Annotated in this window: 37 protein-coding genes, 2 tRNA genes and 1 pseudogene; 16 read left to right on the top strand and 24 right to left on the bottom strand. The window is 60.6% G+C overall.

The window, feature by feature from the left end:
- From AACS18_RS12400 to argE, 5 genes are all read right to left on the bottom strand, one after another.
- Positions 1 to 659, bottom strand: a 659-nt coding sequence (locus AACS18_RS12400) for a hypothetical protein (protein WP_108612426.1), incomplete at its 3' end; no start/stop codon positions are given.
- Between the two features lie 111 nt (positions 660 to 770).
- Complete coding sequence (locus AACS18_RS12395; protein ID WP_108612425.1) at positions 771 to 1,562, bottom strand: transporter substrate-binding domain-containing protein; 792 nt, start codon at positions 1,560 to 1,562, stop codon at positions 771 to 773.
- Between the two features lie 116 nt (positions 1,563 to 1,678).
- Positions 1,679 to 2,143: a Cys-tRNA(Pro) deacylase gene (ybaK, locus tag AACS18_RS12390; protein ID WP_005336092.1), complete on the bottom strand. Its 465-nt coding sequence runs from the start codon at positions 2,141 to 2,143 to the stop codon at positions 1,679 to 1,681.
- Between the two features lie 293 nt (positions 2,144 to 2,436).
- Positions 2,437 to 5,070, bottom strand: coding sequence for a phosphoenolpyruvate carboxylase (ppc, locus tag AACS18_RS12385; protein ID WP_108612424.1), 2,634 nt, complete (start codon positions 5,068 to 5,070; stop codon positions 2,437 to 2,439).
- Between the two features lie 231 nt (positions 5,071 to 5,301).
- Positions 5,302 to 6,447, bottom strand: coding sequence for an acetylornithine deacetylase (gene argE, locus AACS18_RS12380; RefSeq protein ID WP_108612423.1), 1,146 nt, complete (start codon positions 6,445 to 6,447; stop codon positions 5,302 to 5,304).
- A 271-nt stretch (positions 6,448 to 6,718) separates the two neighbouring features.
- Here argE and argC point away from each other — a divergent pair, with 271 nt between their 5' ends.
- The 5 genes from argC to argH all read left to right on the top strand — a co-directional run bounded on the left by argC (position 6,719) and on the right by argH (position 12,381).
- Positions 6,719 to 7,726: an N-acetyl-gamma-glutamyl-phosphate reductase gene (argC, locus tag AACS18_RS12375; protein WP_047437854.1), complete on the top strand. Its 1,008-nt coding sequence runs from the start codon at positions 6,719 to 6,721 to the stop codon at positions 7,724 to 7,726.
- A gap of 22 nt (positions 7,727 to 7,748) precedes the next feature.
- Positions 7,749 to 8,528 carry an acetylglutamate kinase gene (argB, locus tag AACS18_RS12370; protein ID WP_108612422.1) on the top strand — a complete coding sequence of 260 codons (780 nt, stop codon included), beginning with the start codon at positions 7,749 to 7,751 and terminating at the stop codon, positions 8,526 to 8,528.
- A gap of 25 nt (positions 8,529 to 8,553) precedes the next feature.
- On the top strand, positions 8,554 to 9,465 hold the full coding sequence (locus AACS18_RS12365) for an ornithine carbamoyltransferase (protein WP_108588217.1): 912 nt from the start codon (positions 8,554 to 8,556) through the stop codon (positions 9,463 to 9,465).
- Positions 9,466 to 9,549: 84 nt separating this feature from the next.
- Positions 9,550 to 10,785, top strand: coding sequence for an argininosuccinate synthase (locus AACS18_RS12360; RefSeq protein WP_033115910.1), 1,236 nt, complete (start codon positions 9,550 to 9,552; stop codon positions 10,783 to 10,785).
- A 210-nt stretch (positions 10,786 to 10,995) separates the two neighbouring features.
- A complete protein-coding gene (gene argH, locus AACS18_RS12355) occupies positions 10,996 to 12,381 on the top strand; it encodes an argininosuccinate lyase (protein WP_108542657.1) in 1,386 nt (461 codons plus the stop codon).
- A gap of 74 nt (positions 12,382 to 12,455) precedes the next feature.
- Here the strand turns inward: argH and AACS18_RS12350 are convergent, their stop codons facing one another.
- On the bottom strand, positions 12,456 to 12,911 hold the full coding sequence (locus AACS18_RS12350; protein ID WP_108612421.1) for a hypothetical protein: 456 nt from the start codon (positions 12,909 to 12,911) through the stop codon (positions 12,456 to 12,458).
- Between the two features lie 264 nt (positions 12,912 to 13,175).
- Complete coding sequence (locus AACS18_RS12345) at positions 13,176 to 13,673, bottom strand: ClbS/DfsB family four-helix bundle protein (RefSeq protein ID WP_108612420.1); 498 nt, start codon at positions 13,671 to 13,673, stop codon at positions 13,176 to 13,178.
- A 133-nt stretch (positions 13,674 to 13,806) separates the two neighbouring features.
- On the opposite strand from AACS18_RS12345, the gene AACS18_RS12340 reads away from it, so the two are divergent.
- Positions 13,807 to 14,139, top strand: coding sequence for a hypothetical protein (locus AACS18_RS12340; RefSeq protein ID WP_108612419.1), 333 nt, complete (start codon positions 13,807 to 13,809; stop codon positions 14,137 to 14,139).
- An 85-nt stretch (positions 14,140 to 14,224) separates the two neighbouring features.
- Here AACS18_RS12340 and AACS18_RS12335 read toward each other — a convergent pair whose 3' ends face one another.
- From AACS18_RS12335 to plsY, 4 genes are all read right to left on the bottom strand, one after another.
- Positions 14,225 to 15,397: a CD0519/CD1768 family membrane protein gene (locus AACS18_RS12335; RefSeq protein WP_108612418.1), complete on the bottom strand. Its 1,173-nt coding sequence runs from the start codon at positions 15,395 to 15,397 to the stop codon at positions 14,225 to 14,227.
- Between the two features lie 105 nt (positions 15,398 to 15,502).
- Positions 15,503 to 15,578: transfer RNA gene (locus AACS18_RS12330), tRNA-Asn, on the bottom strand.
- An 8-nt stretch (positions 15,579 to 15,586) separates the two neighbouring features.
- Positions 15,587 to 15,662, bottom strand: a tRNA-Phe gene (locus AACS18_RS12325).
- Between the two features lie 47 nt (positions 15,663 to 15,709).
- Positions 15,710 to 16,372 carry a glycerol-3-phosphate 1-O-acyltransferase PlsY gene (gene plsY / locus AACS18_RS12320; protein ID WP_146184760.1) on the bottom strand — a complete coding sequence of 221 codons (663 nt, stop codon included), beginning with the start codon at positions 16,370 to 16,372 and terminating at the stop codon, positions 15,710 to 15,712.
- A 157-nt stretch (positions 16,373 to 16,529) separates the two neighbouring features.
- On the opposite strand from plsY, the gene folB reads away from it, so the two are divergent.
- The 3 genes from folB to AACS18_RS12305 all read left to right on the top strand — a co-directional run bounded on the left by folB (position 16,530) and on the right by AACS18_RS12305 (position 18,025).
- On the top strand, positions 16,530 to 16,901 hold the full coding sequence (gene folB / locus AACS18_RS12315) for a dihydroneopterin aldolase (RefSeq protein WP_005356584.1): 372 nt from the start codon (positions 16,530 to 16,532) through the stop codon (positions 16,899 to 16,901).
- On the top strand, positions 16,901 to 17,410 hold the full coding sequence (folK, locus tag AACS18_RS12310; RefSeq protein ID WP_108612417.1) for a 2-amino-4-hydroxy-6-hydroxymethyldihydropteridine diphosphokinase: 510 nt from the start codon (positions 16,901 to 16,903) through the stop codon (positions 17,408 to 17,410). The genes folB and folK overlap by 1 nt, the downstream gene beginning before the upstream one ends.
- 126 nt (positions 17,411 to 17,536) lie before the next feature.
- Positions 17,537 to 18,025, top strand: a complete 489-nt coding sequence (locus AACS18_RS12305; RefSeq protein WP_042012438.1) for a YbaK/EbsC family protein — start codon at positions 17,537 to 17,539, stop codon at positions 18,023 to 18,025.
- Here the strand turns inward: AACS18_RS12305 and mdtD are convergent.
- Together mdtD and AACS18_RS12295 are read right to left on the bottom strand one after the other, a co-directional pair.
- Positions 17,997 to 19,412 carry a multidrug transporter subunit MdtD gene (mdtD, locus tag AACS18_RS12300; RefSeq protein ID WP_108612416.1) on the bottom strand — a complete coding sequence of 472 codons (1,416 nt, stop codon included), beginning with the start codon at positions 19,410 to 19,412 and terminating at the stop codon, positions 17,997 to 17,999. The genes AACS18_RS12305 and mdtD overlap by 29 nt on opposite strands.
- 11 nt (positions 19,413 to 19,423) lie before the next feature.
- On the bottom strand, positions 19,424 to 20,032 hold the full coding sequence (locus AACS18_RS12295; RefSeq protein WP_005355070.1) for a TetR/AcrR family transcriptional regulator: 609 nt from the start codon (positions 20,030 to 20,032) through the stop codon (positions 19,424 to 19,426).
- A 90-nt stretch (positions 20,033 to 20,122) separates the two neighbouring features.
- Here AACS18_RS12295 and AACS18_RS12290 point away from each other — a divergent pair, with 90 nt between their 5' ends.
- Positions 20,123 to 21,223, top strand: coding sequence for an efflux RND transporter periplasmic adaptor subunit (locus AACS18_RS12290; RefSeq protein ID WP_108612415.1), 1,101 nt, complete (start codon positions 20,123 to 20,125; stop codon positions 21,221 to 21,223).
- A complete protein-coding gene (locus tag AACS18_RS12285) occupies positions 21,220 to 24,327 on the top strand; it encodes an efflux RND transporter permease subunit (protein ID WP_108612414.1) in 3,108 nt (1,035 codons plus the stop codon). The genes AACS18_RS12290 and AACS18_RS12285 overlap by 4 nt, the downstream gene beginning before the upstream one ends.
- Here the strand turns inward: AACS18_RS12285 and AACS18_RS12280 are convergent.
- From AACS18_RS12280 to AACS18_RS12260, 5 genes are all read right to left on the bottom strand, one after another.
- Positions 24,312 to 25,439 carry a CobW family GTP-binding protein gene (locus AACS18_RS12280; protein WP_181363274.1) on the bottom strand — a complete coding sequence of 376 codons (1,128 nt, stop codon included), beginning with the start codon at positions 25,437 to 25,439 and terminating at the stop codon, positions 24,312 to 24,314. The two genes, AACS18_RS12285 and AACS18_RS12280, sit on opposite strands and share 16 nt — an antisense overlap.
- Before the next feature lie 9 nt (positions 25,440 to 25,448).
- Complete coding sequence (locus AACS18_RS12275; protein WP_108612413.1) at positions 25,449 to 26,843, bottom strand: D-arabinono-1,4-lactone oxidase; 1,395 nt, start codon at positions 26,841 to 26,843, stop codon at positions 25,449 to 25,451.
- 162 nt (positions 26,844 to 27,005) lie between these two features.
- The gene (locus AACS18_RS12270; protein ID WP_088868335.1) at positions 27,006 to 28,592 is read right to left on the bottom strand and encodes an EAL domain-containing protein; all 1,587 of its coding nucleotides are present in this window, start codon (positions 28,590 to 28,592) and stop codon (positions 27,006 to 27,008) included.
- Positions 28,593 to 28,872: 280 nt separating this feature from the next.
- The gene (acnB, locus tag AACS18_RS12265; RefSeq protein ID WP_108612428.1) at positions 28,873 to 31,470 is read right to left on the bottom strand and encodes a bifunctional aconitate hydratase 2/2-methylisocitrate dehydratase; all 2,598 of its coding nucleotides are present in this window, start codon (positions 31,468 to 31,470) and stop codon (positions 28,873 to 28,875) included.
- 229 nt (positions 31,471 to 31,699) lie between these two features.
- Entirely contained in the window at positions 31,700 to 33,961 is a 2,262-nt protein-coding gene (locus AACS18_RS12260) for a patatin-like phospholipase family protein (protein WP_108612412.1), read from the bottom strand.
- A gap of 234 nt (positions 33,962 to 34,195) precedes the next feature.
- Here AACS18_RS12260 and AACS18_RS12255 point away from each other — a divergent pair, with 234 nt between their 5' ends.
- A complete protein-coding gene (locus tag AACS18_RS12255) occupies positions 34,196 to 36,106 on the top strand; it encodes a methyl-accepting chemotaxis protein (protein WP_108612427.1) in 1,911 nt (636 codons plus the stop codon).
- Positions 36,107 to 36,196: 90 nt separating this feature from the next.
- Here AACS18_RS12255 and AACS18_RS12250 read toward each other — a convergent pair whose 3' ends face one another.
- The 6 genes from AACS18_RS12250 to ampD form a co-directional block, all read right to left on the bottom strand.
- Positions 36,197 to 37,159, bottom strand: coding sequence for a sensor domain-containing diguanylate cyclase (locus tag AACS18_RS12250; RefSeq protein WP_108612411.1), 963 nt, complete (start codon positions 37,157 to 37,159; stop codon positions 36,197 to 36,199).
- Between the two features lie 124 nt (positions 37,160 to 37,283).
- A complete protein-coding gene (gene lpdA, locus AACS18_RS12245; protein WP_108612410.1) occupies positions 37,284 to 38,711 on the bottom strand; it encodes a dihydrolipoyl dehydrogenase in 1,428 nt (475 codons plus the stop codon).
- Between the two features lie 148 nt (positions 38,712 to 38,859).
- The gene (gene aceF / locus AACS18_RS12240; RefSeq protein ID WP_108612409.1) at positions 38,860 to 40,749 is read right to left on the bottom strand and encodes a pyruvate dehydrogenase complex dihydrolipoyllysine-residue acetyltransferase; all 1,890 of its coding nucleotides are present in this window, start codon (positions 40,747 to 40,749) and stop codon (positions 38,860 to 38,862) included.
- 119 nt (positions 40,750 to 40,868) lie between these two features.
- Positions 40,869 to 43,529 (bottom strand): pyruvate dehydrogenase (acetyl-transferring), homodimeric type, encoded by a 2,661-nt coding sequence (gene aceE / locus AACS18_RS12235; protein ID WP_005355086.1) that lies wholly within the window; start codon positions 43,527 to 43,529, stop codon positions 40,869 to 40,871.
- Between the two features lie 79 nt (positions 43,530 to 43,608).
- The gene (pdhR, locus tag AACS18_RS12230; RefSeq protein ID WP_005336127.1) at positions 43,609 to 44,373 is read right to left on the bottom strand and encodes a pyruvate dehydrogenase complex transcriptional repressor PdhR; all 765 of its coding nucleotides are present in this window, start codon (positions 44,371 to 44,373) and stop codon (positions 43,609 to 43,611) included.
- Positions 44,374 to 44,651: 278 nt separating this feature from the next.
- A complete protein-coding gene (gene ampD, locus AACS18_RS12225; RefSeq protein ID WP_108612408.1) occupies positions 44,652 to 45,227 on the bottom strand; it encodes a 1,6-anhydro-N-acetylmuramyl-L-alanine amidase AmpD in 576 nt (191 codons plus the stop codon).
- A gap of 130 nt (positions 45,228 to 45,357) precedes the next feature.
- Between ampD and AACS18_RS12220 the strand changes: the two genes are divergently transcribed.
- The 4 genes and pseudogenes from AACS18_RS12220 to tapB form a co-directional block, all read left to right on the top strand.
- Entirely contained in the window at positions 45,358 to 45,828 is a 471-nt protein-coding gene (locus AACS18_RS12220; RefSeq protein ID WP_040068932.1) for a retropepsin-like aspartic protease family protein, read from the top strand.
- Between the two features lie 3 nt (positions 45,829 to 45,831).
- Positions 45,832 to 46,695 carry a carboxylating nicotinate-nucleotide diphosphorylase gene (gene nadC, locus AACS18_RS12215; RefSeq protein ID WP_108612407.1) on the top strand — a complete coding sequence of 288 codons (864 nt, stop codon included), beginning with the start codon at positions 45,832 to 45,834 and terminating at the stop codon, positions 46,693 to 46,695.
- Between the two features lie 315 nt (positions 46,696 to 47,010).
- On the top strand, positions 47,011 to 47,439 hold the full coding sequence (gene tapA / locus AACS18_RS12210) for a type IVa pilus major pilin TapA (RefSeq protein WP_108612406.1): 429 nt from the start codon (positions 47,011 to 47,013) through the stop codon (positions 47,437 to 47,439).
- A gap of 3 nt (positions 47,440 to 47,442) precedes the next feature.
- Positions 47,443 to 48,132, top strand: a pseudogene (tapB, locus tag AACS18_RS23435) (PilB family type IVa pilus assembly ATPase TapB); the annotation flags it as partial.

Here is a 48,132-nt window from a genome sequence, read left to right as displayed (position 1 = left end):
GGATTGGTGTAGAAGACCCGGGGCAGCGGGTAGTAGATCAACAGCGCATCATCCACCAGCAGGTCCGTCATCTCCTTGTGGGTAAGCTGCTCGCTGCGCAGCTCGCTCACCCCGCGGCAGAAGAGATCGAAGCGGCCCCGCGCCACCATCTTGAACAGCTTCTCGTACCCCTCCACTTCCACCACCTCCATCCCGGCGTAACGCAGGATGTCCACATCCAGCCACCCCTTGCCCTGACCGAAGGTAAACTGGCGCAGCCCCTTGAGGTCGGTCACTTTGCTCACCGCCGCCTTTTGCTGCTGGCTGACAAAACAGATGCGGTAGCTGACGATCCCCAGATGGATGGGAAAACGGACATAGGCGAGCCCCAGATCCTCGCGGGTGCTGCTGTAGCTGTCCATCACAAAGAGGTTGGGATAACTGTCGAGCTGCATACTGACCCGCTCGCGCGCCTTGGTCATAGGCGGCGCAGGCTCCAGCAGATAGTCGCCAAACTGGTCGCGGGTCTTGTCGAGGGCAAGCCGCAGCAGCTCCCGATCATAAGTGGTACGCGGATCCCGCTCGCTCTCCGGGCTGATGAAGGTAAACCGGGTGGCCGCCTGTCCGGTCAGCGACAACATGCAGAACAGAGCGGCAGCAAGCAGATGCAGGGGTGACATAAACCGCGCCTTGGCTGAAGGGGTTCTTTCAGTGTAGCCCTGAGCGTGGGCACTCGGCCCTGCCACCACCCCACGCTCTCCTCCCCTTTTCGGCCAGTCGCATCCATCAGCCTACTCCCCCACCGGAGGCGTGCTTCTGAGCGCTGTGGCATAACGCTGATAGGCAGCAGAGTCGCGCACCTGCTCGATGGTATCCCACACCTGCCGGCTTTGTCGGGGATGAGATTGATAAAAGCGGTGAGAGAAGACCAGATAGTAGGGCTTCTCCACCAGCACCGGCGACAGCCGCTCGATGCGAGTCTGCAACGCGGGATGGGCCGCCAGAATGCTGTCAGCCACCTCGGTCTGGATGGCGGTCGCCTGCGCCCGATCCATCACCAGCTTTTTCAAAATGATCAACGGGTCACGGCTGGAGTCATCCACCTCGGCTCCCGCAGCCTGCAACAAGTCGACGATGGAAAATCCTGACTGGGCCGCAACCACGCCATTGACCCTGAGGGTGGTGCCATCCCACTGGCTCTTGCCCCCCTTGAGTTGGTAGAGGCTGTAGCTCTCGGTCAGCAGCCGCTTGGCGGGGTCGGGTTTGCCCTCACGCATGGGATAAACCCCCACCCTGGTCGCCCGCTCGACGCTGTAACTCATCTTGATGGCCGCATCCATCTGGCCACTGCTCACCCGAGAGAGGCAGCGCTTCCACGGCAGCGGCGTCAGCACGATCTCGGCATCAAGAGCGGTAGCAACCGCCTTGAGGTGATACTGCACAACCCCCTCCCCCGATTGCAGCAGCCAAGGATAGGAATCACTGTTTTCAAAGCAGGTACGCAGCGTAAAGGCAGGGGCCGCACCGCCGGTCGCGGGCAGCAGCAAAGCAATAAAGAGCAGATAGCGGGCAGATGCGCGCATGGGCCATATCCTTGGCGGCAATTATTCCATCTCCACTATATCAGCCAGGAGTGAGCCAACAAGGATACATCCGGGCCGCCACAGGCCCGGAGAGCAGGTTCACACCGTGCCCGGCACTACTCTTCGCCGATGGGAGCGGCGATCCACTTCATCAGCGTCAGCATATCCTGCGGCGCCACACCGACCGAGAGGCCGCGCTTGCCGCCGCTCACCAGGATCTCGTCAAACTGCAGCGCCGACTCGTCGAGCACGGTGGGCAGCAGTTTCTTCTGCGCCAGCGGGCTGATGCCACCCACCTTGTAACCGGTCAGCTTCTCCGCTTCCGCCGGTTTCATCATCTCCACCTTCTTGAGGCCGGTCGCCTTGGCCAGCTGCTTCAGACTGCACATGCCGGACGAGGGCACGATGGCCACCACCGCCTGCTTGTCGTGATGGGCGACCAGGGTCTTGAACACCTGCGCCTCCGGCAGCCCGAGCTGGGTCGCGGCATGCTTGCCGAAATCGTCGTGGGCTTCGCACTCATAGGGGTAGAGCTTGTGGGGGATTTTGAGCTTCTTCAGCAGGTTGATGGCAGGAGTCATGATGGTTGCCTTGAATCGAATCGCATAAAAACAAGGCCAAACAGTCTGCGCCTGCGTGGCGAGGGATGCAAGCCGGAGGGGAAATATGTACCCATCACCGATAATACGTAGGGTGCCATTAACAAGGTGAAATGTGCTACTTGCCGTATGAAACACAGGACGAGTCAGGGCTAAGATCATTTCCGAGCGGAGCAAGGCGTGCCCCAACGAAATACAGCCAAAAACAAAGGGCGCCTTGTCGGCGCCCTTTGGCTTGATGGATATTGCTGAAGCCTGCTGGCTTGGGCTGGCTATCAACCGGTGTTGCGCATACCTGCCGCAATACCGGCGATGGTGACCATCAGCGCCTTGTCCAGCTCGGGATGCAGGGTCTCCGGGTGGTTGCGGGAGCGATTGAGCAGCTCGGCCTGCAGCACGTTGAGCGGGTCTGTGTAGGGATTGCGCAGCTTGATGGACTCCTTGATCCAGGGCTGAGCCTCCAGCAGATCCCCGCGCGGGCTCAGTTTCAGCACTACCTCGATGGACTCGGCGAGCTCCTGACGCAGCTGTTTGCCAAGGCCCCACAGCTCCTGCGGCACCAGACGGGTGTCGTAGTACTCGGCGAGCCAGACGTCCGCCTTGAGGAACACCATCTCCAGCATCTCGAGGCGAGTGCGGAAGAAGGGCCACTGGGCGCTCATCTCTTCCAGCACCGCCAGCTTGCCGCCGTCGATCGCCTGCTGCAGTGCCTTGTGGGCACCGAGCCAGGCTGGCAGCATCAGGCGGTTCTGGGTCCAGGCGAAGATCCACGGAATGGCGCGTAGACTCTCGACGCCGCCGTTGGGCTTGCGCTTGGAGGGACGGGAGCCGAGCGGCAGCTTGCCGAGCTCCATCTCCGGGGTGGCGGCACGGAAGTAAGGGACGAAGTCCGGATGACCGCGCACGATACTGCGGTAGTGCTCGCAGGAGTCGGCGGCCAGCTGTTCCATCACCTCGCGCCAGCACTCTTTCGGCTTGGGCGGTGGCAGCAGGTTCCCTTCCAGTACGGCGCTGGTGTAGAGCTCCAGACTCTTGATCGCCACTTTCGGCAGACCAAACTTGAAGCGGATCATCTCTCCCTGTTCGGTGGTACGCAGACCGCCACGCAGGGATCCCGGCGGCTGGGAGAGGATGGCTTGATGGGCAGGCGCACCACCACGACCGACGGTACCGCCACGGCCATGGAACAGGGTGAGGCGGATATTGTTGGCTTCGGCCAGCCCCACCAGGGATTCCATGGCGGCGTACTGGGCCCAGCCAGCGGCCATCATGCCCGCATCCTTGGCTGAGTCGGAGTAACCGATCATCACGTACTGACGGCCCTGAATGTAGCCGCGATACCAGTCCACCGAGAGCAGGCGCTCCATCACGGCGGTGCCTGCCATCAGGTCATCCTGGGTTTCAAACAGCGGGGCAACCGGCATGCGGAACTTGCAGCCAGCCTCTTTGAGCAGCAGTTGCACCGACAGCACATCGGACGGCGCACCGGCCATGGAGATGATGTAGATACCGAACGCATCGGGGTCGTGCTGGGCGATGACCTGACAGGTATCCAGCGTCTCGCGCACCTCGGCGCTCGGCTCCCAGTCGTGGGGAATGAGCGGGCGGCGGGAATTCAGCTCGTTGAGCAGGAAGGCCTGCTTGTCATCTTCGCTCCACTCGGCGTAGTCACCCAGACCCAGATAGCGGGTCAGCTCGGAGAAGACCAGCCCGTGACGCTCGCCATCCTGACGGATATCGAGCTTGACCAGATGGATGCCGAAACAGGCGACCTTGCGCAGCACATCCAGCAGCATGCCATCGGCGATGTTGCCCATGCCGCAGGCATGCAATGAGTGGTAGCAGAGCTCCAGCGGCTCGCGCAGCTGGGCGGTGGTCTTGACCAGATCCTGGCTCTCGCTCGCCTGACCCTGCACCTTGGCAGTGAGGTGCTCCTTGGTTTCGCGCAGCGCTTCACGCAGCTCGCGCACCAGCGCACGGTAGGGTTCGGGGTGATCGCCAACGCGAGCACGCACGGCGTCGGTACAGTCGGACATGGAGAGCTCGGAGGTGAGCTCCTTGATGTCTTTGTAGAACAGGCTCACCGCCATCCAGCGGCCCAGCTCCAGCACTTCGGCAGTCACCTTGGCGGTGACGAAGGGGTTGCCGTCACGGTCACCGCCCATCCAGGAGGTGAACTTGACCGGCGCGGCATCCAGCGGCAGCCGCACACCCAGATGGTGTTGCAGACGCTCGTCCAGATTGCGCATGAATTCGGGAATGGCGGGCCACAGGCTGTTCTCCACCACCGCGAAGCCCCACTTGGCCTCGTCGACCGGAGTCGGGCGCTGTTCGCGGATCTCGTTGGTGTGCCACGCCTGATTGATGAGCTGTTCGATGCGGTTGAGGATCTTGTCCCGCTCGCGGGGCAGCAGGTCGGAGAGCTCCAGCGCCTCGAGGCAGTCGTTGAGCTGCACGTGCTTGTGGATCAGGGTGCGACGGGTCACCTCGGTGGGGTGAGCGGTCAGCACCAGATCGATATCCAACTCGCGCACGGCCTGAATGATGGCCTCTTGCGACAGGTTGGAGGCTTTCAGCTTGTCGAACATCTGCTCCAGCGGGTCCGGGGTGCAGACCTGCTCTTCGCAGCGACGGGAGATGGTGTGGAACTGTTCCGCCACGTTGGCCAGATTGAGGAACTGGCTGAAGGCGCGGGCCACCGGCAGCAGTTCATCATCGCTCAGGGTGCGCAGGGTATCGAGCAGACGTTCCCGGTCTGATTCATTGCCCTTGCGGGAGGACTTGGCCAATTGGCGAATGGTTTCGATCTTGTCGAGGAAGGCCTGACCCTGATGATCCTTGATGGATTTACCCAGCAGCTGACCCAGCATACCTACGTTGGCGCGTAGTGCGGCGTACTTTTCGTTCATTCCACATCCTTATCTTGTTGGTGCCTGACACCCATCCGGGGTGCTAGACGACCTCACTTATTGTTGTGCGATTACAACATATGCTCCGTCATCTTAGGGTGACAATCTACCCAGATTGTCTGCGCAAGGTCAAATAACAGGCCGATTCAGAACATGTATTTCCATCACCACTCCACAACCGGCTTGTTATGTAACTTACTTACAGTTTTTACGCCCCTTTCACCGCTGCCGCTACAGGCAAAAACGTCTGATCAGGTGCTGCAACACCGAGGTGGTTGGCTTGACGAAGGAGAGGTCGAGATACTCATCCGGCTGGTGCGCCTGGTTGATATGACCGGGGCCCATCACTATGGTCTGGCAGCCAAGCTGCTGGATAAAGGGGGCCTCAGTGCAGTAGTTGACCGACTCGGCGGCGCGGCCGCTCGCCTTCTCAGCTTCGCGCACCAACACAGAGTCATCGGCGCAGGCGTAGGCGGGAATGGGTTCGTGCAGGTGTTGCAGATGCAGGCAGCCGGGCTGGTGAATTTCGATGGGTGACAGCGCCTCTTTGAGCATCCCCATCAGCTCATCCGGCCCCACCTGAGGGGTGGGTCGCAGATCGATATGCAGCTCGCAGCAGCCGCAGATGCGGTTTGGGCTGTCACCACCCTGAATGTAACCGAGGTTCAGGGTCGGCTGCGGCACGGCAAAACGGTGGTCGGCATAGCGATCTTTCAGATCCTGCTGCAAGCGCAGCACCTGCCCCATCGCCTTGTGCATGATCTCCATGGCGTTGACGCCGTTGGCGGGATCCGAGCTGTGACCGCTCTTGCCGGTAATGCGGATCGCCTCCGACATATGACCCTTGTGAGCCACCACCGGCACCAGTCCGGTCGGCTCGCCAATCACGGCATAGTCGGGTTTCAGCTCGGCAGCGGCAGCGATGGCGCGAGCCCCCGCCATGGTGGTCTCTTCGTCGGCAGTGGCGAGAATGCGCAGCGGCTTGGTCAACTTGGTGAGGTCAATATCTTTGAGCGCCTCGACGATAAAGGCGAAGAAGCCCTTCATGTCGATGGTGCCGAGGCCGTAGAGGCGGTTGCCCTCTTCGGTCACCTTGAAGGGATCCTTGCTCCAGCCCCCCTCATCGAACGGCACAGTATCTGTGTGACCTGCCAGCAGCAGACCACCCTCCCCCTGACCGATCGTAGCCACCAGATTGAACTTGCCCGGCAGGTCGGGGAGCGCCGTTACCTCGCACTGAAAACCGAGCTGACCGAACCAGTCGGCCAGCAGCCGGATCACCGCCTCGTTGCTCTGATCCCACTTGGGATCCGTGCTGCTGATAGAGGGAATCGCAATAATATTCTTATAAAGTGAAAAAAAATCCAGATTGGCCATCAGCTCCTCCTTGCGTCCCCGGAATGTTTCTGCTAGAAAATACAAATGCAAAGTGAGTGCATGAATATTCTGTAATTTTACCTGAATATCTGGCTCATCAACAAAGGCTTCTAGTTGTAAGGGAAAGTTAATGTTCTGTCACCTGATCTATAACCGACGACACACACCCGCCTGAATTGCCCCTCCGCACTTGTGCAAAGGGGCGCTCGAACACCCTTGTGCACTGCAGCGTCATGCTGTGAATCTCGAACTCTGACTTGGAATATTCAACATGCTTAACACCGTTATCGTCGGTGCCAGTGGCTACGCGGGAGCCGAACTGGCCGCACTGGTACAGAACCATCCACAACTCAAGCTGTTCGGCCTCTACGTCTCCGCCGGCAGTCAGGATGCCCACAAGCGCTTCTCTTCCCTGCATCCCCAGTGGGTCGGCGCCCTCGATCAGCCGCTGTTGCCGCTGGACGACGACGGCATGACCCGGATCCTGACCCAGGCCGATCTGGTGCTGCTGGCCACCGCCCACGAGGTGAGCGCCGAGCTGGCACCCAAGTTTCTCGCCAAGGGGCTGCCGGTGTTCGATCTCTCCGGCGCCTTCCGGGTCAAGGATCAGGGCTTTTACGACAGCTTCTACGGCTTCACCCACGACAGCGAGCAGTGGCTGGATCAGGCCGTCTATGGCCTGGCGGAGTGGAACGCCGATGCCATCGCCAGCGCCCAGCTGATTGCCGTGCCCGGTTGCTACCCGACCGCATCGCTGTGCGCCCTCAAGCCGCTGCAGCAGGATGGCCTGATTGCCAAGGGGTGGCAGCCCATCATCAACGCCGTCTCCGGGGTCTCCGGCGCCGGGCGCAAGGCCGCCATCAACACCAGCTTCTGCGAAGTGAGCCTCAATCCCTACGGCACCTTCAATCACAGACACCAGCCGGAGATCAGCCATCACCTCGGCAAGGAGGTGCTGTTCCAGCCCCACCTTGGCAACTATGTGCGCGGCATTCTGGCCACCATCTATGTGCAGCTGGCGGACGGCGTCACCCCCACTCAGGTGGATCAGGCCTTCCTCAAGGCTTATGAAGGCAAGCCGCTGGTGCGCCTCACCGGCCAGATGCCATCCATTCGCGGCGTCGTGGGCACCCCTTACTGCGACATTGCCTGGCAACAGCAGGGCAACATGCTGGTGGTGGTCTCTGCCATCGACAACCTGCTCAAGGGCGCCGCCTCGCAAGCCATTCAGTGCATAAATATCAAATTTGGATTTGAACCGGCCACCGGCCTGATTTAAGGACTTAGGAAGGATCTCGGACATGGACAAACAGACGTTGGTAATCAAGCTGGGCGGCGCCCTTATCGAGAACGACGAGGCGCTGACCGCCCTGTTCGCCACCCTCAAAACCTTTCTCGACGATCAGCACCGTCCGCTGGTGCTGGTGCACGGCGGTGGCTGTCTGGTGGATGACCTGCTCAAGGGGCTGGGTCTCACCTCTACCAAGAAGAACGGCCTGCGGGTAACCCCCTTCGAGCAGATCCCCTTTATTGCCGGGGCGCTGGCAGGGACCGCCAACAAGCAGATGATGGCCAAGGCGATCGCCACCGGTATTCCGGCTGTGGGGCTCTGTCTGGCGGATGGCGGCCTCTGTCAGGTGACCCAGCTCGACCCGGATCTCGGCGCGGTCGGCGAGTGCAAGCCGGGCAACCCGGCACTGGTGGCGGGGATCCTCGGTCAGGGCTTCCTGCCGGTGGTGAGCTCCATCGGCATCACCGCCGATGGCCAGCTGATGAACGTCAACGCGGATCAGGCGGCCACCGCCATTGCCGAGGCGCTCGGTGCCGATCTGGTGATGCTCTCCGATGTGAGCGGCATCCTGGATGGCAAGGGCAAGCTGGTGCCCCAGATCGACAAGCTGACCGCACTGGATCTGATGGAGAAAGGGGTGATCCGCGATGGTATGGCGGTCAAGGTAGAAGCGGCCCTGCACGCCGCCGAGACCCTCGGCAAGCCGGTCTGTGTCGCCAGCTGGCGCTACCCGGATCAGCTGCTCAAGCTGCTGGCTGGCGGCGCGGTCGGCACCCAGGTAACTATTTGATCTCCACCGGAACAAGGAACATCCGATGCAACATCTTCTGAAAGACAGTGATCTGAATAAAGCCCAGATCGAGGCGCTGATTGCGCTGGGCAAAGCAGTGAAGGCCGACCCGAAGAAGTACAGCCAGGCGCTGGCCGGCAAGAGCGTGGTCACCCTGTTCGAGAAACCCTCCCTGCGCACCCGGGTCACCTTCGACATCGGCATCGCCAAACTGGGCGGCCACAGCGTCTATCTGGATCAGCAGAACGGCGCACTGGGCAAGCGGGAGTCAGTGAAGGATTTCGCTGCCAACCTGTCGCGCTGGTGTGATGCCATTGTCGCCCGGGTGTTCGATCACCAGACTCTGGTCGAGCTGGCAGAGCACGGCACAGTGCCGGTGGTGAACAGCCTGTGCAACCTCTACCACCCCTGTCAGGGGCTGGCCGACTTTATGACCATTGCCGAGCACTACGACGACCTGTCGAAGGTGAAACTTGCCTACCTCGGTGATGGCAACAACGTCAGCCACTCTCTGCTGCTGCTGGGGGCGACCCTCGGCACCGACGTCACCCTCATCTGCCCGAAAGGTCACGGCCCGGATACCCAGATCTTCCTGCAGGCGCAGGCACTGGCGGCCAAGTCGGGGGCGACCATCCACATCAGCGATGACGTGGCGGATATCGAAGGGTTCGACGTGGCCTACACCGACACCTGGGTCTCCATGGGTGACAACACCCCGATGGAGCAGGTCAAAGACCTCTTTATGCCTTACCAGATCAACCAGGCCCTGCTCGACCGCACCGGCATCCAGCATGTGCTGCACTGCCAACCGGCGCACCGGGAGCTGGAGATCACCTCGCAGGTGATGAATGGCCCCGCCTCCCTCATCATGGACGAGGCCGAAAACCGGATGCATATCCAGAACGCCGTGTTGCTGACCCTGTTTGGGCATAAATAGTCAGGGCAACAAGTAACGCGGCACTCAACCTGAATCACGACCCTTTTATTGAATCATCATCGAATCATCACGGAGAGAAGTAACATGAGCGGAATCAACAAGATCGTACTGGCTTACTCGGGTGGACTGGATACCTCGGCCATCATTCCCTGGCTCAAAGAGCACTATGACGCCGAAATCATCGCCTTTGTGGCCGACGTCGGTCAGGAGCGCGACGATCTGGAAGGGATCGAGCAGAAGGCGATCGCCTCCGGCGCCACCAAGTGCATCATCAAGGATCTGCGGGAAGAGTTCGTCAAAGAGTACGTCTACCCGACCCTGAAGACCGGCGCCGTCTATGAAGGCACCTATCTGCTGGGCACCTCCATGGCCCGTCCGGTGATCGCCAAAGCGATGGTCGAGGCCGCACTGGCGGAAGGGGCCGATGCCATCTCCCACGGTTGCACCGGCAAGGGTAACGATCAGGTGCGTTTCGAAGGTGCGGTCGCCGCGCTGGCGCCCCAACTGAAAGTCATCGCCCCGTGGCGGATCTGGGACATGCGCTCCCGGGAAGATCTGCTCTCCTATCTGGAGACCCGCAACATTCCCTGCAAGGCGACCCTGAAGAAGATCTACAGCCGCGACGCCAACGCCTGGCACATCTCCACCGAGGGTGGCGAGCTGGAGAGCACCTGGAACGAGCCCTCCGAAGCGGTCTGGCAGTGGACCGTACCGGCCGAACAGGCACCGGATCAGCCGGAGTACGTCAAGCTGACCGTGGCGCAGGGTGAAGTGGTGGCCGTTGACGATCAGCCGCTCAGCCCGCACCAGATCCTGATGACCCTGAACGAGCGGGCCGGCAAGCACGGCGTGGGCCGCATCGACATCACCGAAAACCGGATGGTGGGCATGAAGTCCCGTGGCTGCTACGAAACCCCGGGCGGTACCGTGATGGTCGCCGCGCTGCGCGCCGTGGAAGAGCTGGTACTGGATCGCCCGACCCGCGCCTGGCGGGAGAAGCTGGGTGCCGAGTTCTCCCATCTGGTCTATGACGGCCGCTGGTTCACCCCGCTGTGCAAGGCGATCCTCGCCTCTGCCAACGCCATCGCCGAAGATCTCGACGGTGAAGTGGTGCTGAAGATGTACAAGGGTCAGGTCACCGCGGTGCAGAAGAAGTCGCCGAACAGCCTCTACTCCGAAGACTTCGCTACCTTCGGCGCCGACGAAGTGTATGACCAGAGCCATGCCGAAGGCTTTATCCGTCTCTACACCCTGGCCAGCCGGATCCGCGCCATGAAGGAGCAGCATCAGGCTATCGGTGGCGATCACACCCACGGCTAATCAAGCGCGATAACCCGTTGATTCCGTTGAGGGGGCATGGCCCCCTCTTCTACAGGCAGAGGGCATAGCCCCTGACCCATCATCAGCGGGTGTGACAAGAGCGGCAGCGCCCCGGCCGCTTCTGTGAAATAACAGACTCGCAGAAAAACTGGGCACGATTTCAAGCTCGGTGGCCAGGGCGCCGCCGACAACGCATTCAAGGAGAGCAGTATGGCACTTTGGGGTGGACGCTTCAGTCAGGGAGCCGATAGCAGGTTCAAGCAGTTCAACGATTCGCTGCGGTTCGATTACCGCTTGGCGGAGCAGGATATTCAGGGCTCCATGGCCTGGGCCAAAGCGCTGGTCAAGGTGGGCGTATTGACCGCCGATGAGCAGGGCAAGTTGCAGCAGGCGATGGAGGTGCTGCTCGCTTCGGTGCAGCAGGATCCCCAGCAGATCCTGAGCTCGGACGCCGAAGATATCCACTCCTGGGTCGAGAGTCAGCTCATCGCCGCCGTCGGCGATCTCGGCAAGAAGCTGCACACCGGTCGCTCGCGCAACGATCAGGTCGCCACCGATTTGAAACTCTGGTGCAAGGCGCAGGGCGAGCTGCTGCTCGGCTCCATCACCGCCCTGCAGCAGGGGCTGGTCGCCTCTGCCCGCGCCAATCAGGCTGCGGTGCTGCCCGGTTACACCCACCTGCAGCGGGCCCAGCCGGTCACCTATGCCCACTGGGCGCTGGCCTATGTGGAGATGCTGGAGCGGGATTACTCCCGCCTGCAGGATGCGCTGAAACGCCTCGACACCAGCCCGCTCGGCTGCGGCGCGCTGGCGGGCACTGCCTACGCCATCGACCGCGAAGCCTTGGCGCTCGACATGGGCTTTACCGGCGCCACCCGCAACAGTCTGGATTCGGTCTCCGATCGGGATCACGTGGTGGAGCTGATGCACGTGGCGTCCCTCTCCATGACCCACCTGTCGCGCTTTGCCGAAGACCTTATCTTCTACAACACCGGCGAGGCGGGCTTTGTCGAGCTCTCCGACGCGGTTACCTCCGGCTCATCGCTGATGCCGCAGAAGAAGAACCCCGATGCGCTGGAGCTTATTCGTGGCAAGACCGGCCGGGTGGTCGGCGCCCAGATGGGCATGCTGATGAGCCTCAAGGCGCTGCCGCTGGCCTACAACAAGGACATGCAGGAAGACAAAGAGGGGCTGTTCGATGCCCTCGACACCTGGCACGACTGCCTCGACATGGCGGCGCTGGTGCTGATCGATCTGAAGGTCAATGGCGAGCGCACCATGGCGGCGGCGCAGGGCGGTTACGCCAACGCTACCGAGCTGGCGGACTATCTGGTAGCCAAGGGGATTCCGTTCCGTGAAGCGCACCATATCGTCGGCGAAACCGTGGTCTTTGCCATCAGCATGGGCAAACCGCTGGAAGAGCTCTCCATCGGCGAGTTCCAGCGCTTCAGCCCGGTGATCGAGTTCGACGTCTACCCCAATCTGGAACTGGAAGCGACCCTCGCCAAACGGGTCGCCAAAGGCGGTGTTGCCCGCGAGCAGGTAGAGGCAGCCCTGACCGCAGCCGAAACCTGGCTGGCAAAACGGACGGGTTAAACCAACCTGCTTGTCATTCGAACTAGAAAGCAAAACGGCAACCTCGGTTGCCGTTTTTTATCGCTCACCGCAGTTCAGGCGCTGGCATTGAGCAGCTTGCCCACCCCCTCCCCCTTGCCATTCGGCAGGGTCTGTTTAAAGGCTCCGAGCAGCTGATCGAGATTGAGATGGCTGGCACCAAGGGAATCCTTGAGGGTATCGAGCTCACTTTGCAGGGCATCGAGGCGGGTGCTCTGGGTGCCGCTCGCCAGCTGGCTGCGGGCGCTATCGATGGCGACAGGGAGGGATTGGCCGCCATTCTCCAGTCCCAAAGTCTGCATCAGCTCACCCATAAAGTGGTTGATGGCAGCGCGGTTCTGCTCGCTATTGGCATCCTTGATGCCTAGCCGCTGAAACAGGCTCTGGACGGTCGGAGGCAGGCGCTCCTCCTGCACGGTTTGTTGCACAGGCTCAGGTTTGCTACTGCTGCCAAGCAGCTGACTGCCCAGCTTGAGGGCGATTGAGGCAAGAGGAAGCAGGCTGCTGATCATGATAACTCTCCGCGACAACGACCCTGAATGGTATTGCCAAGAGATTTGCATAAGCGGGGCCAGCACGGCGATAAAACGCACCGCTCCGGCTAATCCCTTGAATGGCAGATCTATTTGTTCAAGCAGCACTCAGGAGATGGCCGAGCGCAAAGGGGAGTCAGGCGGCCAGTGGCTGCCGCCGCGGGCGGTAGTGGCAATGTGGTGGCAAAGCGTTTTGCCGCCCACCCGAGCCGCGCCCCCTTCCTTTCACACCCTGCTCGCCAACTATTTGAGCCACTTGCGCAGCCGCCCGTTGGCGTTGAGATAGGGGGAGGCGCTATTGAACTGGATCATCCGCCCCAACGTCCACTTCTCATACCAGAGGCAGCCATACAGCTGCTGGTCGCTGCGCGCCTCCACCAGTTCGATGATGCGCCCTTTGGCTGCCGCCAACCGCTGCAACAATGCCTGATAGCTGAGCCCTTCGTAATCCCGATAGAAGGTTTTAGCCAGCCTGCCCAGCTCGTTCCACTTAAAACCGGTCTCGGGAAAATCAACCGGAAGACCCGCCTCATCCCGCTCGATCCACTTGATCAGTAGTTCGTTCCAGCCAATAAGGTAGGCAACCAGATTGGCGACACTCATGGTGGTGCCCTTGCAGTGCCCCTCCAGCGTCAGCTCCCGCACCCGACTTTCGGGGATGGCCTGCAACGCCTTGCACAGCTTGCCAAAATTGGTATCGATAGCGAGCAGCAGCTCGGCCTTGTTTTGCGGGATCCCCATTTATCTCCCCCTTTCAGGTTTGCTTGCGGCGCAGCCGATGCGATTGCCGCAGCCGATGCAGCGCGCTAGGCTAGCCCTCTTCCATCCTGTGCAACTCATCCAGTGCAGGCCAACCATCACGGCAAGATCGGCAATGAATCAACTAATCTGCTATATCAGGGCCATTCATCGACAGGCGAGCCCCGTCACCCTCACCCGCCAAGAGAGTGAACACTATAGCGAGCATGATGAGAGCGGCACTGTGATCCAGCACCAGATAACCACCAGCTGGTTTGCCAATGGGGTCGTCATCCGCCAGCAAACCGAGCAGGACGAAGCGCCATCGCAGCAGCTTTGCGCCGAGTGCTGGATCAGCTATCGGGTCATCGCCAGTCCCATCCCCATCACTCCAGCCAGCAAGCTGTTTCACAACCACTGTCAGGAGCGATTCTGGTTGAAGGTGCAGGGCATCACGCCACAAGGGTGATTGGTATGCCCGTGAACAGAACCGGCAGGGAGAAATGCAAAGAGGCTCCGAAGAGCCTCTTTTTGTATCCGTATCTGAACCCGACTCAGCCCAGCAGCATATAGAGCTGGTGCGCCGCCACCCCGGCGCACAGGCCGCCGATGGTGTGGGCGACGATGGCGCGGGAGGTGAGGTGACGATAGCCGAGGGCATCGAGCATGGCAGTATGGGTGCTCAGGAAGCCGCTCCAGCACATCCCCATGGCGGTAAACACCGCGACCTCGTTACCGGTGATCCACCCCTTGGCAATAAAGGGGGGCACCAGCGACATGGCGGCACCGACCGCACCGAGGGAGGTAGCCGGGAAGGCGACCAGCTCCGGCTGCTGGAAACCGAATAGCAGGTCAAACAGCCAGCTCACCTTGGCGGCCAGCACTGGCAGCAGGGCTACCCCCTGAAACGCTTCGCCGGTATAGCCCTTGTCGCCGGGGCCGAAGGTGAGCAGCATCACGAAGGTACTGATGATCAGCACCCCGGGGATCACCGCCATCCCCAGCTCCACGCCAGATTTGCCGCCATCGAGCAGAGAGTTGAGGATCCTCAGCCAGCCGGGAGCCGCCTCTTTGGTCACCCCTACCTTGCGGCCGTCGGACGATACAGCGTCATCGTTCAGCACTTCCCCCACCAGTGGGCGGATCATCCGCTGCATCAGTCGGGTAGAGACCACCGAGCCGACCAGAGCGCCGAGCAGCCCGATCAGCGCCGCGCTGGCGGTGGATTCACCGCTCGGCAGTTGCAGGGTGGCCATAAAGGTCACCACGATCAGCCCCATGCCGAAGGCGGTGCCGAAGTTGGTGAGAGACACCAGCTGCCAAGGGGTGAAGTCTTTGCGAAAGCGGCTGTCCTTGGCGAGGCTGATCACAGCCGGGTTGTCGGAGAAGAAGGTCATCAGCGCCGCCAGGGCGGTGCGACCGGGCAGACGAAACACCGGCTTCATCAGGGGCGCCAGCAGCACCTCCAGCAGACGGATCACCCCGAACTCGCTCAAGAGTTGGCTGAGGGCGCCGGAGAGCACCGTGATCCCCATGATAAAGAGCACGGTATTGAGCAGCAGCTGGTGGGCGGTATTGAACAGGGTGTTGACCATGGCAGAGAGGCCCATCTGGCTGCCGAGGTAACCGAACAGGCTGCCAAGAATAAGCAGTACCAGCACGGGTTCCATCCAGTTCCTAATGGCGGCAAGTCGCCCCTTTGACTCTATAACTACATGATTTTCCATATCTATCCTGCGGTTCATCTGTGCGTGTGTGGTTGTTTTTATGGTTAAAAAATGGCTGCGCCAAATAGAAAAAAGCCCTTGTCTTGCGACAAGGGCTTTTTGAATTGGCTCCTCCTACTGGACTTGAACCAGTGACATACGGATTAACAGTCCGCCGTTCTACCGACTGAACTAAGGAGGAATTGTAATTGGTGCCCAGAGACGGAATCGAACCGCCGACACGGGGATTTTCAATCCCCTGCTCTACCGACTGAGCTATCTGGGCGTGGGCGCTATTAAACGGATTTTAAGGCGGATGGTCAACGGGAAATTTCACTTTTTGTCTCGTTCGTCTCTTTTTTGCGCAACATCGTCCATTTCTGCCACTTCTTCGGCACAGGCCGCGCCTTTTCGCCCCCAGACTCTGGGTTCCTCCCCCTTGAGCAGGCGGGAGATGTTCTCGTGATGGCGGATCAGGATAAGGCAGGAGAGCAGGGAGACTGGCAGGGTATATTCGGGTTTGAGCAGGTAGGTAAAGAGCGGCGTCAGCAGCACGGTAATGATGGAGGCCAGCGAGGAGTAGCCGCTCACCAGCAGCACCAGCAGCCAGGTGCCAATCACGGCGCCCCCCATGGTAAAGCCGATGGGCATCATGGTGCCCAGCGCCGTCGCCACCCCTTTGCCACCACGAAAATGAAAGAAGATGGGGTACATATGGCCGAGACAGGCGGCGGCCCCGATAAAGCCGAGGTAGACGGGTTTGATCTGCAGATACCAGGCGAGATAGACAGGCACAGTGCCCTTGAGCACATCGAGCAGCAGCACCACCAGCGCTGCCATCCGGCCACCGAGGCGCAGCACATTGGTTGCCCCTGGATTGTGGGAGCCATGATCCCGCGGGTCGGGCAGACCGGTGCAGCGGGAGACCAGCACAGCACTGGATAGTGAACCACCCAGGTAGGCCAGAATAATCATCAAAATCGTCAGGGCCGTCATCTTGGTCGTTTTTACCACGATATGAATGGGGTATGATGCGGGCCACATACGCTGGCATGGGCCCATGCCCACCCAGAGCGCCTCGGCAAGCCTGTTGCCCGGCCAGCATCCCTGCGCTGTCATCACAGCCCATCAAGAGTAAAGAAGAAGTACAGTCATGGACAAGGTGTTTATTCGCGGACTCGAAGTTTTGACCACCATAGGTGTATATGAGTGGGAGAAGGGCATTCGCCAAAAGCTCCGTTTTGACCTCGAGATGGGGTTCGACAACCGCCCCGCGGCAGCAACCGACGACATCAATCTGGCACTGGATTATGCCGACCTCTCCAACAAGATTTGCGAGCATGTCACCGGCAAGGTGGTCGAGCTGGTCGAGACCATGGCCGAGCAGGTCGCCATGCTGGTGCTCGCCGACGAGCGGGTACAGTGGGTCAAGGTGACGCTCACCAAGCCGGGCGCCGTGCCCAATGCCGCCGGGGTCGGCGTCGAGATCCTGCGCCATCGCACCCCTGCCGCGAGCAGCAACTGATGACCACCATCTATATCAGCCTCGGCTCCAACATCGAGCGGGATCGCCATATCCGCGCCGGGCTCGATGCCCTGCACGCCGAATTTGGCGAGCTGCGGGTCTCCCGGGTATTCGAAAGCGAAGCGGTCGGCTTCAACGGCCGCCCCTTCTACAACATGGTAGCAGCTGCCGAGACCGATCTGCCGCTGGCCACCGTCTGCCAGCGACTGCGGGCCATGGAGTTCGCCCACGGCCGCGAGCCGGATGCCAAGAAGTTCGCCCCGCGCACCCTGGATCTCGACCTGCTGCTCTATGGCGATCTGGTCTGTGACACCCCGCTGGTGCTGCCGCGCGGTGAAGTGCTCACCAACGCCTTCGTGCTGTGGCCGCTGGCCGAGCTTGCCCCCAAACTGCGCCACCCGGTCGATGGCCGCACCATGGGCGAGCTGTGGCAAGCCTATGACAAGGCTTCCCAGCAGCTGTGCCCCATTCCCTTTCACTGGGAAGCGTGCGAATTGCAGCATCACTGATCCGCAAGGGCGCCTCACGGCGCCCTTGTTGTTTCCACGGACAGGGTTGCTTATCACGGATAAGAAAGTGTCATTGGGCCTGACCCTGCGAGGCTGGCAGGATAGCGCCCACTACAGGAGAACCCCATGCCACTCGATACCATTCACCATTTCAACTGCCAGTTGCTGGCCGAACTGCCCCACCAGCGCTATGAGCATGAACCCATTCTCGACTACGCCACCGATGAAAAGGTCAAGGCCCGCCTCGGCTGGCAGGCGGAGTTCAGCAAGACCCTGTTTCTCAAGTTCAAGGATGGCCGCTTCGCTCTGCTGCTGACCCACAGGGACGGGCGACTCGACAACAAGGCGGTCAAGGCCGCGCTCGGTGCCAAGCCCTCCATCTGCACTGCCGAAGAGATGCAGGCGGAGATTGGCTGCCTGCCGGGGGCGGTCTGCCCCTTCCTGCCCCGCGCCGATATTCCGCTACTGGTGGATCCGCAACTGCTCAACCACACCGCCTTCACCTGGACTCCGGGCCACCCGGAGCAGACCTTTTTGCTGGCGACCGAGCATCTGGCCGAAGTGTTGGTGCAGCTCCCCTGCGAGGTCAGCTATCTGCCCGCCCCGACGGCGTAGCCCCATCGCGCGCCAGCTGGGCGAAGATCAGCGCCGCCAGCATGGAGAGCAGCCCGACACAAAGGTAGGTAAGGTGGAACCCGGCCAGCCACTGACCCTCGGCCACTAAGGTGCCCGCTGAGGGGCCCGCCGAGAAGAGCCCGAGCAGGCTGGCGGCAATCGCCACCCCCAAACTCATGGAGAGCTGCATCACCACCGAGAGCAGACCGTTGCCACTGCTGGCCAGGGTCGGGCTGAGATCTTGCAGCGTGAGAGTGTTCATGGCGGAGAACTGCAGCGAGTTGATGGCGCCGAAGATCGCCAGCCAGCCCAGCAAGACCCCGTAGGGGAGCTGGTTGTCGATAAAGTAGAAGCTGGCGATCATCGCCCCCAGCAACAGGGTGTTGCCGATCAGAATGCGGCGATAGCCCACCTTCGGAATAAGCTTGTTAACCAGCGTCTTGGTCAGCATGGCACCAATCACGGTGGGGATCATGGTCATCCCCGCCTTGCTTGGCGAGAAACCGAGCCCCAGTTGCAGAAACAGCGGAGTGAGGAAGGGCATGGCGCCGCTGCCGAGGCGGGCAAACAGGTTGCCCCAGATGCCGATGGCAAAGGTGGCGGTCTTGAACAGGTTCAGGCTAAAGAGCGGCTGCGGTGCATTGGCGGCATAGAGCCAGTAGCTCGCCATCGCCGCCAAGCCGAAGATCAGTGCAAACAGCGCCCAACCGGTGGAGATGCTGTGCTCCCCCAGACCCTGCAAGCCGACCGACACCAGCACCATGCCGAGGCTGAACAGCACGAAGCCCTGCCAGTCGAACCGGGCGGTCTGCTGCCGCAGCTCCGGCATAAAGTGCCAGCTGGCGATAAAGCCGAGCAATCCCACCGGCAGGTTGATGAGAAATACCCAGTGCCAGCTCGCCACTTCCACCAGCCAGCCACCGAGTGCCGGCCCCATCAGCGGGCCGAGCAACCCCGGGATGGTGACAAACGACATCACCCGCAGCAGCTCGTGCTTGTCATAGACCCGCAACACCGCCAACCGCCCCACCGGCATCAGCAGCGCACCGCCAATCCCCTGAAGCACCCGGGCGGCCACCAGCATGGAGAGCGAATTGGAGGCGGCGCAGGCGAGCGAGCCGAGGGTAAAGAGCGAGATGGCAGCCAGATAGATGCGGCGGGTGCCGAATCTGTCAGCCAGCCAGCCGGAGGCCGGGATCAGCAACGCCACCGTCAACATGTAGGCAATGATCACCGACTGCATCTGCAGCGGGCTCTCTCCCAAGGTCTCGGCCATGCTGGGCAGGGCGGTGTTGAGAATGGTGCCATCCAGCGCCTGCATAAAGAAACCGACCGCCGCCAACAGGGGCAGCCACTTGCGCTGGGCATCTGTCACTGTGTGGCTCATTGCCACCTCCATTATTTTTGCGGGGGAGCGGCGGCGGTCAGGAAGAGATCGACACAACTCAGGGTCCAGGCATCCTGCTCGGCAGCGCTCTGGGTCAACGGCAGACCCAGCTCACGGAGCATGCGCTCCTTGCCCTGCCACATCAGCAACAGCTGCAAGGCGGCCTGTTCGCTGTCTTGATGGCACAGCAGGCCTTGCTGCTTCTGCTGCTCCAGCCAGTTGGACAGCATCTCGGTCACGTAGAGCGGGCCCGCCTCGAAAAAAAGGGTGGCCAGCTGGGCATCGTTGCAGCTGATGCAGGTGCGAAAGATATTGATGGCATCATCGCTCAGGATCAACTTGCGAAAGCTGCGACCAAAGGCAATCAGGCTCTCCCGCACATTGTTGCCACGCAGCAACACCTCCGGCATCAGCTCGCTGCTGACGCACTTGCTGCCCACCGCTTCGGCAAACAGCGACTCCTTGTTGGCAAAATGGCTGTAGACCGTCTGCTTGGAGACGCCCGCTTCACTGGCCACCATGTCCATGCTGACCAGATGCAGACCGTGCTGACAGAAGAGCCGCCCGGCAGCATCGAGGATCGCAGCCCGCTTCTGCTGACTACGGGGTGAAATGTTCATTTTTCCTCCACAATCAAACTGGACAGTCTAGTTTCGAAAAACTAGACTCACCGGTGTGATTTGATGTTATGTCAACCAGAGGATGATGTCATGACACTTTGCTTAATCCTGCTGGCGCTGTTACTGAGTGGCTGCAGCCCGGTCACAGAGTCAGAAGAAACACCCGCCCTGACCCGGGTGATCGCCCAGCCGCTGCAAGCCAGCGATCACTACCCGGTGCTGCACCGCTTCAATGGCAGGGTGATCGCCCCCGAGCACAGCCAGGTAGGCTTCGAGCTGGCAGGGCGGATCGCCACCCTGCACAAGGGACGCGGAGAGCCGGTCGCGGCTGGCGAACAGCTCGCCACACTGGATACCCGGCTGCTGGCAGTGGAAGCCAAAGAGCTGGCCGCCCGGGCTGCCCAGAACGAGGCCGAGCTGACCCTTGCCCGGCAGACGCTCGACCGGCTCACCGCCTTGCGCCAGCAGCAGTTCAGCTCCCGTCAAGCGCTGGATGAACAGCAAGGCAAAGTCCGCATGCTGGAGGCAAGCGCCAACCAGCTGGCCGCCGCCCTCGAAGCCAACCGGGTCAAACAGGAGAAATCACAGCTGCGCGCCCCCTTCAACGGAATTGTGGTCAGCCGCGAGCAGGCATTGTGGGCCGTGGTGGCCGCAGGTCAGCCTCTCTTCTCCCTGACCCGCAGCGGCCAGTGGGAGGCCGATATCGGCGTGCCGGTGAAACAGGCCGAGTCCCTGATCGTCGGCCAACGCTATCCTCTGCAAAGCGGGGCGCAATCACTGGAGGGGCGCCTGCTTAATCTGGGGGTACAAGTGGACGGGCAGACCCACACCCGCACCGCCCGCTTCCAGCTGACCCGGGGCGGCGAACAGCTGGCAGAGGGGCAACTGATCACCCTGTTGCATCAGACCCGCGAGCCCACCCGCGCCTACGAGGTGCCGCTCACCGCACTGACCCAGGGATTGCGCGGCAGCTGGACCCTCTATCTGCTCAACGACGAAACGCCACCCCGGGTGGTCAGTCGGGACGTCACCCTGCTGCAGCAAGATGGCGAACGGGCCTGGATCAGTGGTGCCCTGAACGGACAGGAACAGCTGGTGACCGATGGCCTGCATAAACTGGTACCGGGCCAGCAGGTCACCCTGACAACCAGCGTGGATCATCAGGCAGGCCATCTGGAGCCACAGTCATGATCCGCCCGTTTATCGAGAATGGCCGCCTGCTGCTATTGACGGTCGCGCTGCTGCTGACGGCCGCCCTTGCGGCATTGCAGACCCTGCCCAGAACCGAAGATCCCCAGCTCACCAGCCGCTTTGCCAGCGTGGTTACCCACTTCCCCGGGGCCAGCGCCGAGCGGGTGGAAGCGCTGGTGAGCGAGCCTATCGAGAACCGGCTGCGGGCCCAGAGCGAGATCAAGCTGATCGAGTCGAGCTCTCGCCCCGGTCTCTCCATCATCAATCTGGAGCTCAAGGATGAGGTCAGCGATGTCGAGCCCGTCTGGTCCAGAGTCCGTGACCGGCTGGCAGATCTTGCCGCCGGACTGCCAGCCGGCGCCAGTGCCCCCAAGCTGGATGATGAGAAAGGCTATCCCTTCACCCGGCTGGTCAATGTGGTCTGGCGCGGGCCGGGCCAGCCGCAGCTGGATCGCCTCGCCCGCTACAGCGCCGAGCTGGAACGCCGGGCTCGCCAGCTGCCGGGTACCGAATACGTCGAGCGGGTCGGGGCACCGCAGGAGGAGATCGAGGTGCGGTTCGATCCCCTCGCCCTCAGTGCCAGCGGCATGAGTGGCGAACAGCTTGCCCAGGCGCTGAGCGGTGCCGATGCCAAAGTGGCCGCCGGGGAGTTGCAGGGCAGCCACAATCGCTTTCAGGTGGAGATCCGCGGCGCCCTCGATACCCTGGAGCGGATCCGCCAGATCCCGCTGCGTACCGGCGAGCAGGGCCAGACCCTGCGCCTTGGCGATCTGGCCGAGGTAAGACGTACCCTGCACCAGCCGGAGAGTCAGCTGGCCTTTGCCAATGGTGAACGGGCCGTGGTGGTCGGCCTGCGCATGGCACAGGATCACCGCATCGACCTCTGGTCGGCACGGGTCGATACCATGCTGGCCAAGCTGCAACAGGACTTGCCGGATAATATCGGCCTCGTCACCAGCTTCGATCAGCAGCGTTATACCGATCAGCGGCTCGACACCCTGCTCATCAACATTGTGCAGGGCTTCCTCATCATAGTGGCGGTGCTGCTGGTGACCTTGGGAGTCAAGGCCGCCATTATCGTGGCCCTGTCGCTGCCGCTTACCGTGGCGTTCTCATTCGCCTGCATGAACATGATCAATTTGCCCATTCACCAGATGTCGGTCACCGGTCTGGTGGTGGCGCTCGGGATCATGGTGGACAACGCCATCGTCATGGCGGATCGGGTGCAGTATCAGCGCCGCCACGGCATGGCCATGAGTGCCGCCGCACTGGAAGCCATCGGCCACCTCTGGCTGCCACTGCTGGGCTCCACCCTCACCACCATGCTCGCCTTTATGCCGATCATTCTGATGCCGGGCCCGGCGGGCGAGTTTGTCGGCGGCATCGCCTGGGCGGTGATCTGCTCGCTGCTGGGATCCTACCTCATCGCCCACACCCTGGTGGCTGGCCTCGCAGCCCGCTGGATTGGCAGTGACCAGGGGGGACGCTGGTATCAGGATGGCTTGCACATGCCCCGGGTGAGCGCCCGTTTCCAGCAGAGCATCGCCATGGCGCTGGCTCACCCCTTGCGAACCCTGCTGTTGGTCAGTCTGCTGCCCCTGCTCGGTTTCTGGGTGGCGGGCCGCCTCACCGAACAGTTCTTTCCCCCTGCCGACCGGGACATGATCCACATCGAGGCCAGCCTCTCCCCACAGGCGAGCCTGGCGCGCACCCGCGAACTGGCACTGGGGATCTCCACCGAGCTGGCCAGTCTCCCCGAGCTGGTTCGTCAGGATTGGGTGGTGGGTGACAACGCCCCCAGCTTCTACTACAACCTGGTGCCCAGAAAACAGGGGCGGGCCGATTACGCCCAGGGGATGATCACCCTGCAGGATGCCGATGCTGCCGAGCGGCTCATTCCACAACTGCAGCAGCGGCTCGATGCAACATTTCCCGAAGCGCAGATCCTGGTGCGCAAGCTGGAACAGGGGCCGCCTTTCAATGCCCCGGTCGAGCTGCGGCTGTTTGGCCCCGACCTTGAACAACTACACCGTCTGGGAGAGGAGCTGCGCAGTCTGCTCGCCAATACCCCGGCCGTGGTGCAGACCCGCGCCACCTTGCAGGCCGGAGCCCCCAAACTCTGGTTGCAGGTCGATGAGGAGGCCGCCCGACTGGCAGGCATGAGCCTGACCGATGTTGCCTCCCGGCTGGCTGGCGCACTGGATGGCAGGTTGGGCGGCACTGTGCTGGAAGGCACCGAGTCAATCCCGGTTCGGGTGCGGCTGGCAGAGCCCTTGCGTCAGGATCCGGATGCGCTGCTCAATGTGCCGCTGTCGCTCACCGGCACCGGCCAGCAAGGGGCTGCCAATCTCACCTTGCGGGCACTGGCCACTCCCGAACTGCTGCCAAGCTGGGGGGAGATCAGCCGTCGGGATGGTGAGCGGGTCAATGTGCTGGAGGCCTATCTGGCGGTCGGCGTACTGCCGCAAACCGTGCTGGAGCAGGTCAAAGAGAGGCTGGCCACCAAGGCGCTGGCGTTGCCGCCGGGCTATCGACTGGAGTTTGGCGGGGAAGCCGCCAAGCGGGATGAATCGGTGGGCAATCTGATGGCCCATGTCAGCCTGGTCGCCGTGCTGCTGGTGGCCGTGCTGGTGCTCAGCTTCAACTCGTTCCGGCTGGCAGGCATCGTCACCCTGGTGGCGATCCAGTCGGCTGGGCTCGGCCTGCTGTGGGTCTGGCTGCTGGGGTACCCCTTCGGGTTTACGGTGATCATCGCCCTGCTGGGACTGATGGGGCTGGCCATCAACGCCGCCATCGTCATTCTGGCCGAGCTGAGGGCAGACCCGCTGGCACAACAGGGCAATCTGCCGCAGATCCGTGACCTGGTGGCCGGTTGCAGCCGCCACATCGTCTCGACCACCATCACCACGGTGGGCGGCTTCATCCCGCTATTGCTGGGGGGCGGCGGCTTCTGGCCCCCCTTTGCCATCGCCATCGCCGGTGGCACAGCGCTGGCGACCCTGCTCTCGTTCTACTTTGTGCCGGTGGCGTTTGTGCTGTTCAACCGTCGCCGTCCTGACCCGATGCAGGAGAGCTGCAACGCGCAAGATCAGTTGTCGGGCTGACCCAGCATGGCTTTGAGCCGCTCTTCCAGGGTGGGCTCGGGAGCCTTGAGGGTCGCCATAAAGAGCTGCTCAATACCGGCCTTGTCCTGACTCTTGACGATAAACACCAGTCGGGACTGGGCCTTGCCCTCCGGCCAGTCGCCCAGCGCCTGCAGCGGATAGAGCTGGCCGTGGACGCCGTGGATCACCACCGGCTGGCTCTCCCCCTCCAGCTGCAAGATCCCCTTGAGGCGCAGCAGGGCATCGCCATATTGGGCCTGCACCGCATCGATGGCAGCCAGCAGGCGAGAGGGCTTGAGCGGCTCACCGATACGCAGAGAGAAACTCTCGATGTTGCCGTGCTCGAAGTGGGTGGGCGCAGCTGTGCCCACCTTGGCGGCGAACGGTTGCATCTTCGGCTGCATCGGTGACGCCAGCCCCTGCTTGGGGGATTCGGTGCGCAGCCAGGCCAGCAACTGGCGCACATCGCGCCCCGCCGCTTCGTTGTAGGCGCCGAGCTTCTCCAGCACCCTGGGCGACAGTTCACCATTGGTCACCTGTTGGATCGGGGCCGCCGGATTGAGTGCCACCAGTTGGGCCTCGACGCGCGCCATCTGCTCGCCGTCCACCAGATCCCCCTTGCTCACCACCAGCAGATCCGCCAGCGCCACCTGCTTCACCGCCTCATACTGGGCTGCCAGCTGCTGCTCGATATGACCGGCATCTACCACGGTGACAGTGCCATCGAAGCGGTAGCGCTGGGCGATAAAGCCCTCTTCCCTCAACGTGAACAGCACGGGGGCCGGATCGGCGAGGCCAGTGGTCTCGATAATCAGCCGCTTGAACGGTTTGATCTTGCGCTGGATGGCTTTCATAAACAGCCCCTGCAGCGCCTCCACCAGAGAGCCCTGCACCGAGCAGCAGATGCAGCCGGAGTCGAGCAGCATTACCTGCTCATCCACCTGCTGCACCAGATGGTGATCCAGCCCCACCGAGCCGAACTCGTTGATCAGCACTGCGCACTCACCGAGCTCCGGCTGCTTGACCCAGTGGTTGAGCAGCGTTGTCTTGCCGCTGCCGAGAAAGCCGGTCAGCAGGGTCACTGGGATACGGGTATCTTGCATATCGGTCATGTCAGATCCTTACCGGTTGGCAAACAGGTCGCTGAGCCAGCGGTTTTCAAAGCGGCCGTGGGGGTCAAGCTCGGCTTTCAACGCCACGAAGTCGTTCCAGCGCGGCAGCAGGGCCGGGAAGTCATACAGATCCATCGCCAGATGCTTGCCGAAGTGGGGAATGCCGCCAAGCGGCGCCAGCAGTTGCTGCAGCTCGCGCATCTGCTCCATCGAGCCATTGACGAAGGTGCCGTCCGCCGCCAGATAGACCAGAAAACCGATCCAGCAGACCGGCTGGCCGTAGGCGGCACTTAGCCAGGCCTCGGAGGGGCCGGTGCAGCGCAGGATAAATGGGTAGTGCAGCACGCCTGGGTTGGCCTGCTGCCAGGCTTGCAGGGTCTCCAGTGCCTCGTTCATGCGATGAAGCGGCACCGCCACCTCGCAGTTGATCTGGGGGGCCGGGATCCCCTTGCAGAGGATCTGGTAGACGTTGCCCACCAGATCGGAGGCATCCTTGAAGCGGCGCACCGTCTCGAAGTGCTCGCCAGCCAGCGCCTCATCCTTGGTGTCTTTCGCCATCTTCTGCAAAGTGGCATCAATGGTGGCATTCATGCGGGCGTCGATATCGCCATCCAGCAGCAAAGGCTCGCTGCCGCCAGCGCGGTAGCGGGCCACCTCCTCATCAGAGGCGGGATCCACCAGCCAGATGTGGCTCTCGCCGGTCCAGGCAAACCACCAGCTCTTCACAAAGCCGTGCTCGCGGTTGAGCCGTTCGTTGTGCTCCAGCAGGAAGGGGTAATCGGTGGTGAACTTGGTGCAGCGCATAATGCGATTTGGCACGGTGCGCAGGGTGACGTCGAGCAGGATGCCGAGCATCCCCATCCCCATCACGAAGGCGCCGAAGCGCGGGTCGGTGCGATCCACCCGGATGATGTCGCCATTGGCCAGCATCACCGTCATCGCCTCCATCGCATCGCAGAGGGCAGACTGGTGCAGCCCCTGACCGTGGGTGCCGGTGCTGAGGGCGCCGCCCAAGGTCTGGATGCCGATAACGCCCGGGGATGCAGGCAACATCCGCTCTATGGCGATGAGCTCGGCATAAACGGTGTCGAGGGGCGTCCCCGCCTGATAGGTCACGGTATCGGCAGTTTTCGCCAACTGGCCGCGCAGGTGGTGCAAGTCCACCAGCAGCGCCTGACTGCCCTCGGCATAGACGCTGTGAATGGGTTCGAAAGAGAGGCCGGAGCCGATAAGGCGCAACTTACGCTCGGGGTGCTCCCTCAGCAGCGCTTGCAGCTCATCGCGGGTTTTCGGGCGCCACACCTGATCCAGCGCCCCGAGGGGATTGGTTCTCGACCAGTTGAACAGCACCTCCCGATTACCGATCGCCTTGATGCTGTGAAATGCCTGGAACTGAACCGTCATACCGCGCCTCATCTTTTACTGACGTCAAAATGAGCGCTGATTCTACCGAAAAGCGAGCGGCAAGGCATGAAAAACAAGCCCCTGCAGTCGAGGGGGGATAGGGAGAGAGCACTTCCCTACCGAGCCAGACGGGAGCGTGTCCGCCCGTCTGTCACCGTTAGATCAGGTGGCGTTCGGGATGCCTCGCACCCCATCTGGCTGCCGGGTTTGTGCCTCTTCCGGCAGCAGCTCCTCACAGAACTGGCGCAGCGGCATGGGGCGGGCAAACAGGTATCCCTGCAGATAGTCGACCCCTTTGGCCCTGAGGTAATCAGCCTGACGCTCGCTCTCCACCCCTTCCGCCACCAGCGCCAGACCGAGCCGGGTCGCCAGATCGATCACGTTGTCCACGATATGTTCCGAGAGCGACTCGGTACCGATGCGGGCGATAAAGGATTTGTCGATCTTGAGGTAATCCACATGAAACTGCTGCAGGTAAGCCAGGCTGGAGTGGCCGGTGCCAAAGTCGTCGATGGCGAGTTTGACCCCCATCTCGTCCAGCTGGCGGAACAGGGAGAGGGTCTGGGGATCTGACATCAACAACTCCCGCTCGGTCAGCTCCAGCACCAGAACCACCTTGCCGGGGACGAAGTGGCCGAGGAAGGCGCGACACTCGGCCAGCAGGGCAAAATCGTGGCAATGGGCGGCGCTGATGTTGAAGCTGATATGAAACCCATCGGGCAACTGCTCCTGAGAGCGGTTCAACCGTGTCGCCACCTGCTTCATGATATGGGTGGTCATGGGGACGATCAGTCCCGACTCCTCCGCTTGCGGAATAAAGAGATCGGGTCGGATCACCCCTTCATTGACATGCTCCCAGCGCATCAGCACTTCGGCGCCCATCATCTTGCCGTCGTGGCTGGCAATCAGCGGCTGCAGATAGGGAACAAACTCCCTGGCCCGCAGGGCGCGTCGCAATTCATCTGTTGGCGAGCCGGGACGCCCCAGCACCCACCACACCAGCCAGGCCAGCAAAAGAGAGGATACCGCCAGCCACGACAGCGCCACGTGCCGCGCGGCCCACAGCGACTTCCAGTAGACCGGCATGGCATAACCGGCATGGATGGTGAAAGGATAATGGGATGATGTGAGGGCCTGGCTGATCCCGCGATGGAGGGTGGGCGCCTCGCTCAGATAGCGGCCAGACTCATTGAGCCAGGCCGACCCCACCTGCAGATAGAGCGCACTGGATTTTCCGCTCATGGAGAGCATGAAGCTGAGCTGGGTACTGTCGATGGCGCTCAAGGCGGCATCCTTGCCCTGTTCGGTGCGCACCACCAGCAGCGGGTGATTTTGCCGCACCCGGTTGCCACTCATCAGCAACAGCTTGCGGCCGGTGTAGATGGAGCCGTCATCGGCATCATTGGCCTCACCAAACAGCGAGGTGCAATTGATGATGCCGTTTCGTACCAGATTGACCGAACGCAGGAAAGGCTCGATGGCGACCTTCTTGCGCAGCACCAGCAGGTTGTCGCGACAGGGAGCATTCACCAGAGGCAGCACGGAGCGATTGGCCTGCTCCGCATGATCCAGCATCGACTCCATCAGGGTTCTGGCCTTGTGGGCAGAGGCACTGGATTCCGCTTTCAGCTCCTGCACATAATTGCTGTGGATGAGCCAAGCTCCCACCAGCAGCGGCAGGGTAAAGACCAGCAAGGCACCGCCGAAGCGTAACCCGGTTCGGGAGAGATCGATCCTGAACAGAAACATAAAGAACCACGCCGCAATTCGTCAGGCCTGCCAACGCAAGCACCCAGTGAACAGATATCCACTTTCCCTCGATAACGATGCCTCATCATTACCGCACATAACCGAACAACATAACCCAAAGCGTTTATAAAACGAACCACCAAACAGGTGGTTGGATCTCTCTAGCAAGGATCGTGCAAACAATCTTCAAAAAAGACGGTGAATAACACACAAATAAATAATGCCGCGTAAATACGCGGCATTATTGGCTTCTTATCGCGCAAATCGCGCAAGAACTCCGTTAAACGGCTTGTTGCAGGATCACCGCATCGGCCTTCTTGGTGTAGGAGGCGATCTCGTTGAAGTTGAGGTAGCGGTAAGTATCTGCCGCAGTGGCATCGAGCGCCTTGGCGTATTGCAGGTACTCCGCCACGGTCGGGAGCTTGCCGAGGATGGCGGCAACGGCGGCCAACTCTGCTGAGGCCAGATAGACATTGGCTCCTTTACCCAGACGGTTCGGGAAGTTACGGGTGGAGGTGGAGACCACTGAGGCTCCTTCCGCTACCCGCGCCTGGTTGCCCATGCAGAGGGAGCAGCCCGGGATCTCGATGCGGGCACCGACGCGACCAAAGATACCGTAGTAGCCCTCTTCGGTCAGCTGATCCTTGTCCATCTTGGTGGGAGGCGCGATCCACATGCGGGTCGGCAGCTCGCCCTGATACTTCTCGAGCAGTTTGCCGGCTGCGCGGAAGTGACCGATGTTGGTCATGCAGGAACCGATGAACACCTCGTCGATCTTGTCGCCAGCCACGTCGCTCAGCAGACGGGCGTCGTCCGGATCGTTCGGTGCACACAGGATCGGCTCCTTGATGGTGGCCAGATCGATCTCGATGATTTCGGCGTACTCGGCATCCTTGTCCGCTTCCATCAGGGTCGGGTTGGCCAGCCACTCTTCCATCCCCTTGATGCGACGGGTGATGGTGCGTACGTCGCCGTAGCCTTCGGAGAGCATCCATTTCAGCATCACGATGTTGGACTTCAGATACTCGATGATCGGCTCTTTATCCAGCTTGATGGTGCAACCGGCAGCTGAACGCTCGGCGCTGGCATCTGCCAGCTCGAATGCCTGCTCCACTTTCAGGGTCGGCAGACCTTCGATCTCGAGAATGCGACCGGAGAAGATGTTCTTCTTGCCCGCTTTCTCGACGGTCAGCAGCCCTTTCTGGATGGCGGCGTAGGGGATGGCATGCACCAGATCACGCAGGGTGATGCCCGGCTGCAGCTGGCCCTTGAAGCGCACCAGCACGGACTCCGGCATGTCCAGCGGCATCACGCCGGTGGCGGCGGCGAAGGCCACCAGACCGGAGCCCGCCGGGAAGGAGATACCGATGGGGAAACGGGTGTGGGAGTCACCACCGGTACCCACGGTATCCGGCAGCAGCATGCGGTTCAGCCAGGAGTGGATGACGCCGTCACCCGGACGCAAGCTCACACCGCCGCGGTTCATGATGAAGTCCGGCAGGGTGTGGTGGGTCTGTACGTCGATGGGCTTCGGATAGGCTGCGGTGTGGCAGAAGGACTGCATGGTCAGATCGGCGGAGAAGCCGAGGCAGGCCAGATCTTTGAGCTCGTCGCGGGTCATCGGGCCCGTGGTGTCCTGAGAGCCGACCGTGGTCATCTTGGGCTCGCAGTAAGTGCCCGGGCGAATGCCCTTCACGCCGCACGCCTTGCCCACCATCTTCTGGGCCAGGGTGAAGCCTTTACCGGTATCGGCCACCGGCTGCGGGCGACGGAATACGGTGGAAAACGGCAGCCCCAGCGCTTCGCGGGCCTTGTCGGTCAGGCCGCGGCCGATGATCAGCGGAATACGGCCACCGGCACGCACTTCGTCGATCAGCACGTCGGTTTTCAGTTCAAACTGCGCAAGCACCTGGTCGGTGCCGTGTTTGCAGATCTTGCCGGCATAGGGGTAGATGTCGATCACATCGCCCATTTCCAGCTTGGAGACGTCCACTTCGATGGGCAGAGCGCCGGCATCTTCCATGGTGTTGAAGAAGATCGGGGCAATCTTGCCACCCAGACAGACACCGCCAGCGCGCTTGTTCGGCACGAACGGAATGTCGTCGCCCATGAACCAGAGCACCGAGTTGGTGGCGGATTTACGGGAAGAGCCGGTACCGACCACGTCACCCACATAGGCCAGCGGGAAGCCTTTCTCTTTCAGGGCATCGATGGTCTTGATGGGGCCGACGGCGCCATCCTTGTCCGGGGTAATGCCGGGACGGGCGTTTTTCAGCATCGCCAGCGCGTGCAGTGGAATGTCCGGGCGGGACCAGGCGTCCGGTGCAGGAGAGAGGTCGTCGGTGTTGGTTTCGCCGGTCACCTTGAACACGGTGACGGTGATCTTCTCGGCCAGCTCCGGGCGGGAGAGGAACCACTCGGCATCAGCCCAGGACTGCATCACCTGTTTGGCGTGGACATTACCCGCCTTGGCCTTCTCTTCCACGTCGTGGAAAGAGTCAAACATCAGCAGGGTGTGGGAGAGCCCCTTGGCGGCAAGCGGCGCCAAGGTGGCGTGATCCAGCAGGTCGATCAGCGGTTGAATGTTGTAACCACCCTGCATGGTGCCCAGCAGCTCAACAGCTTCGGCGGCAGTCAGGATGGGAGAGTGGGCTTCGCCCTTGGCGACGGCGGTGAGGAAACCGGCTTTGACATAGGCCGCTTCATCGACACCGGGGGGAATACGGGAGGACAACAGCTCTTTCAGAAAGTCTTGTTCGCCAGCGGGCGGGTTCTTGAGCAGCTCAACCAGGGCGGCGACCTGCTCTGCATCCAGAGGTTTGGCAACCACGCCCTCGGCGGCACGTTCTGCGACGTGTTTACGGTATGTTTCAAGCACGACTAATTCCTCTTTGGTCTTTTTTTGGGGTTCGCCCACGCTCGCGGCGATCGTCCTTGCGGGACACCCCGTAGGGTGCTCCCCACTATATAAGTTTTAACGACTAATTAAAATCCAAACCCTGTTTACTCATTCACCACAAAATCGTAACCAATTAAACAGACTGGTATTTTTTGAAAATTAATTGAACGCCCTCAACCAGAGTTAACAAATTGGCATCATTTCGGCATTATTCGAACGTACTGCCCAATTGCAGATAGAAGACGTCATTGCCCCCCTCCGCCATGCCGTAGCCGAGGAACACAGGGCCGAGGAAGCTCTCCACCCCGACATAAACCGACCCGGCGGTAAACGAGCTCTCCAGACTGATATCCTCCCCCTTGTTCCAGACCCCGCCCTGCTCCAGAGATCCGCCCAGATAGAGCGGCATCTTGAGGGCACCGAAGTCATTGTCTGCCACCCGATAGATGTAGCGCAGGCCACCAAACAGGCTGTAGCGACCGCTCAGCTGGTAGCGCTGGAAACCGGAGAGGCGGAACAGTCCGCCCAGATCCTGAATATGCAGCGGCACCACCTCTTCACTGCCCGAGCCACCCCCTTCGAGGATCAGGTTGAGGCTGTGCCTGTCCCATGACCAGGGCTTGATCATCGAGAGCTGATAATTCCAGCCTTCACTGCGGCCATCTGCTGACTCGAGTCCATCCACACTGACATGGGAGTGGCCCAGTTTCATGTCCCATTTCATCCCCTGATAGGGGAAATAGCGGCTATCCAGGTTGTCGTGTTCAAAGCGGACATAGGGGCCCCACGCCGTGGCATCCATCTCCAGCCCCTTGAAGTTCTTCACATCAATCGTGCCCAGTTGTCCCTCCAGCCCCATCGACAACCTGCTCCAGGGCTGGCGGTTCCAGCCCACCGACAGATCACCGCTGAAGAAGGAGTATTCGGAGTCGAGATAGCTTATCGAAACCGTCTCGGGATCCGGATTGGGGAAAAACAGGCGGCGCAGGGTCTGGTCATAGGCCAGGCTCGCCTCACCATAGAAGGTCTGGGAGGGTTCGAGGGGGGTATAGAAGTCGGTCTTGATATGTTTGGCCGTGCCCAGCGACGCCTCGGTCAGCCACTCGGCCCCCCACTCGTTGACGTTGGTGAGGGTATAGGACATGCCGACGTTGTAGTTGGAGGTGTTCTCGAAGTCATCGGTGAAACCGAACTGGAAGTTGAGGTAGCCCGGCCCCCAGTTCTTCTCGCTGGCATCCACCAGCAGCACGTTTTCCCCGTCACGCTCCTCCACCTCGTAGGTGATGCGATCGAACGACTCAAGGGCATAGAGGCGGCGAATGCCCGCTTCCAGACTCTCGTTGGTCTGCACCTTGTCAGGCCGCACTTTCAGCATGGCGCGCACCGTCTCGTCGGAGAGGCGCGACTTGTTGATGATCTCCACCTTGTCGATGAAGTAGGCGGGTTGACCGCTACGCTCGGCACGGCGGCTCAGCTTCTGGTTGCGATAGGCGTTGTACTGCGCCTTGGTGAGCGACAGCTTATCGAGTTGCAGCGACACCTTGTCAGCCGCCGTCTCACCGATCTTGATCCCCTCCGGCATGCGGGCAAAGTCGGCGATCCCCATATCGCCAAACTCGGGGGCGATCAGAATATCCTTCGGTCCCATCAGCGCCTTCTGCTTGTCGGTGCCCACCTGGGTCATGTAGGTGGTGAGCTGGTCGATCATCGCCAACCCTGACTTGAGGGACTCCCGGGTACGCAGCTTGGCACCGATATCCACCGCGATCACCACATCGGCCCCCATCGCCTTGGCGACATCCACCGGCATGTTGTTGACGCTACCGCCGTCCGCCAGGATGTGCCCCTCCCACTCCACCGGCTTGAGGGCACCGGGAATGGACATGGAGGCCTGCATCGCCTTGGCCAGGCTGCCGTGATCCAGCACGAAAGGCGTCACCGTCTCCATGTCGGTCGCCATGGCGCGGTAGGGGATCGGCAGATCGTCGAAACTCGCCTGCACCGGCAGGTTGGAGGTGGCCCCCCGCAGCAGGCTGGCCATGGATTGGCCCTGGAAGAAACCGTCCGGCAGCTGGGTGGTGTCGCCATTCACCCCGATGTCGGTGCGCAGCTGATACTGCTCGTTCTGCTGCTTCTTACGCAGCGACAGCTCGTCGCGGCCAACCTTGTCCTGATACCCCTTGTTCCAGTCGATGGCCAGAGTGGTGCGCTCCACCTCCTCGGCACTGAGCCCCATGGCGTACATCCCCGCCACATAAGAGCCCATGCTGGTGCCGACTATGATGTCGACCGGGATCCGTTTCTGCTCCAGCACCTTGAGGATGCCGATATGGGCCGATCCCTTGGCGCCGCCGCCGCTGAGCACCACCGCAATTTTCGGACGATCCCCCTGTGCCGCCACAGCCAGCAACGGGCAGGCCGCCAGCATCACCAAAAGCAGGCGGGTCCATCCCGCACCTAAGCTGCGCATCATATTTTCCATATTATTCAGAGGGTCAGTCACCAAGGATGGCCTCTACTATAAGGGGCCCGGCAGTTAGCGCAACCGTCAATCCGCCTCCCGCCTGTGCTGCATGGCGAAGGGGCACGCCGCCGCCCCTGTGAGCGCAAACGTAATCCGCAAATAAAGGGCTGCAAGCCTCATGGGTAGCGCCGCGCTGCCGCTAATATGAGCGTCGTCAATCTCAACCTTTTGAGCACCTTTATGCTGGCAACCCTCACGCTTAAACAAAAAATACTGGCCACGGTCACCCTGGCCGTGGTCGTCTCCTGCCTGCTGGTAGGCTACTTCAGCCAACGCTCGGCCCAGCAACTGATCGAAAACCGGATGTTCGAGCAGGAGCTGCCCAACCTGACCCAGCGGATCAGCAAGGAGATTGAGCAGGATCTCCACGGCATCGCCCAGGCCGCCCGCCAACTGGCCACCGACCGCTTCATCCTCGACTGGGTAGAGCGGGGCATGCCCAAAGAGCAGGAGCCGATCCTCATCAACCAGCTCAAGGATGTGGCCAACCAGTATGGTCTGGTGACCGCCTCCTTCGCCGATCGCCAGACCGCAGCCTACTACAACCAGGATGGCTTTCTGCGCAACCTGACACCCACGCAAGACGCCTGGTTCTATGACTACACCAAGAGCCAGAAGGAGATGACCCTCAGCATCTTCCGCGAGAGCAACGGCGAGGTGAAGCTGTTCGTCAACTTCCAGCAGCTCAACGGGCGCGGGCTGGCGGGCTTTGCCAAATCCCTCGACACCATGGTGACCATGGTCTCCAACTTCCGGCTGGAAGAGAGCGGCATCGTCTTTATGGTCGATGGCAGTGGCAAGGTGAAGCTCCACCCCGAGGCCAACCGCATCGAACGCGATACTCTGGGCGGCATCGCCAGCGGTGATACCGGTAGCCTGCTGGCCAAACGTCCCTTTGCCGTCATCAACGCTGAAGTCAATGGCGAGCCCATGGTACTGGCCAGCAGCTATATCCCGCTGCTCGACTGGTATCTGGTGGCCCAAGTGCCAGAAGCCGAGATCTATGCCGAGCTGGATCAGACCCGCAACGAGATCCTGATGATCTCGCTGGTGATTGCGCTGGCCATGGGGCTGATGGGGATGCTGCTGGCAGGCTCGGTCAGCCGCCCGCTTAACGAGTTGGCCCGCCTGTTCAAGGAACTGGGCAGCGGCGATGGTGATCTCACCCAACGCCTCAAGGTGGAAGGGCGTGACGAGCTGAGTCAGGTCGCCACCGGCTTCAACAACTTCGTCGCCAAGATCCACGGCTCCATCGAGCAGGTGGCGGAGAACTCCCGCCAGCTCGCGGCCACCGCCAACGAGGTGGCCAACAAGGCGCAGCTGACCCAGCACAACTGTACTGCCCAGCGTGACCGCACCGTGCAGGTGGCCACAGCCATCCACGAAATGGGGGCCACGGTGAGCGAGATCGCCGGTAACGCTTCGCTGGCAGCCGAAGTAGCCAGACAGGCCAACGATCAGGCCGATGCGGGGGCAGTAGTGGTAGCGCAGGCGCGCCACGGCATCGTCGACCTCTCAGGCGAAATTGAGCAGGTGGCAGGGGTTATCGAGTCGCTGGCGAGCCAGACCGACTCCATCGGCAGTATCCTCGAAACCATCCGCAGCATCTCGGAGCAGACCAACCTGCTGGCACTGAACGCGGCTATCGAGGCCGCTCGCGCCGGTGAACAGGGTCGCGGTTTCGCCGTGGTGGCAGATGAAGTGCGCAATCTGGCCAACCGCTCCGCCGCCTCGACCGCCGAGATCCAAGGGATGATCAACCGCTTGCAGGAGCAGAGTGCCCGCGCCGTCAGCGCCATGGCACAAGGGCGCAACCAGAGTCTGGAGGTGGTGAGCCAGGCCGATGAGGCCAACGCCGCCCTCGGCCAGATCACCGCCCACATCACCCAGATCAACGACATGAATATCCAGGTCGCCACCGCCACCGAGGAACAGTCGAGCGTGGTCGGCGAGATCAACCGCAACGTGGAAGATATCAACCAGCTCACCATGGAGACCGCCGATATCGCCCACCAGCTGACCGAGTCCAGCCGCAGCCTGCAGCAGCTCTCCGGTCAACTGGACAAGCTGGTCGGCAACTTCCGGCTCTGACCCCGACCTTGGCCTTGACCTAAGCCATCAACAACAGAGAGCGCCGTGGCGCTCTCTGTTGTTTTGGTGGCGGCTAATCAGGTATAGCAGTCAGCCCTTGCCATCCCGTTTGCGCTGATACATCAGCTCATCCGCGCGGGTGAGCAGCTCGGCCAGAGAGACACAGCCGCGCCCGTCATAGCAGACAATCCCGGTGCTGCAGGTCAGCGCATAACCGCAACCACTGTGCTGATTGTGCTCGGCCAACATGGCATTGAAACGCTCATAGGCTAGTTGTGCCTGCGCCTCTACCACATTGGGCAACAGGACGGCGAACTCATCGCCGCCCATGCGGGCAAACACGTCGGCGCCACGAAAAGCCTGCTTGAGCAGAGTGGCAAAGGCGATCAGGGCTCGATCACCTTCCGCATGTCCCCACCTATCGTTGATCCCCTTGAAGCCATTGAGATCCAGATAGAGCAGCGCCAGCGGCATCTGCAAGCGACTGGCCAGCGAGAGGCTCTTCTCCGCCAGCATCACGAACCCACGCCGATTGGAGATCAGGGTCAACTCATCAATGGTGGCCAGCTGCACCGCTTCGAGCTCCCGCACCACCATCGCCGCCAGATCCTTGAGCAGCCCCACATCTTCCTCGCTCAATTCCCGCGGCACCGTATCGATGATGCAGAGCGTCCCCAATTTGCAGCCGTTGGCGATCCGCAGTGGCTGTCCGGCATAGAAGCGGATGCCGGGCTCACCCACCACCAGCGGATTGTCGGCAAAGCGGGGATCCTGTGAAGCATCCGGCACGATGAAGGTCTCATTGCCCATGATGGCGTGGCCACAGAACGAAATGTCCCGGGCAGTCTCACGGACCTCCAGACCGATACAGGATTTGAACCACTGGCGATCTTCATCCACCAGACTTACCAGCGCGATGGGGACATTGAACACCCGTCGGGCCATGCGGGTCAGCCGGTCAAACCGCTCCTCGGCCTCGGAATCCAGCAAAGAGAGCCGCCGCAGGGTCTCCAACCGCAATGCCTCATCGGGTGGAATGGGTGCTTCTAGCATCGTGCCTCTCTCATCAGTGCCAAAACCTATCTTTAGCATATTGGGCTTTGTCGAAGTAGGGGCAGCAAGGAGAAAACAAAAAGCCGCTCATTCGAGCGGCTTTTTAGACAAGCGGGGAAGAAAATTACTTTTTCTTCTTGGCCTTGGCGTTCGGCAGGTCGGTGATGGAGCCTTCGAACACTTCGGCAGCCAGACCCACAGACTCGTGCAGAGTCGGGTGAGCGTGGATGGTCAGCGCGATATCTTCAGCGTCAGCACCCATCTCGATGGCCAGACCGATTTCACCCAGCAGTTCACCACCGTTGGTACCCACGATGGCACCACCAATGACGCGGCCGCTCTCCTTGTCGAAGATCAGCTTGGTCATACCGTCGGAGCAGTCGGACGCAATGGCGCGGCCGGAAGCAGCCCACGGGAAGGTGGCGACTTCGAAGTTCAGGCCTTGTTGCTTGGCTTCCTTCTCGGTCAGACCAACCCATGCCATCTCTGGCTCGGTGTAGGCGATGGACGGGATCACTTTCGGGTCGAAGTAATGCTTCTTGCCAGCGATCACTTCGGCGGCAACGTGACCTTCGTGAACACCTTTGTGCGCCAGCATCGGCTGACCCACGATGTCACCGATAGCGTGGATGTGCGCCACGTTGGTACGCAGCTGCTTGTCCACCTCGATGAAACCACGTTCGGTCACGGCAACGCCTGCCTTCTCGGCATCGAGCATCTTGCCGTTCGGCACACGACCTACGGCAACCAGCACGTTGTCGTAACGAACCGGCTCGGCCGGAGCGTGCTTGCCTTCGTAGGAGACGTACAGGCCGTCTTCGCGAGCTTCAACTGCGGTGACCTTGGTCTCCAGCATGATGTTGAATTTCTTGGCGACGCGCTTGGTGTAGATCTTGACGATGTCTTTGTCGGCAGCCGGAACCAGCTGGTCGGCAAATTCCACCACGTCGATCTCGGAACCCAGAGAGGAGTAAACGGTACCCATCTCCAGACCGATGATGCCGCCACCGATAACCAGCAGTTTGCCGGGAACGGTTTTCAGCTCCAGCGCATCGGTAGAGTCCCATACGCGGGGGTCATCGTGGGGGATGAACGGCAGCTTCACCGGACGGGAACCGGCCGCGATGATGGCGTTGTCGAAGGTCACGGTAGTCTTGCCGTCGGCACCTTCCACTTCAAGGGTGTTCGGGCCGGTAAATTTACCCAAGCCGTTAACAACCTGAACTTTACGCATCTTGGCCATGCCAGCCAGACCGCCGGTCAGCTGGTTGATAACCTTCTCTTTCCACAGACGGATCTTGTCGATGTCGGTCTGCGGGGCACCGAAGACGATGCCGTGCTCGGCCAGCGCCTTGGCTTCTTCAATCACTTTGGCAACGTGCAGCAGCGCCTTGGAGGGGATGCAGCCCACGTTCAGGCAGACGCCACCCAGGGTGGAGTAACGCTCGACGATAATAGTATCCAGATCCAGATCGGCTGCACGGAAAGCAGCGGAATAACCGGCAGGGCCAGCACCCAGTACTACGACCTGGGTTTTGATTTCTTTACTCATCATGACCTCTTTGTCGTTCTTATATCCCCGGACAGCGCAGTCTTATACCGAAACGGGTGGCTGCAGCCGTGAAAAAAACGGGGCAAGTTTACGATCATGTTAATGAAATGAGAAGTAAAAAGGGCAGGCTCTGGGCCCGCCCTCTCACTTACAGGACCAGTCGACGAATGTCGGACAGCACGCCGTTCATGGTGGTGATGAAGCGAGCCCCATCGGCACCATCGATCACGCGGTGGTCGTAGCTCAGAGCCAGCGGCAGCATCAGGCGCGGCGCAAACTCTTTGCCGTTCCACTTCGGCTTCATCTCGGACTTGGATACGCCCAGGATGGCCACTTCCGGCGCGTTGACGATCGGGGTAAAGCTGGTACCGCCGATGCCACCCAGGCTGGAGATGGTGAAGCAACCGCCCTGCATGTCGGCAGCGGTCAGCTTGCCGGCACGGGCCTTCTTGGAGATCTCGGCCAGATCGCGAGACAGCTCCATGATGCCCTTCTTGTTAACATCGCGCACCACGGGCACAACCAGACCGTTGGGGGTATCTACCGCCACACCGATGTGGATGTACTTCTTCATGATCAGCTTGCTGCCATCTTCGGACAGGGAGCTGCAGAAGCGCGGGTGAGCTTCCAGCGCCTTGGCGGCGGCTTTCAGGATGAACACCAGCGGGGTGATCTTCACGTCTGCCTTCTGCTTCTCGAGCATCGCGTTCTGCTCTTTGCGGAACGCTTCCAGCTCGGTGGTATCGGCTTCGTCGAACTGGGTGACATGAGGGATCATGACCCAGTTGCGGTGCAGGTTCGGACCGGAGATCTTCTGAATGCGGGTCAGCTCGACCTCTTCCACATCACCAAACTTGCTGAAGTCTACCTTCGGCCACGGCAGTACGCCCAGACCGTTGCCACCGGCTACGCCGGCAGAGGCAGGAGCGGACTCGGCACGCTTGATGGCATCCTTCACGTAGGCTTGCACGTCTTCTTTGACGATGCGGCCCTTGCGACCGGAGGCTTTCACCTTGGCCAGGTTGACGCCAAACTCGCGCGCCAGACGGCGTACTGCCGGAGAGGCGTGTACATAAGCGTCATTGGCAACGAAATCGGTCGCAGCGGCAGCTGCCTGGGCAACCGGAGCCGGAGCAGCGGCAACAGGGGCTGCAGCGACCGGAGCGGCAGCTTGAGCAACCGGCGCGGCGGCAGGAGCAGCGCCAGCCACTTCGAAGACCATGATCAGGGAACCGGTGGAGACCTTGTCACCCGCCTTCACCTTGATCTCTTTGACCACACCGGCGAACGGCGCAGGCACTTCCATGGAGGCCTTGTCACCTTCCACGGCGATCAGGGACTGGTCGGCTTCAACCTTGTCACCCACAGCAACCATGATCTCGGTGACTTCCACTTCGTCGCCACCGATATCCGGTACGTTGACCTCTTTGGCAGCGGTGGCAACCGGGGCAGCAGCCACAGGCGCGGCAGCTTGAGCCGGAGCAGCAACGGCAGCAGGCGCAGCGCCAGCCACTTCAAATACCATCACCAGAGAACCGGTAGAGACCTTGGCGCCAGCGGCAACCTTGATCTCGACTACGCGGCCTGCAAACGGTGCCGGTACTTCCATGGAGGCCTTGTCACCTTCCACGGCAATGATGGACTGGTCAGCTTCTACCATGTCGCCCACGGCAACCATGATTTCAGTCACGTCCACTTCGTCGTCACCGATGTCCGGTACGTGCACATCTTTGCGCACGGCTGCGGCAGGTGCGGCGGCCGGAGCAGCAGCAACCGGTGCAGCCACTTCTGCAGGAGCAGCAGCGCCTTCGGCTTCGAAGATCATGATCTGGGAACCGGTGGCAACCTTGTCGCCCACCTTGATCAGGATCTCTTTGACGATACCGGCGGACGGAGCCGGTACTTCCATGGAGGCCTTGTCGCCTTCTACCGCGATGATGGACTGGTCCAGCTCGACCTTGTCACCCACGGCCACCATGATCTCGGTGACTTCAACCTCATCGGCGCCGATATCCGGCACCATAATCTGTTTGGACATTGTGCTTTATCCTCTTGCGTCGATCCGCGTGACTGGCTGATGCCGCCACGCACATCTCGCGTTAACCGTTTTAAATCCTGGCAGGGTCGCGCCGTCATACGGCGCGACCCTTGATCCACTTACGCGTACAGCGGGTTGACCTTGTCGGCATCGATGCCGTACTTGGCGATGGCGTCGGCCACAACCTGCTTGTCTACCTCGCCGCGCTTGGCCAGTTCGGTCAGAGCAGCAACCACCACGTAGAACTCGTTCACTTCGAAGTGACGACGCAGGTTGGCACGGCTGTCGGAACGGCCGTAACCGTCGGTACCCAGCACGCGGTAGTTTTCGGTCGGAACGAAGGCGCGAACCTGATCGGCGAAGGACTTCATGTAGTCAGTCGCAGCGATGGTGGCTTCGGAACCCAGTACCTGAGCGATGTACGGTACGCGAGCTTCGGCAGTCGGGTGCAGCATGTTCCAGCGATCCGCGTCCTGACCGTCACGAGCCAGCTCGTTGAAGGAGGTGACGCTGAACACATCGGAACCGATGCCGTACTCGCTGGCCAGGATCTGGGCAGCCTTGCGCACGTGACCCAGGATGGAACCACAACCCAGCAGCTGAACTTTCGCCTTGGCACCGGCTACGGATTCCAGCTTGTAGATACCCTTGCGGATGCCTTCCTCGGCGCCTTCCGGCATGGCCGGCATGGCATAGTTCTCGTTCAGGGTGGTGATGTAGTAGAACACGTTCTCCGGGTTCTCACCGTACATGCGGCGCAGGCCGTCCTGTACGATCACCGCCACTTCATAGGCGTAGGACGGATCGTAGGAGATGCAGTTCGGGATGGTGTTCGCCAGGATGTGGCTGTGACCATCTTCGTGCTGCAGACCTTCACCGTTCAGGGTAGTACGACCGGAGGTTGCACCCAGCAGGAAGCCACGGGCTTGCTGGTCACCGGCTGCCCACGCCATGTCGCCGATCCGCTGGAAGCCGAACATGGAGTAGTAGATGTAGAACGGGATCATCGGGCAGTCGTTGGTGCTGTAAGAGGTCGCAGCAGCCAGCCAGGAGGACATGGCGCCCAGCTCGTTGATACCGTCTTGCAGAACCTGACCCTGCTTGTCTTCCTTGTAGTAGGAGACGATGTCGCGGTCTTGCGGGGTGTATTGCTGACCGTGCGGGCTGTAGATACCGATCTGGCGGAACAGGCCTTCCATACCGAAGGTACGGGCTTCGTCAGCGAGGATCGGAACGATGCGCTTGCCGATGGACTTGTCTTTCAGCATCACGTTCAGGGAACGCACGAACGCCATGGTGGTGGAGATTTCGCGCGCCTGCTCGCCCAGCAGCGGGCCGAAGGCATCCAGTGCCGGGATTTCCAGCTTGGTGGTGCTTTCGCGCAGACGGGTCGGCACATAGCCTTTCAGGGCGGTGCGACGGTCGTGCAGGTATTTGTGCTCGGCAGAACCGGCTTCGATCTTCAGGTACGGCAGATCGGCCAGCTGCTCGTCGGCCACCGGCAGGTTGAAGCGGTCACGCAGGTGACGCACGGAGTCCAGCTCCATCTTCTTGACCTGGTGAGCAATGTTCTTGCCTTCAGCCGCTTCACCCATGCCGTAACCCTTGATGGTCTTGGCCAGAATAACGGTCGGCTTGCCCTTGGTCTGGGTCGCCTTGTTGAATGCAGCGAACAGTTTGCGAGGATCGTGACCACCGCGGTTCAGGGCAAAGATCTCCTCGTCGGTCATGTCTTTGACCAGCGCGGCAGTTTCCGGATAACGGTTGAAGAAGTGCTCGCGGATGTAGCCACCGTCGCGGGACTTCATAGTCTGGTAGTCACCGTCCACTGTCTCGTTCATCAGCTGGATCAGCTTGCCGGAAGTGTCTTTCTTCAGCAGCTCATCCCACTTGCGACCCCAGATCACCTTGGTGACATCCCAACCGGCGCCAGCGAACAGGCCTTCCAGCTCGTTGATGACCTTGCCGTTACCGACAACCGGACCATCCAGACGCTGCAGGTTGCAGTTAACCACGAACACCAGGTTGTCGAGCTTTTCACGCACGGCAACGGTCAGAGCACCTTTGGCTTCCGGCTCGTCCATCTCGCCGTCACCCAGGAAGGCGTAAACGGTCTGCTCGGAGCAATCCTTGATGCCACGGTCGGTCAGGTACTTCAGGAAGCGAGCCTGATAGATGGCGGCGATGGGGCCCAGACCCATGGATACGGTCGGGAACTGCCAGAAGTCCGGCATCAGTTTCGGGTGCGGATAGGAAGGGATACCCTTGCCGTCCACTTCCTGACGGAAGTTGTCCAGCTGCTCTTCGGTCAGACGACCTTCAGCAAAGGCACGAGCATAGATGCCCGGGGAGATGTGCCCCTGGAAGTAAACCAGATCGCCACCATCCTTCTCATTGCGAGCACGGAAGAAGTGGTTGAAGCAGACATCATAGATGGTCGCAGAAGAAGCGAAGGAAGACATGTGACCACCCAGGTCCAGGTCTTTCTTGGACGCGCGCAGCACGATCATCATGGCGTTCCAGCGGATGATGGCGCGAATGCGGCGTTCCATCTCCAGGTCACCCGGGTAGTCCGGCTCATCGCTGGACGGGATGGTGTTGATGTAATCGCGATTTGCCTTGGCAGCCACGTCCACACCGCTTACGCGGGCTTTCTCGGCCAACTGTTCAAGGATGAACTGAGCGCGTTGCGGACCCTCTTCACGCAGCAGGGATTCCAGAGAGGCAAGCCACTCCAGCGTTTCTATCGGGTCCACATCGTTCTTCAGGATATCAGACATGGCTGGTTCCTATGTTGTTGTGATTGCACGGCATTGCACGGCGAAGGGCGCAAGCATTCGACAATAAAGCCTTGTGGGATTAGTTTTCCTGCTGACGGATCCGACGCATGGATCGCTGGATCCGGCTGTCTTCCCTCTGCATATCCAACAAGGTGTCCTCGATAAAGGCCAGATGCTCATGACAAGCTGTTCTGGCCCGCTCCGGAGCCCCCGAAAGAATAGCCTCGATCAGATTCGCGCGATGGCGACGTATCTTGGCTACCACTCCCGGGCGGCGATTCAAAATCTCGTTATTCTGCAGAATGTTCTGTTCGAGCATCGGGCTCATGGCCCGCAGCAGGTGCAGCAGCACCACGTTGTGGGAGGCCTCGGCCACCGCCAGATAGAACTGGGTCACTGCTGCCGACTCGGCCACCAGCGAACCGAGTTGGCCCGCCTCTTCGATGGTGGTTTGCACCTGACGAATGCGCTCGAAATCAGACCCGGTTCCCCGCAAGGCCGCGTAGTAGGCACAGATGCCTTCCAGCGCGTGGCGAAACTCCAGCAGGTCATACTGGGCTTCCGGGTGGGTACTGAGCAGTTCGAACAGAGGATCGGCGATCCCCTTGCTCAGGGCATTCTGCACATAAGTGCCGCCGCCCTGACGGCGATAAAGCAATCCGCGCGCTTCCAGTCGCTGGATGGCTTCGCGCAGGGAGGGGCGCGATACCTGAAACTGGATGGCGAGTTCCCGCTCGGGAGGCAATTTCTGCCCCGGCTGCAGGCTGCCTTCCAGAATCATCTGTTCCAGCTCGGCGACAATGGAGTCGGCCAACTTGGGTTGCGTAATCTTGCGATAGGGCATGAGGCTACTTTGTTAAATTGGTATTACCAATTTTATGGATGGGGCGAAAATTAGCAGAGGCCTTTTGAAAAGTCCACTCAAAAGATGATCTGAGTCAAGAATCAGCCCCACCACTTAAGAGGTAAAGCAGGGGAAACATGATTTAGCTCATAGAAAATGGTCTGACCAATATTCTTGACCGCGCTCACAAATAACATTTGCGCAACCAGAGACAAAAATGGCCTGCCAGATAGGCAAGCCATTGATTTTAAAATCCAAACTAAATTTGAATATTTACTTTAGCTGTTTAGTAGTTGCCGGTAGTAATCCCACTGGAAACTGGCACCGGGATCCGTCTTGCGCCCTGGTGCGATATCGCAATGGCCGACAACTTTTTCGTGGGTAATCGCCGGATAGCGCTCCGAGATGGCTCGGGTGAGCCCTGCCAATGCCCGGTATTGAGCCTCGGTGTAGGGGATTTCGTCAGTCCCTTCCAGCTCGATGCCGATGGAGAAGTCATTGCATGCCTCCCTCCCCTGCCAGATCGAGACACCCGCATGCCAGGCGCGCGCGCCGAATGGCACATACTGCACCAACTCGCCATCACGGCGGATCAGGCAATGAGCCGAAACCCGCAGCTGATGGATACCGGCAAAATAGGGGTGAGCATCGGGGTCGAGTCGCCCCATAAAGAGATCGTCGATAAAGGGGCCACCAAACTCCCCCGGCGGCAGGCTGATGCCATGCACCACCAGCAGGGAGATATCATCCGGGGCAGCCCGTTCGTTGTGATGGGGAGAAGGCACCCGGCGCGCCTGCTGGCACCAGCCAGCAGCATCGATAGAGAAACAAGGTTGCGAAGCGAGTTGAGTCATCGGCTACTCGAGTTGGCTGATAAATGGCGAGAAAACGAAGATACCTGATAGGCAACCCGACACCAACTCACTGAATTAAAGGGAAATGGTATGTTAGGCTGAGTCATCTTCCGCTCGATATGGATGGGGTATGCAGCACACGGCACGCTGGATGTGGTTACTGGCCTGGCTCTCTTTGATGGGCCTGCTGACCCTCTATTTTCACTCCCGCAACCAACCAAGCGTCACCGCCAGCGGCGAGCTGTTGCTGCGGGCCGACCAGAGCGGCCACTATCGTCTGGAGGGTGCCATCAACGGCCAGCCGGTGCAACTGCTGCTCGATACCGGCGCCACCCGTATCACCATCCCGCAGCAGGTTGCCGAGCGCCTCGGCCTGACCGCTCACGGCAGCAGCCAGGTCAATACCGCTGCGGGGCAGATCCGGGTCGGCAACGGCACCATCGAAACGCTGGCGATGGGGCCATTGACCTTGTACGATCTGGCCATCTTTATCAATCCGGCGGCAGACGGTGACGAAGTGCTGGTTGGCATGAACGCCCTCGGTCGGCTGGAGCTGGTTCAAAAGGAGCGGCAACTGCTGCTCAGACCCTTGCAGGAATAAGGCATGTTTCAACAGGATGTCAGCCGCGCCGTGCGCGCCGCACTACTCGAAGATCTGGGCGATGCCCTCACCACGCTGGACCAACCGGACGCCAGCGCCGATATCACCGCCCAGCTGATCCCGGCGGATCGGATGGCCAGCGCCCGGGTCATCACCCGTGAGGCCGGAGTGTTCTGCGGCCAGCCCTGGGTGGACGAAGTGTTCGTACAACTCGGCGGTGACGTGAAGGTAGAGTGGAAGGTGCAGGATGGGGAAGTGCTCTCCCCCAATCAGGAGCTGTTCCGCCTCCATGGCCCTGCCCGCCTGCTGCTGACCGGCGAGCGCAATGCGCTGAACTTTGTCCAGACCCTCTCCGGCGTCGCTACCCTCACCGCCCGCTACGTGGCAGAGCTGGAGGGCACCGACTGCCGTCTGCTTGACACCCGCAAGACCATCCCCGGGCTGCGCACCGCCCAGAAGTACGCGGTCACCTGCGGCGGTGGCAAGAATCACCGCATCGGTCTCTACGACGCTTATCTCATCAAAGAAAACCACATCCTCGCCTGCGGCGGCATTGCCGAGGCGATTAATGAGGCTCGTCATCTCAATCCGGGCAAACCGGTAGAGGTAGAAGTCGAAACGCTGACAGAGCTGGAACAGGCGCTGGCGGCACACGCCGATATCGTGATGCTCGACAACTTCGACGTGACCATGATGCGGGAAGCGGTCGCCATCAATCAGGGCCGCGCCAAGCTGGAGGTCTCCGGCAATGTGACGCTGGACACCTTGGCCGAGTTTGCCGCCACCGGCGTCGATTTTATCTCGGTCGGGGCGCTGACCAAGCATGTGCGGGCGCTCGATCTCTCCATGCGCTTTATTCAGCAGTGAGATTCACCCCGCAGGCCTGAGCAAATACTCGACCTAACCGGATAAACAACTTGCAAAAGGCGCCATGGGCGCCTTTTCTTTATGCAGGATCCCTCAGCAAAGGAGTGTAATGACGGACCCGCTTCCACCCGTAACAAAGAGTCATAAGAAGCCACTTATTTTATGACTCGCATCAAGTTTTTGGTAAATGACATGAAAGTGGTTAACAAAGGCAGCAATCTCTGTTGCCACCCCTGACAGCTCGGATAAGATACTGACGTTCGGACGATTTTCTACCGACACTTCCCAGGAACCAAGGATAAAAGGATATTTCAAATGAAGAAACAATCGGGTTTTACCCTTATTGAACTGATGATCGTGGTCGCGATCGTGGCCATTCTGGCGGCGATTGCACTTCCTGCGTATCAGACCTATACGCAGAAGGCTAGATTTACAGAAGTTATTTCCGCTACAGGACCTTTCAAAACAGCAATTGAAATATGCGCTCAAACCACTGGCGCCCTTGGAGGATGTGATGCTGGAACTAACGGTGTTCCTGCTGAGGTTTCTGGTGCCAATGGTAACGTACAGTCAGTAAAAGTAGATTCCACAACAAATGCGATCACTGCAGAAGGCGTTGCGACATCATTCGGTGGCACAGCATACACATATATACTGGTCCCGACCCTGACTTCAGGAAAAATCAATTGGGCCCCAAATCCCTCTGGCACTGTTGGCACATGTGTAGGCGCAGGCATCTGCTAACGCATGACCTCTAGCCCTAATAGCGGCCTGGCGTTAAGCCTGGCCGCCTCTTCACTGATCAGTGAAGAGGACTCCCAGCGCTATCTGAGCCAGGCCAAGGCCCAGCGCAAACCCTTTGTGACATTTCTGATTGAGAACGAGATCCTCGACAGCAAGGCGCTCGCCGATTTTTGCGAGCTGGAGTATGGGGTACCTCTGCTGGATCTTGCCGCCTTCGATTTGGCCGAGATCCCGCAGAAATACCTCAATCAGAAGCTGATTGAGAAACACCATGTGCTGCCCATCTACACCCAGGGCCACACCCTCTATATCGCCATGTCGGATCCGACCAATGTCTCGGCGTTGGAGGACTTTGGCTTCAGCTTCGGGCTACATACCGAAGCGTTGCTGGTGGAGGAGAACAAACTCACCGCCGCCATCGGCAAGCTGCTGGAGAGCGAAAATGACGCCCTCGGTATGGAGGATATCGACGAGTCCGAGATTTCGGATCTCGAGGTCTCCGACGAGAACAGCCGGCTGGACGAGAGCGTCAATACTGCCGATGACGATGCTCCCATCGTCAAGTACATCAACAAGATCCTGATGGACGCCATCAAGCGCGGTGCCTCCGACCTGCACTTCGAGCCATATGAGTTCAAGTATCGGGTGCGCTTTCGCATCGATGGCATTCTGCATGAAATCGCTACCCCGCCG

The sequence above is a fragment of the Aeromonas sp. HMWF015 genome (assembly GCF_963878965.1).
Taxonomy (GTDB): domain Bacteria; phylum Pseudomonadota; class Gammaproteobacteria; order Enterobacterales; family Aeromonadaceae; genus Aeromonas; species Aeromonas veronii.
This window is presented reverse-complemented; position numbering and strand designations above follow the sequence as displayed.

Bases quoted from the DNA above. Each gene is read 5' to 3' on its own strand.
- AACS18_RS12395 (WP_108612425.1), bottom strand. From the start codon at position 1,562: ATGCGCGCATCTGCCCGCTATCTGCTCTTTATTGCTTTGCTGCTGCCC.
- AACS18_RS12335 (WP_108612418.1), bottom strand. From the start codon at position 15,397: ATGGAAAATCATGTAGTTATAGAGTCAAAGGGGCGACTTGCCGCCATT.
- plsY (WP_146184760.1), bottom strand. From the start codon at position 16,372: ATGACGGCCCTGACGATTTTGATGATTATTCTGGCCTACCTGGGTGGT.
- AACS18_RS12365 (WP_108588217.1), top strand. From the start codon at position 8,554: ATGCAACATCTTCTGAAAGACAGTGATCTGAATAAAGCCCAGATCGAG.
- AACS18_RS12340 (WP_108612419.1), top strand. From the start codon at position 13,807: ATGAATCAACTAATCTGCTATATCAGGGCCATTCATCGACAGGCGAGC.
- aceE (WP_005355086.1), bottom strand. From the start codon at position 43,529: ATGTCTGATATCCTGAAGAACGATGTGGACCCGATAGAAACGCTGGAG.
- nadC (WP_108612407.1), top strand. From the start codon at position 45,832: ATGTTTCAACAGGATGTCAGCCGCGCCGTGCGCGCCGCACTACTCGAA.
- folK (WP_108612417.1), top strand. From the start codon at position 16,901: ATGACCACCATCTATATCAGCCTCGGCTCCAACATCGAGCGGGATCGC.
- AACS18_RS12295 (WP_005355070.1), bottom strand. From the start codon at position 20,032: ATGAACATTTCACCCCGTAGTCAGCAGAAGCGGGCTGCGATCCTCGAT.
- AACS18_RS12285 (WP_108612414.1), top strand. From the start codon at position 21,220: ATGATCCGCCCGTTTATCGAGAATGGCCGCCTGCTGCTATTGACGGTC.
- AACS18_RS12290 (WP_108612415.1), top strand. From the start codon at position 20,123: ATGACACTTTGCTTAATCCTGCTGGCGCTGTTACTGAGTGGCTGCAGC.
- AACS18_RS12305 (WP_042012438.1), top strand. From the start codon at position 17,537: ATGCCACTCGATACCATTCACCATTTCAACTGCCAGTTGCTGGCCGAA.
- ppc (WP_108612424.1), bottom strand. From the start codon at position 5,070: ATGAACGAAAAGTACGCCGCACTACGCGCCAACGTAGGTATGCTGGGT.
- AACS18_RS12255 (WP_108612427.1), top strand. From the start codon at position 34,196: ATGCTGGCAACCCTCACGCTTAAACAAAAAATACTGGCCACGGTCACC.
- argH (WP_108542657.1), top strand. From the start codon at position 10,996: ATGGCACTTTGGGGTGGACGCTTCAGTCAGGGAGCCGATAGCAGGTTC.
- argC (WP_047437854.1), top strand. From the start codon at position 6,719: ATGCTTAACACCGTTATCGTCGGTGCCAGTGGCTACGCGGGAGCCGAA.
- AACS18_RS12220 (WP_040068932.1), top strand. From the start codon at position 45,358: ATGCAGCACACGGCACGCTGGATGTGGTTACTGGCCTGGCTCTCTTTG.
- argE (WP_108612423.1), bottom strand. From the start codon at position 6,447: ATGGCCAATCTGGATTTTTTTTCACTTTATAAGAATATTATTGCGATT.
- pdhR (WP_005336127.1), bottom strand. From the start codon at position 44,373: ATGCCCTATCGCAAGATTACGCAACCCAAGTTGGCCGACTCCATTGTC.
- argB (WP_108612422.1), top strand. From the start codon at position 7,749: ATGGACAAACAGACGTTGGTAATCAAGCTGGGCGGCGCCCTTATCGAG.
- AACS18_RS12260 (WP_108612412.1), bottom strand. From the start codon at position 33,961: ATGCGCAGCTTAGGTGCGGGATGGACCCGCCTGCTTTTGGTGATGCTG.
- aceF (WP_108612409.1), bottom strand. From the start codon at position 40,749: ATGTCCAAACAGATTATGGTGCCGGATATCGGCGCCGATGAGGTTGAA.
- mdtD (WP_108612416.1), bottom strand. From the start codon at position 19,412: ATGAGCCACACAGTGACAGATGCCCAGCGCAAGTGGCTGCCCCTGTTG.
- AACS18_RS12280 (WP_181363274.1), bottom strand. From the start codon at position 25,439: ATGACCGATATGCAAGATACCCGTATCCCAGTGACCCTGCTGACCGGC.
- AACS18_RS12270 (WP_088868335.1), bottom strand. From the start codon at position 28,592: ATGTTTCTGTTCAGGATCGATCTCTCCCGAACCGGGTTACGCTTCGGC.
- AACS18_RS12250 (WP_108612411.1), bottom strand. From the start codon at position 37,159: ATGCTAGAAGCACCCATTCCACCCGATGAGGCATTGCGGTTGGAGACC.
- folB (WP_005356584.1), top strand. From the start codon at position 16,530: ATGGACAAGGTGTTTATTCGCGGACTCGAAGTTTTGACCACCATAGGT.
- ybaK (WP_005336092.1), bottom strand. From the start codon at position 2,143: ATGACTCCTGCCATCAACCTGCTGAAGAAGCTCAAAATCCCCCACAAG.
- AACS18_RS12345 (WP_108612420.1), bottom strand. From the start codon at position 13,673: ATGGGGATCCCGCAAAACAAGGCCGAGCTGCTGCTCGCTATCGATACC.
- AACS18_RS12360 (WP_033115910.1), top strand. From the start codon at position 9,550: ATGAGCGGAATCAACAAGATCGTACTGGCTTACTCGGGTGGACTGGAT.
- tapA (WP_108612406.1), top strand. From the start codon at position 47,011: ATGAAGAAACAATCGGGTTTTACCCTTATTGAACTGATGATCGTGGTC.
- AACS18_RS12275 (WP_108612413.1), bottom strand. From the start codon at position 26,843: ATGACGGTTCAGTTCCAGGCATTTCACAGCATCAAGGCGATCGGTAAT.
- ampD (WP_108612408.1), bottom strand. From the start codon at position 45,227: ATGACTCAACTCGCTTCGCAACCTTGTTTCTCTATCGATGCTGCTGGC.
- lpdA (WP_108612410.1), bottom strand. From the start codon at position 38,711: ATGAGTAAAGAAATCAAAACCCAGGTCGTAGTACTGGGTGCTGGCCCT.
- AACS18_RS12350 (WP_108612421.1), bottom strand. From the start codon at position 12,911: ATGATCAGCAGCCTGCTTCCTCTTGCCTCAATCGCCCTCAAGCTGGGC.